The sequence below is a fragment of the Eggerthella sp. AM16-19 genome (genome assembly GCF_003474385.1).
Taxonomy (GTDB): domain Bacteria; phylum Actinomycetota; class Coriobacteriia; order Coriobacteriales; family Eggerthellaceae; genus Senegalimassilia.
This window is the reverse complement of record NZ_QUCY01000015.1, coordinates 1-57,671: the sequence shown is the minus strand read 5'-3', so window position 1 is coordinate 57,671 and position 57,671 is coordinate 1. Positions and strand designations below refer to the sequence as shown.

Here is a 57,671-nt window from a genome sequence, read left to right as displayed (position 1 = left end):
TCCGCACCCTACGCCGAGGCCATGATGAGCGCCGGCATCCTGGGCCTGCCGCTTGCGCTGCTGGCGCTGGGCGTGGCGTTCGGCGGCGATTTCTCCACCCTGAACGCGTCCATCGCGGTGCCGCCGCGCTACCTGTTCACCATGGCACGCGGCGGCAGCCTGCCCGCCGTGTTCGCCAAGCTGCACCCGAAATACCGCACGCCCTACGTGGCCGTCATCACGCTCGGCGTGCTCACGGTGGCGCTGGTGGCCACGTCGACGCTGGATTACATCGCATCGCTTTCCCTGTTCGCCGACCTGTTCTACTACGTCATCGGCATGGTGGCGTGCCTGGGTCTGCGCCGCAAGCTGCCCGACCTGAAGCGCCCGTTCAAGGTGCATGGCATGGTGCCCGGCGCGGTGATCAGCATCGCCATCTACCTGGTCATGATGACGCAGCTTGACACGGATGCCCTGGTCACCGGCGTGATCTACTGCGTGGTCGGCCTGGTCATCTACGCGGCGTGCGCGAAGGTGTACGGCACGCGCGCCATCGACGTGAACGCCGTGCAGGACACCAGCGAGCCCACGCCCGCCGAGCGCGCCAAGATGGACCGCGAGTTCCACATCTGGATCGCCGCGGCCGCCATCGGCTGCGCGCTGGTGGCCCTGCTCTACCTACTGCCCAACCTGCTGGGATAAGGCGCCCGCCCCGCAAAACGCCCCGAAACCGACAACGGCCCGTTGGCCTGCCCCACGCAGGCCAACGGGCCATCTTGCAACGCCGCGCCTATCGCCGGCACCCATTTCCCTAACTTGTTCGACCGCCTCTCTACGGCAATGCCGGAGCAAACGAGAAGTCTCCCACGCTTTCCTCCGTCAACTCATCCAGGCAAAACGTCATGTACAGCGGAGCGTACGTGACCCGCCCTTCCTGCGAAAGGTTGTTGCGAGACAACACCACCGATTCTGGAATCTTATAATCCCGAATGTCCAGAAGATGATTCAGCGCCGCGTGCGCCCGAACCTTCTTACCTGATTTCACCTCGACGGGAACGACCTTACCGCTTCTTCCCTCTATAAGAAAGTCCACTTCACCAGCCTGTTCGGACTGGTAATACCATAAAGGAATGCCCAAAGCCGTCAGCTCCTGCGCAACCACGTTCTCGTACACGCCGCCAAGGTTAGGGTCTTTCATGTCAAGATAAATCGACCGCGCCGTGCTTTGCGGATAGCGCGATACGAGCATGCCCGTATCCGATTCGTACAATTTGAACTTCGATGCCTGCTCCGTGCGCTTCAACGGGCATCGCGCTTCGGTGGTTTGCAGCACCTGCAAACCGACCCCGGCGTTCACCAGCCACAGGAAATCGTGATGGAACGACTCCATACGCGCCGCATCGCGTAGCGACGACAGCTTGAACCGATGCGCTGCCCCTTCAAGCTGCACGGGGATTTGATCGAAAATCGCACGGACCTCGAAAGCGCGATTACCCGCATATTTGCCGATGTCTTGCGCGTATTGCCGCACAAGCAACGTCTGCATCGCACGCGTTTCCGCAAGCGAATAGCCCGAATCCACGTACTTCTGCACTACCTCGGGCATGCCGCCTGCCACGATATATGCGCGATAGTTTCGCATCATGATGTCGTGAAGATATCCTTCCACCGGCTTTCGCTCGCGCAAGCACTGCCTGACTTGATCCAGAAATCGCTGCTCAATGCCCACGGCCCAGCAAAACTCCTCGAAGTCCATAGGACGCATGACCAGCTGCTCGATGTAACCCACTGGAAACGACGAGATCCCTTTGAACTCGGTACCCAGCATGGAGCCTGAAAATACGAACGAATAGCGCCCGTCTTCTGTAAGCGCCTTCATGAGCGTGACGATTTCCGGATATTCCTGAATCTCGTCGATAAAAATCAGCGTTTTGCCCTCGACAAGCGGACGATCGGACAGCAAAGCGACGCGATTGATGAAATCCATTGCGTTTTCGGCACCGATCAGCGCTTCCCTTGCGGTTTTGTCGAGCAGAAGATTCACCTCGAAGTAGCACGCGTATTCCGCTGTTCCGAATTCACGGATTGCATAACTTTTCCCAATTTGGCGTGCACCAGTGACAAGCAAGGCCTTTTTCGAGTGATTTTTCCAGTTGAACAGCTGTTTTGTAATTTTTCGTCGCAACATGTGCAACCTCCACCGCATGAATTGGAAAATAGAATGCATCGATTATCGCACGAATTGTGAAATAGCATCAGCCTAATTCTGCACTTTTCCGCAAATAGGAATCGCCTAAAACAGCATTTTTTTGAAAATAGGAATCATCGTAAACTGCATTTTCCTGCGAATAGAGCGAAAGCGCCGGGCAACCATCGCGACGAACCCCGCAAAACTCCCCGAAACCGACAACGGCCCGTTGGCCTGCCCCACGCAGGTCAACGGGCCGTTCTGCGACGCCGCGCCTATCGCCACAGCGCCGAAACCCCAATCGCGAAAAGCGGCACGTTCTTCCGTCTCTTTTCACGTATGCGTATGCGCCTTCCTTGCGATCTCGTCCTTAATAATGTGATGTATCACACTTTTAAGGACGAGATGAGACTCGAGGCTATCCCCCTCGCCCTTAGCAGCTGGCGAACAGTTCCGCCAGTTTCTCGCGATCGACGACGCCGTCGGGGTCGGCCGCTTGCGCAAGCGCCCACATGGTCTTCGCCAACAGCGCCTCGGTGGTAGCGCTGCCGCCCATGAGCACGCCCGGGCGGTCGCAGAACGCGCGACCCACCTCGTACACGCTCAGGTCGGCGCCCTCGTACGGGCACTGCGTGGTCATGACCAGCGTTTTCCCGGCGTCCACCCACGCGAGCAGCGTTTCGGTGATGCCATCGTACTCCGGGATGCCTCCCAGCCCGAAGGCCTCCACCACCAGCGCATCGCACGCGGGGCGCAGCGCATCGATGACCAGCGCATCCATGCCCGGCGTAAGCTTGAGCGCCGCCACCCGCGGGTTGAGCGCATCGTAGAAGCGCACGGTCGAAGGCGCACCGCCAACCTCCTCCGCGGCGCAGGCCCTTGCCGCCACGCACATCCGCTCGCAAACCCCATCAGCCCATTCAACCCGTCCGTCGCGCACGCGCCCCAAGTCGAGGGCGTTCAAGCTATCGAACGCTTCGAAGCTGCGCGTGCGCACCTTGCGCGCCGCCGTCCCCGAGATCACCTTTCCGCCGAACACCACCATCACGCCCGCGGCGGCATCGTCGCAGGCCACGCGCACAGCATCGAGCAGGTTGCGCTTGCCGTCGGTGCCGGGATCGCCCATGGGCAGCTGCGAGCCGGTCAGCACCACGGGCTTCGGGCTGCCCTGCACCAGGTACGACAGCCCTGCCGCCGCGTACGCCAGGGTATCGGTGCCGTGAAGGACCACGAACCCGTCGAAGTCGTCGTAGCCCCGACGCACCTCGCCCGCGATGGCCAACCATCCCTCCGGGCGCATGTTCGTGCTGTCCACGTTCATGACCTGCGACACCTCGACATGGCAAACCTGCGCAACCTCGGGAACGAACGCCACCAACTGCTCGCCGGTCAACGCCGGCGCCAGGCCGCTGCCTTCCTCGGCCGACGCGATGGTCCCGCCCGTCGCGATCACCAAAACCCGTTTCATATGCGCCCCTCGCTCGATCTTGCTCTATCCTTTACGCCTTCTCCACACGCACGGCGCACACCTTGTACTCCGGCGTTGCCGAGATGTTGTCGAGCGCTGCGTTGGTCAGCCAGTTTGCGTTGCCATCCTGGAAGTGGAACGGCATCCACACCTCGCCGGGATTGGTCTTTCCCGACACGCGAGCCTGGCTCTCGATGACGCCGCGGCGGCTGCTCACGCGCACACGGTCGCCGTCGGCGATACCCGCGGCGGCGGCGTCCGCGTCGTTGATCTCGATGAACGACGTGCCGTCGATCTGGTTGAGCCCCTCGGTGCGGCCCGTCATGGCCTGCGCGTTGTACTGCGCAAGCACGCGGCCCGTCATCATGATGAGCGGGAACTCCTCATCAGGCTGCTCGGCCGACGGACGGTACTGCGCCAGCGAGTATCCGCCCAAACCGCGCGAGAACGCACCCTCGTGCATGATGCGCGTGCCCGGATGGTCCGGACCCGTGCACGGCCACTGCAGGCCCTGCCCCGCCACGACGGCGGAGTCCAGGCGCGCATGGCTGATGCCCGCGTACGACGGCGTCAGGCTCGCCACCTCGTCCATGAGCTGCGCGCCCGTGAGCGTGGGCTGGTCATACCCCATGCGGCGCATGATGTCGGCGAACACCTCGGTGTCTAGACGTGCGCCCGCCGGACCGTCCACCGCCTTGCGCACGCGCTGCACGCGGCGCTCGGTGTTGGTGAACGTGCCCTCCTTCTCCGCATAGCTGCGACCGGGCAGGATGACGTCGGCATACTTCGCCGTCTCCGTCATGAACAGCTCCTCGCACACGAAGAAGTCCAGCGACTCCAACGCGCGGATGACGTGGCCCGTGTCCGGGTCGGTGCGCACCGGGTCCTCGCCGAACAGGAACAGGCCGCGGATGCGCCCGTCGATCATGGCGGGGAAGCACTCAGTGGCCTTCAGACCGGCAGCCTGGTTCAGCTCGACGCCCCATGCGGCCTCGAACTTCGCGCGCATCTCGGGGTTCGCCACCTTCTGATAGCCAGTGAAGTCTGCCGGGCCCGCGCCCATGTCGCACGCGCCCTGCACGTTGTTCTGGCCGCGCAGCGGGTTGATGCCGCAGCCGGGACGGCCCAGCTTGCCCGCGGCCAGCGCCAGGTTCGACAGCGCCATAACGCTCTCGGTGCCCGTGGAGTGCTCGACCACGCCCAGGCAGTAGACGATGGGGGCGCGCTCGGCCGTCGCGTACATCTCGGCGGCCGCCTCCAGGTCGCGCGCATCGATGCCGCAGATCTCGGCCACGCGCTCGGGGGTGTAGTCGGCCACCATGGCGGCAAGCTCGTCGAAGCCCTCGGTGCGGCTTTCCACGAACTCGCGGTCCACCAGGCCCTTCTGTATCAGCACGTTCACCATGCCGTTCGCGAACGCCACGTTCGTGCCGGGACGCAGCTTCAGGTGGATATCGGCCTTCTTCGCCAGCCCGATCTCGCGCGGGTCCACCACGATCAGCTTCGCGCCGCGCTCGACCGCCTGCCGCAGGCGCATGCCCATGACCGGGTGCGCCTCTTCCGGATTGCTGCCCACCAGCAGGATGACCTGCGAATCCTCGCACACATCCTTGATGGAGTTCGTCATTGCGCCCGAACCAAGTGTAGTTGCCAGACCGGCAACGGTGGGGGCGTGTCAAACACGTGCGCAGTTATCGACATTGGGGCTGTCGAATGCGCACCTCGCCATCTTCTGGAAGAGATAGATATCCTCGTTGGTGGAACGCGAGCACGCGAACGCCGCGATGCTCTCGCCGCCGTGCTCCTCCTTGAGCTCGGCGAACTTGCGCGCCACCAGGTCGAGCGCCGTATCCCAATCGGCGGGCTCGAACTCGCCGGTCTCGGGGGTTTTCACCAACGGCGTGGTGATGCGGTCGGGGGAATTCACGAAGTCGAAGCTGCCGGAACGGCCCTTCACGCACAGCAGGCCGTCGTTGGACGGGCCGTCGGCGGCCTGCACGTCCACGATCTGATCGCCCTTCACCACCAGGTCGAGCTGGCAGCCCACGCCGCAGTGCGGGCAGGTGGTGCGAACGGTATGGGTGTCCCATTCGCGGTACAACCCGCGGCGCTTCTCCACCAGGGCGCCCGTCGGGCACGCCTGCGCGCAGTTGCCGCAGCTCTCGCAGATGGTGGCATCCCAGTTCGGCCCGAACGGCGCGCGGATGGTGGTGCGCACGCCGCGCTTGCCCGTTTGCAGCACATGGTTGCCTGCCGCGTTGTTACACGCGCCCACGCAGCGCTGGCAGGCGATGCACAGGTTGGGGTCGAAGCGCAGGAACGGGTTGGAGTCCAGCACCGGCTTGCGCGTTTGCGCAACGGGGAAGGTGGGGTGCGAAACGCCCACCTCGCGCGCCACGGCCTGCAGCTCGCAGGCGCCGTTCTTCACGCAGCTGAAGCAGTAGTCCGTCGAATCCAAGCCGTGGTTGGAGATCAGCAGGTCAACGGCCATGCGGCGATACTTCAGCACGCGCTCGGTGGCCGTCTGCACCTGCATGCCGTCGACCACGCGCGTGGTGCACGCGGGCACGGGGGCGTCCTGCCCCTCGACGTCGACCACGCACACGCGGCACGACCCGATGGCGCTGCGCTCGGCCAGGTAGCACAGCGTGGGGATGCGGATGCCTGCCTCGCGGGCGGCTTCCAAAACGGTCTGGCCCTCGCGCGCCTCGAGCGCGCGGCCGTCGATGGTGATGTTAAGCATACTGGATACGCCCCCCTTCGCAGGCGCCGGCGCCGAAGTGGTCGCAGCGCAGGCAGCGGCCACATTCCTGCATGGCCTCCTCCGTGCTCATGGGAACCTCGACGGCATCGAAATCGTTCTTGCGCTCGCGCGCGGGGCGCTCGAGCACCTCCACGCGGCCGTACGCCGCGCGGTCGTTGGGCTGGGCCGGCGGAACCGCCACGCCGCAGTCGAGCGTGTGGTTAAAGCCCAGCATATGGTCGATGTTGCGTGCGACAACCTTGCCGGCGGCGATGGCCTTGATAGCCGACGCCGGGCCGGTTTGGCAGTCACCGCCCACGAACACGTTCGCGCCCGCGGAGGCATCGGCGCCGCGGGCGGCAAGCGCCTCGGCGTCCATCTGCGCATGCAGCTGCTCGTCCGCCTTGAACTCGCCCCATTCGGCAGCCATGCCGAACTCCTCGAACGGCGCGGACACGATGTTCTGCCCCACGGCGATCAGGATGACATCGGCGGGGATACGCATCTGCGGCTTGTCGGCGGCCACGGGCGCGGGACGGCCGCGCTTGACCGGGCCGATCATCTGCGGGTTCGTCAGCAGCGCGCAGCAGCGGCCCTGCTCGTCCTTCTCGATGGCGGCCGGCGCCTGCAGCGTGATCATCTCCACGCCCTCGGCGATGGCCGACTCGATCTCGGCCGGCAGCGCCGTCATGTCGGAGATGCGGCGGCGATACACCACCGACACCTCCTCGGCGCCGGCGCGCACCGCCGTGCGGCAGCAGTCCATGGCGACGTTGCCGCCGCCGATGACGGCCACCTTCTTGCCCGTGAAGTCGGGGTAATCGCCATCGCCGATGCGTCCGAGCAGGTCGACGGCGGAAAACACGCCTTCGGCATCCGTGCCGTCTATGCGCAGGCCCTTACCGGTTTGCGCGCCGATGGCCACGTACACGGCGTCGTAATCCGCGGAAAGCTGCGCCATGCGCGCAGCGTCCACGGGGCTTTCGGTATGCACGGTGATGCCGCCCACGGCCAGGATGCCGCGAATATCCTCGTCCAGGCGCTCGCGCGGGAAGCGGTACGCGGGGATGCCGTAACGGATCATGCCGCCCAGCTGCTTGCGCCCCTCGAACACGTCCACGTCATGGCCCATCAGGGTGGCGAAGTACGCGCAGGTCAAACCGGACGGGCCGCCGCCCACGACCGCCACGCGGCGGCCGGTTGCAGGCAGACGCTTCGGCACGGGCACCTGGTCGGCGCGCGCGTGCTCGCAGGCGAACTCTTTGATGCCGCGGATGTTGAGCGGCGCGTCGATGAGCGTGCGGCGGCAGCGCTGCTCGCAGGGGTGCTCGCACACCAGGCCGCACGCGGTGGGGAACGGGTTGTCCTTGCGGATCATCTGCACGGCGCCGGCGTAATCGCCCTGCGCCACCAGCGCGATGTAGGCGGGCACGTTCACATGCGCCGGGCAGAACGTCTCGCACGGCACCGACTGGCCCACGCTGCGCTGGCATTCATGCTTGCTCACGTGGCTTTCAACCTCGGCGGCGAAGGCGTCCAGGCCCTCCAACAGGGCGTTCGCCGATTCGTAGCCGATGGCGCAATCCGACGTGTCGCGCACCATCTCGGCCAGCGCGCGCATGCGCTCGACCTCGGCCGCGTCGGCCTGGCAATCCACCAGATGGCGCAGCATGCCCGCCAGCTGAGGCAGGCCGTCGCGGCACGGCACGCATTTGCCGCACGTTTGCAGCGCGCCCTCCTCGAGCAGCGTCAGCTGCTGCGCCAGAGGGCACATGCCCGGCGGCATGGCGTCTACGCGACGCTTCTGCCGGTCCAGGAACCCGCCAATGCGGGCATCGTCCGCCGAAGCGGGCGCAATGGACAATCTCGTCATTTCTCCCCCGTTTCGCCTGCTTATGCAGGCTTGCAACGCTTGCATGGGGACGGCAATGGCGCAAGCCGCCCCATCGTACTCCTAGTGTTTTGATACTTGCGCAGTATCCTATGACATAAGGCGAAGGCTCAGGTTTCGGTCTTGTTAACCCTCCGAACAAACACAAGCCGCAAAGCAAAAAAGACCGCCGCCCGAAGCGCAAGCCGAAAACGGCGAACGCTCCAAGCGACGGCCCTTAAACCCCCAAGACGCACCCGCCAGACACTTCGGGGACATAGCACTAAGTGTCCGAAGTCAACCCGCGAAACCCGCCGGGCGCTTCGATCGGACACTTCGGGGACGTAGCATTATCTGTCAGGAACCAGCCCTGAACAGCCCAAACGCCTCGAGCGCGTAGCGTTATCTGCCCGAGCGATCCGAACGCCTCGGATGCGCAGCATCAATCGCCCGAAAAGCACGCATCTCAAACGCGCGGCCCTACGCGCCCGGGGCCTCCGCCCCACGCGGGCCAACGCCCCTTCCGCGCAAAACCCTCCTTACAGCGCGGCCTTGATGGCGCGAGACAGGTCCTCGAAGGTCTCGTACGCGGGGATCTCCGGATGCTCGGCCTTGATGGTGACGGTGCTGCGGAACAGGAAACCCGCCTTCGACGCCTTGATCATGCCCAGGTCGTTGTAGCTGTCGCCCGAGGCGATGGTCTCGAAACCGCAGGAATGTAGCGCGCGGACCGTGGTCAGCTTCGTCTGATCGCAGCGCATGCGGTAGCCGGTGATGGTGCCGTCGTCGGCGACTTCCAGCGTGTTGCAGAAGATGGTCGGCCAGCCGAGCTTCTCCATGATAGGCTGGGCGAACTGCTCGAACGTGTCGCTGATGATGATCACCTGGGTCTGCGCGCGCAGGTCGTCCAGGAACTCCTTGGCGCCGGGAACGGGCTGGATGTCGGCGATGACTTCCTGGATCTGCGGCAGGCCCATGCCGTGGCGGCGCAGCACGTCCAGGCGGAACTTCATGAGTTTGTCGTAGTCGGGCTCATCGCGCGTGGTGCGCATAAGGTCGGGGATGCCGGCCTTCTCCGCGAACGCGACCCAGATCTCCGATGCCAGCACGCCTTCCAGGTCCAGACATACGATATTCATTCCCATGAGGGTTCCTTTCACGTTGCCGTTGCTTTCGCAAGCCTTCTATGCGCATAAGCATAGGCTAACCAGCCGGCGTGCCCGCCCACGTTCCGGCCAGTGCCGCGAGCGAAAGGGGAAACGGCACCCGATAGGGAAATCGCGCCGCTGACAGATAACGCTACGTCCCCAAGGCGTCAGGCTTTCAGGCGCGTTGCTGGAATGACGAAGGCTCCATCCTTTCGACGCCAAGCGTAACCGCCTGACGTTGCCGCAGCGCAAAGCAAGCAGCCGACCGCCGTCTTCCCTACGCTCCCAGCAACGCTGCGGGAATCACCATTACGCCGTCGTCGCGTGTATACGCAAGGTTTCCGCGACCGACCACCACAGCCAGAAACGCCGGCTCCGCGTTACGCGCGACAGGGTTCGCCGTCACCTTATCGCGCAGCTTTTTCAAACTTGCCGCGCCCTCGTCGGCCTTCGCGTCGCTAAGCTTCACCTCAACGCCGCCCCATCGACCGCCGCACTCAACGACAGCATCCACTTCAAGCCCCTGGTCGTCGCGATAGTAGTGCAACTCGTTGCCAAGCCCCGCGTACGTTGACAGGAAGACGCGCAGATCGCGGATGACCAGGTTCTCGAACAGCATTCCCAGCGTTTGCGCATCATGGAGAAGCGCCTGCGGAGTTGCGCCGAGAAGCGCAGCCGCCAGCGAAGGGTCGCAAAAATATCGCTTCGGCTTCACCCTCACACGCGCTTTCGCCCGCATGGGCGGCTCCCACCCATGCAAGCCCTCCGTCAGCTTGAGCCTATCGAACAAATCGAGATACGCGGCAACGGTATCGACGTCAGGGCCCGATTCTCCGCCCGATGCGTCCCTTGCCAGGGTTTTGTACGTTGCCGCCTGGCTTACGTTCATGGCTAACGCCCGAAGCAGCGCCAACGCCGTTTCGGGCGACCGGCCATCTTCGATAACGTTCACGTCCAGAACGGATCGAATATATTGCGAAGCCGTTTCCGCTGCCGCCTCATCCGACAGCCCGATATTTGCCGGCCATCCGCCTCGACAGCACCAGCGCGCCACATCCGCAAGCCCCGTTTCCTTACGAGCCGGACGAAGCGCCTCGCCATCCAAAAGCGCACGCAACGATGCTTTCGCATCGCCTTCGCCAGACTCGCACAACGCCATCGGACGCATGGAAAGTCGAGCGATCCTGCCGGTTCCGGTATGGCGAACTTTTTCGCGCTCGTCGGGTTTAAGCGCCGTAGAGCCAGTGAGCAACAGCATGCCGCGCTTATTTCCTGCATCGTCAACGAAGCGTCGCGCTGCATCCCAAACCTCGGGGACCTCCTGCCACTCGTCTACAAGATGAGGCGGATCGCCCATCAGCGCGAGCGACGGATCCATTTCCGCCGCCTCGCGTTCGGCCGGATCGTCGAGCTTCGTCATGCTTGTGCATCGAGTTCGGGCCGTCCATGTTTTCCCACACCATTTCGGGCCGTTGATCTCCACACAGCCAAAAGAATCCATGAGGGCATCTAGACGGTTTTCCACCAGCCGCGGCATATATCCTTCAGGTGTCAATTTTTTTGCATCCGACATGGTGAAACCTTTCGCCACACTATTGTCATTCGGTATTTTACAGGCTTTCCATTCGGTAAATTATATGCTTCGCGTTCGGTATTTTATAGGCTTTCCATTCGGGATTTTCCGCACACGAAAGCACCTGCAGGGACGATGCTTTGCCCGACAGGCCGAATCGCCCGCGATGCCCGCAACCAGGTCCAGGACGGTTATCCCAGATGGCGGCATCCGCGCATTCAAGCGCCGGCAAGTCAAGGCAAGCACAACCGCGGCGACGATGCCGACCGACGCAGAAGGAAACGCGGGCGAAATCTCGCACGCCCCCGCCACGTTCCGGCCAATGCCGCGAGCGAAGGGGGGGAACGGCACCCGATGAGGCAATCGCATCCCCGACAGATAACGCTACGTCCCCAAAGCGTCAGGCTTATGACGAAACGCCGGCAACCCGCGACGTTGCGTTATCATCGGCTCATCCGTTCGATATGGAAGGGGACCGATGGCGCGGTTGTTCATTGTCGAGGACGATGCCTCCCTACGGGAGAATCTTGTGCGCATGCTCAAACTTAAAGGGCACGAATGCCTTTGCTGCGAGTCGTTCGCTAACGCCGCGGGCGAGGCTTTGGCCGCATGCCCCGATTGCATCCTGCTCGACCTTTCGCTTCCCGGCGCGTACGGCCACGAGATCTGCCGCTCCATCCGCCAGGAAAGCAACGTTCCCATCATCGTCCTGACCTCCTCCGATAGCGAATTCGACGAGGTCATGAGCATGAACGTCGGCGCGGACGACTACGTGGTCAAGCCCTATCGCCTCGCCGCGCTGCTCGCCCGCATCGACCGCGCGCTCGCGCGCAGCGGGTCCGCCGACCCGGCGCGCGGGAGGCTCGAGCGCGGCGGCGTCTCGCTCGACCCCGTGCGGGCCGAGGCGTCGTATCGCGGCAAAACCGTCGAGCTGTCACGCAACGAGCTGCTGATCTTGCGCATCCTCATGGAGAATGCGGGCTCCATTATCTCGCGCAGCGAGCTGATGGACGAGCTGTGGCAAACCGACGCGTTCGTCGACGACAACACGCTCACAGTGAACGTGAACCGCCTGCGCCACAGTTTGAAATCCGCAGGCGTGCCCGATGATTTCATCACCACCCGCCGCGGCCTGGGCTACGTGGTCCGATGAACGCCTACTCTTTCGGCGCCTACCTCCGCTCGCACGCCGGGTTCGCGATCGGCGCGGTCGCGCTAGTTGCCGTTATCGCAGGCATCATGGCCGTCACCGGCTCGAACGCTTCCGCGATTGCGCTCGCTTCCTTCTGCGAAGCGGCGTTCGCCTGCGTCGCGCTTGCCGCGGGGTTTTTGCGCGATCGCGAGTTCTACCAGCAGCTCGACCTGTTCTGCGATTCGCCCGAAAACGCGCGCTACCTCTCGTCGATCCTGGACGAGCCGCGCACGCTCGAAAGCTCCGTCGCCTACCGCGCACTCGCCGTGCAAGGCAAAGCCGCCTCCGACGAGCTTGCCGCGCGTTCCCGCGACATGAAGGAGTACCGCGACTACATCGAGCTATGGGTCCACGAAGCCAAAACGCCCATCGCGTCGGCGCAGCTTGCGCTGTCGAACCTTCACGGGCCGGAAATCAACAAGGTACGCGGCGACCTCGACCGTATCGAATCACGCGTTGAGCAAGCGCTTTACTACGCGCGCTCGGCAACGCTGAGCGAGGACTTCTCCATTGAGGAACTCAACCTTGCGGCCCTCGCGCGCAAGGCGTGCTGCCAACGGTCCCGCACGCTCATCGGCGCAGGGGTCTCGCTCGAGTTCGCCATCGACGACGAACTCAAGGTGCTCGCCGACGCGAGATGGACCGACTTCATCATCGGCCAGGTTCTGGAGAACTCGGCGAAGTACGGCGCGAAAACCATCCGCTTCGAGGGCAGGGCGAAGGATGCGGGCACGAAAGACGGCTGCATCGAGCTAGCGATCAGCGACGACGGCGACGGCATCCCTGCCGCCGATGTGCCGCGCGTGTTCGATCGCGGCTTCACGGGAAGTCGGGGCCGCACGCACCACAAGGCAACGGGCATGGGGCTGCACCTGGCCGCCGTAGCCTGCGAAAGAATGGGCCTTGGCCTGCGCGTTTCATCAGAAGAGGGCACGGGCACCACCGTTGCCCTGACCTTCCCGATCGACCGCACGCGCATGGATTTGGCCGCCAACCTTACAACATCGTAAGATTGCGGTAAGGCCCTTCGATGGCTCCGTTTTCGCAAGCGCCGCATCATGGGGATATGCCGAATCAAAGAGAAAGGAATCCCCCATGACCATAGTTACCGCAACCCCACCGGCAGGCATCGCGAACGCGGGCCGGCCCGACAGCCGCAACGTCCTGCTTTCCGTGCGCGACGTTCGGAAGGTGTACGGCTCGCGAGAGGCCGTCACGCGCGCGCTCGACGACGTGTCGTTCGACATCTGCAAAGGCGAGTTCGTCGGCGTGATGGGCCCATCGGGCTCGGGCAAAAGCACGCTTCTGAACTGCATCTCCACCATCGACACCGTGACCAGCGGAAACATCATCCTAAACGGGCTCGACATCACGCAGCTGCGCAGCCGTCAGCTCTCCAAGTTCCGCCGCGATGACCTAGGCTTCATCTTCCAGGACGCAAACCTGCTTGACACCCTGACCGGTTTCGAGAACATCGCCCTGGCCCTTACCATCAAGGGCGAGAAGGCCGATGCCGTCCGCGCGAAGGTCGATAGCACCGCGAACATGCTCGGCGTGACGGACGTCCTGCGGAAATACCCGCGCCAGATGTCGGGCGGCCAGCGCCAACGCGTTGCCGCGGCGCGCGCCATCGTCGCCGACCCGAAGCTGGTCCTTGCCGACGAGCCCACCGGTGCGCTCGATTCGCGCAACGCCGCAGTCCTCCTTGAAACCCTCGAGGTATTGAACGCAAAGCTGCATGCCACCATCATGATGGTCACGCACGATGCGGTCGCGGCCTCCTACGCCGATCGCATCCTGTTCATCAAAGACGGCAAGCTGTTCAACGAGCTGCGCCGCGGCGATGACGCCCGAACCGATTTCTACCAGCGCATCCTCGAGGTTCAGGCGTTCCTTTCCGGCAAGCAGGGCGACTCCCCCGCGGTCGGATTCGCGCCCTCGCACGCTGCCAAGCCGCGCAACTAGGCGGTGGCCATCATGTTGATGAAACTTGCCTTGCGCAACGTACGCCGCAGCATGCGCGACTACGCTGTGTATTTCGTTACCCTCACTTTGGGCGTGGCGGTGTTCTACGCCTTCAACGCTATCGAGGACTCCCGCGTGCTGTTCGAGGCCCAAGAAGGCGCCGCGAACGTGTTTCTAGCGTCCGGTGAGAGCATTTTCGACATCCTCGCCCAGGTCATGACCTATTTCAGCGTCGTCGTCGCCGTGGTTTTGGGCTTTTTGGTCCTGTACGCCAACCGGTTCGTTGTTCGGGCACGCAAAAAGGAGTTCGGCACGTACCTGCTGCTGGGCATGAGCCCGCGCCAAGTCTCTTCGGTGGTGCTGATGGAAACGCTGATCGTCGGCGTGATCGCACTGCTGGCGGGCCTTGGGTTGGGCTTTTTGATTTCGCAAGCGATCGCCTTCGCCACGGCTGGCCTCATCGGCGTGGCTATCAGCGACTACCATCTGCTGTTCAGCGCCCGGTCCGCCGAGCTGACGCTGGGGTGCTTCGCGCTCATCTTCGTTGTGGTCGCTCTGTTCAACGCCGTGCAGATTTCGCGCTGCAAGCTTGCCACGCTGCTTTCGGCCAACTCCCGCAACGAGCGCATGCCCGTGCGCAACCCCATCGTCTGCCTCGTTGTCTTCGTGCTGTCGTGCCTGATTCTGGCGAAGGCGTATGCCGAGCTCAACCTCGACGGCCTCGTGTACTTCGGCGAGCACTTCCGCACCGCAACCGCGCTGATGCTCGTCGGCACGCTGGGCCTGTTCTGGTCGGCATCGGGGTTCTTCATCCTGCTGATCCAGCGCCTGCGCAGCATCTATTTCAAGGGACTTGCCATGTTCACCATGCGCCAAATCGCCGCGAAGGTGAACACTGCGTTCGTATCGCTGTGGGCGGTTACCGTTCTTCTATTCTTTAGCATCGTTGTGTTCTCCACGGGCTTCAGTCTGGCGTCGCTCTTCTCCGACCAGCTAGAGGAGAACACCCAGTTCGACGCATCCATCCGCGCGAACCTGATGTCGCTCGACATCTCCGATATGGAAGCGGTGCCGGCAGACCAGTATGGCGGGGAAGAGGAGAAGGCGGCCGCGATTCGGGAAGCCGAGGCCCAGCGCAACGAGATCCACAGCCTGTGGCAGGCGAACGGCGGTTCCACCGCCGCGTATATGAAGTCGCTCATTCCCGATTGGGACGAGCGCGTGACCGGCTCGGCTCAGGTGGACACGTGGCTTGCGAACGATTTGACGGAAAGACAGCTTGTCGATGCGTGCGGATTCACACTTGCCCAAATCGGCTCCGACGAGAACTCCAGCATGGCCGACGAGGGTGTGCAGTACGTGCCGTTATCGCAGTTCAACGCCGCACGTCAGCTTACAGGCGAAAAGCCGATCGAGCTTGCTCCCAACGAGTACCTGGTCGACAACACGGTCGATAAATCTGCCGACTACGCGAAGGCTCTTGGCCAGAAAGGGCGCACCATCACCGTTGACGGCCATGAGCTGACCGCATCCGGGCAGGTTGTCTCGCAATCGCTCCAGGTGAGCAACATGAGCTGCCTGATCGCCGTGCTGGTTGTTCCCGATGAATTGGCGGCTGACAGGTTCGCCGCCGGCGATCTACCGTCTATGAGCGAGTTGAACGTCAACCTGGTTGGCGACTCGCTAGAACAGGCCATGAAAGACCTGATGGCCGAGTACGGCAAGGCAGTTCCCCCGAGCGAAGAGCATGCCGAGATGGGCTCGACCTACGAGTCTGGCGCATGGCCGGCGTCTTACTACTACACAAGCGAGGGCGTTATCGCCGATAGCATGGGGCTTAAGCTGCTCTTGGTTTACCTGGCGCTCTACATAGGGTTTGTCTTCCTGATGACTACCGCAGCGGTCCTTTCCGTTCAGCAACTCTCCGAGATAGCGGATGGTATCCCTCGCTATCGCCTGCTGGCCCAGCTCGGATGCGACAGGAGCATGGTGCTGCGAAGCCTGCGCACGCAGATCGGCATCTATTTCGTGGCTCCGCTCCTGGTCGCAGGCTGCCATTCCGCATGCGCGATCAGCCTTCTGTACAAGAACCTGCTATCGCTTTGGGGCGCGGGGGCTGTTACCGGCACGCTTACCATCGGCATCGCGCTGGTAGTTACGGTATATGCAATCTACTTGGCGTCGACGTACCTGGTTGCACGATCGGCAGTGATCTCCGGCGCAGGCAAGAAGTTGCTTGCGTAGCCGAACACCGAAACGATAAAGGGCGGTTGCCTGCGAACGATTCGCATGGCGGCCGCCCCTTACTTCACGCGCAAAACCACGTATTCGTTCAAGTTCCCTGTCCTGCCATCTGCCTCGAAACGGCTCACGAGGTCCGCAGAATCCGCCATCATCGCCAACAGCCGCTCGATTTCCGGCTCGTCGAAATGGTGGCAATAGCGGTACAGCCCCTGCGTGTCCTGCCAACCCAGCAGATAATCGTTCGGCGGCAGCTCGGGAATCCCCAGCTCAGCACGCGCACGGCTCGTGGTTTCCTTCGCCTTCCCCGCCAGCTTATCGCTGTTCAGGAATCGCCAGAAGCTCACTGCCACGAACCCACCCGGGCGCACCTTCGCGATAAGCGTGCGCAGAAGCTCCGCACGCCAGCATTCCAACGGCACATGATGCATGAACCCGAACGATACGGCCAGGTCGCGGGACGCGTCCGGCGCCTCAAGCGACTCCCGAAGGCGGCCGCCGGAAAGCCGCTCGATCACATCAAGGTTCTGGAAGGCTATTCGGGACAAGGGCCCGAACTCACTCCGCTCCCCCGCTTCCACCAGCGGCTCGCAATTGTCCACCGCCCAACCCGACAGCATCCTGCCAGGCAAGGCGTCCGCCAAATATCGCTCGAAACGCAGATTGCCGCACGCCACATCGAGCACGCGCAGCAGCTCTCGCTCAGCTGCACGCGCATCCATGACCTCGAGCAAGCGCACCCAGCCCTGCCATGGCGACTGCCGTGTCTGCGAGAACGATTCCGCGTTCGCGCGATAAAACTCGCCGGTCAGCGCGCACAAGCGCAGCGCCAGCACCTCTTCGGCGCCCCTTGCCGCACCACCGCTCGCCACAAGGTCTTCAGCCGCATCGGCCGCGCAAGCTGCGCCGCTGCTTGCGACTGCAAACGCGTGCCCGCGGTTGGCGCCCCCACGCAGTTCCATATTCCTACGACTCGCGCATCTCTCGGGCGCACTGCGCCAGCACGGCAACGAAGCGATCCACATCTTCAGGAGTATTGCGATGGAAGAAGCTTGCACGCAGCGTTTCCTTGCCCTCGCGAAGCGGGATGCCTGCCGCCTGCAGCGCCAGCGGATGCTTCGGACGCCACGTGCCCGGCGCGACGGTGGTGTGACTTTCCTCGCACGCCGAGGCGCGCGACACGCACACGCGGCGACCGGACAGATACTTCACCGACACGGCGTTGGGCAAACCCGGCACGCTGATGCTCAGAATGTAGGGGCTTCCGCCTTCGGGCGCATGCACAACCACATCGGGGATCTCGCGCTTCAAGCCCTCGATGGCGCGCTCGCGAAGGCTTGCCGCGTATTCCATGTCCGTTTCCATATGCGCCGCCGTGATGCGCACGGCTTCCGCCATGCCCACGGCAAGGAATACCGGCTCAGTGCCCGAACGCAAACCGCGCTCCTGGTTGCCGCCGAACGCGGTGGTATGCATGGGGAGGCCGCGCCGCACATACAGGATGCCGATGCCGCGCGGCCCGCCGATCTTGTGCGCGCCCGCCGTAAGCAGTTGCACGCCCCATTCGCGAGGGTCGACAGGCATCTTGCAAAACGCCTGCGTGGCATCGCAGTGCAGCGGCACGCCCGGAGCAAGCTCGTCACGCAGCTGCGCGATTTCAGGAATAGGGAAGATCCAACCCGTCTCGTTTTGCACGCGCATCACCGAGATAAGCGACGTGGGACCGTCCTGCAACTGTTCGGCCAGCTGCTCCATGTCGAAGCAGCCATCCGGCGCATCGACGTAGCGGCAATCCCAATCAAAATCGCGTCGCATGCCGCGAACGGTTCGGGTCACCGACGAATGCTCCAACGTGGAGGTGATGATCTTGCCCGGATTCTCACGCTGAGCCAAGCACGCCCCGCGTATGGCTAGATTGTTCGATTCCGTCGACCCGGAAGTGAAATAGATCTCATCAGCATCAACGCCAAGCACATCGGCGATGATCGCACGACTGTCCTCAAGCATCTCCTTTGCGCGACGCCCTACCACATGCGGCGACGAAGGATTGCCCCAGCCATCCATCATGACCTCGTGCATGCGCGCAAGCACTTCCGGATAAGGAGGCGTCGTTGCGGCGTTGTCCAGATATGTAAGCGGCTTGTCCACGGGCATTCCCATCGTTGCTTCGTTTCGTTCTTTTCCTTAATTCTAACGTGGCCGTTTAAATGGCACTAAGCCAACATCACTTGGGAACTGATTTCTCGATAAGCGGATAATGCCTGGTCATTAGCCTTTTTGACACACCATCGATAAGCGCTCTGCATCATCTAAGCCCCAACCCGTCGAGCATTTGCATGGAACCGCCGCGTATGTTCCGCAAGGCCTTCACGTATGTGTAGACATTTCGGCGCAAGCGACGATATCGAGCGCTCCCCAAAACCCAAAGCGTTTCTTGCCGCTTCCACGTCCAGCACGCGATCAGGCCCCGCGCTCGACTCTGTTCCCCAACCATAGCTGTTGCATTCCTGGTCCCCAGCTTCGTACACGCCCAAGCGTAATGAGACAAAGCCGGGGCGGTTTGCGCGTCGGCCGACCCGCGCACAATTGCACGGCTTTTCTTGACACAGGCGCACCACCCCTTCGCCCCTTTGCGCGATGCCGTACAATACCGGCTATGGAAAAGACACTGCAGAACATCCTCGGAGAGATCCGCCGAACCAACGCCCCGCTTGCCCCCGATGCACTCGATCGCATCATCCGCGCCCGAAACCGCGAGGTGGCCGGCCCCGTCCGCTATGTGGCGAAGAAGAAGCTGCTGCCGTTTTATCAGGAGGCGAAGGAACACCGCCCCGAACAGTGGCATACCTGGGGCGTTTCGCCCGCTGAAGAGGCCCTGCTTGTGCGAACGCTGCAGGTCAAACCCCGCCGCACCGCATCCGGTGTGGCCACCGTCACCGTGCTCACGAAGCCCTGGCCGTGCTCGAGCGCGTGCCTGTACTGTCCCAACGACGTGCGCATGCCGAAAAGCTACCTGCACGACGAGCCAGCCTGCCAACGAGCCGAGCGCAACTGGTTCGATCCGTATCTGCAGGTCACCGCGCGTTTGCGCACGCTGCACCAAATGGGGCACGTCACCGACAAGGTCGAGCTCATCGTGCTTGGCGGCACGTGGAGCGACTACCCCGAAGCCTACCAAATCTGGTACATGCACGAACTGTTCCGCGCCTTGAACGACATGGGCTGCGAAGCCACGGTAGAGTGTGAATCCGAAACGCGCCGCGAGCAATACCAAAACGCCGGCATAGCCTGCGAACGCGACGACCTTGCCGCCTGGGCCTCCGAAGCGCAAGCGCGCGTCACCGCCGGCGATGCCTCCTACAACGAAACGGTTCGAAACCTATACGCTTGCAGAACCCGCGCGGACGATTCCCGCTTGCGCACCCGAACGGATGACCGTAACACTACGACTGACAACGCTCTCGCAAACTGCACGACAATCGGCGATACGCAGAAGGCCGACCCCGAATCGGTCGCCCCTGAAGACCCGCAAGATGCAGCTCCCCGTAACGGCTGGGCCGCTGCCGCGCAATGGCAGACCGCAACGTTTTCCCAGCTAGAAGCCTTACAACGCGCAAACGAAACCGCCGAGCACCGTTGCGTGGGCCTGGTGGTGGAAACGCGTCCCGACGCCGTCACGCCGCAGCGCTTGGCCACACTGCGCCGCCTCGGCTGCACGAAGCTGCAAATGGGCATCCAAAGCCTGGACGAGCGCATCCTTGCGGCAAACCATCGCGGCATCGGCACCGATCGCATGCAGCAGGCCTTCGAGCTTGCCCGTATCTTCGGCTTCAAAACGCACGCGCACTTCATGACGAACCTGCTCGGCGCAACGCCCGAGAGCGACGCCGCCGATTATCGGCGCATGGTCGAGCATCCCGCCTTCAAGCCCGACGAGATCAAGCTGTACCCCTGCGCGCTTGTGGACGGCACGGGGCTGGTCGCACATTGGCGCGACGGCAGCTGGCGCCCCTACACCGAGCAGGAGCTTGTCAACCTGCTAGCCGAAGACGTGCTGGTCACGCCGCCGTTCACGCGCATATCGCGCATGATCCGCGACATCTCGGCACACGACATCATGACCGGCAACAAGAAAGTGAACCTGCGCCAGCTGGTCGACCTGGAACTCGCGAAACGACCCCAACCGGTGCAGGAGATCCGCTCCCGCGAAATCGCCTTCGGAGCCGCCGCAAGCGACGAGTTCTCACTTTCGGAAATCGCTTACGAAACGACGAACACCCACGAGGTGTTCCTGCAGTGGACAACGCCCGACAACCGCATCGCAGGCTTTCTGCGCCTATCCATGCCGAATGCCGACTACGTCGGCGCACACGTCGCTGACCTGCCTATCGATGCCGGCGAGGCCATGATTCGCGAGGTGCATGTATACGGACGCGTTGCCGGCCTGCATCAAGGTGGCCAAAACGCCCAGCACCGAGGTCTCGGCCGCATGCTCATCGAGCGAGCCTGCGATATAGCCCGCGACAACGGCTACACCGCCATAAACGTGATCAGCGCCATCGGCACACGCGGCTACTACCGCAAGCAAGGATTCGCCGACAGCGGGCTGTACCAGCAACGCAGCCTATAAGACGCAAGGCGGGCATCGACGCTTTCGCCCTGCAAGACCGCTGTCTTTGATCGCATGCGGAGGCCCGCTAACTTCCGCATGTCGCGGCTCACATCTCGCGAACGCCCACTTCTCGCAGATACAGCTCGCCAGTTTCGCGGCGCTCGAATACGTTCGCACTTTCCGCAAGCGCGACGCCGGGACACATTTCGCGCAACGCCGCAACGCTGCCCAACGGAATCGCGGCGCTCGGGACTCCTTCGTCAAACGAACACGGCACACCGGCCGCACGCGCCCAGTCGCGCACGCACGCCGCATCGGCCCCAAACGCCTTCGCGCATCTCAGCAAGCGGTCGCCTTCGTCGGCCTCAAGCCACGGATAATGCGCCCACACCCCATCGTCGCAGGTGAACACCTTATTCTGCTGATACACCTGCCCCGTATTCTTGTTGTCGGAACTGCAATAATGCACACCAAGCAGCAAGCTCTCACGCACAGCATATTCCATCAACGTCAACGCCTCAGCCTCGCTACCCGCAACGGGGACACCGCCGCCGTACCAGTAGTCATACAAGTAGTTGAAAGGGTGCTTGCGCAGCTCAAACCCACGATCACGAAACGCTTCCGCATTGCACAGCGGAAAACAGAACTCCAACAGGTTCACGCCACGCACGCCCATGTCGTCCAAGCGCACAAGCAGCTCCTGCATCTCGGAAAGCGTGCCGGGGATCACCGGCATCTCAACCATCACATCGGGCAGCGACGAAACGGCAGCCTCGATTCGCCCAAACACGGATGCATCGGGGCGCGCGACATCCTCAGGCTTGATGCTAAATCGTACCTCATCAAGTCCCGCATCAGCTAACGCATCCAAGCACGGATCATCCAGCAAGTCACCGCACGTGTATAGGCGGATATGCACGTCGGAATACAGTTCCTTTGCACGCCTCACGAACGCGACAACCGACTCCTTATGCAAAAGCGGCTCGCCACCCGTTATCGCCAGGCAATCGAACTGGGCACCAACTGCAGCAGCCTGCTCAAGCTCGGCCACGATATCCCGACGGTGCGACAAGAAGTACTCGTAGCGATCCTGATTCGGGTTGAAGCAGAAATAGCAATGTCGCGTGCAACGCAAATCAACGAAAAACGTAGCCGTGCGCTCGCCCGTGCGGCACGCCAAGCATGCCGGTGAAATCCATCCATGCCATAGTGACCCGCCGCCGTTTTCGCAATGGCAACCACACATCGCCGCCGTTTGCGAACGCCGCTTGCGCGGGCACGACTCCGCCACCTCAAAGGGGATTCCAAACGCAGCAACCGCATCCTCATAGTCGTGCTCAACCTGATCAAACGCCTGTGCATACTCGCGAATATCCACAAATCCCCCCTTAAAGCAAAACGCTACTCAGCCGAAAGCTCCGTCGCCAACTTCTCAACATGCGCAGCGTCAACATGCGCAAACGCCGCCATAGCACCTGCAAACGCAGCGTAATACGCACGGATATCTTTGCGAATCACCTCATCAGCGAACGCATCGACCCACGTCAGCACATGATTCCGCAGAAAGTCGCTCTGGGTACGAAGCGTCTTCGCCGCATCCTCATCGCGTCCGTCAGCATACGCCTCATAAACGCACTGACTCATACGCGCCATAAAATCCATCATCGCGGAAATGTGATCGTCGGGAAAATGCTGCTCGGCCTGTAGCCTGAAACCCGCTTGATGATAGAACGACCGAACATCAAGCGTGCTTCCCCTAAACAGCATGCCGTCGGTACTGGTATACGGAGACTCCCAGGGTCGAACGTAGCTATCGCCAGGAACCTGAAACAACGTGGGGAAATCTTCTTCCATGGCCACTGTCGCCTTGGAAACCGCATCCCCTTCGCTATGTTCACCCACGCACGCAACCGCTTCGGCAACGCACTCGGTCATCGTGCGGAGGGAAAGGCCCACGTTCTTCTCCGAAAGCCCCTCATCAGCGGCCACCTTACCGGCAAGCCACGTCAACGCGCCTGCCGTGCTCTCGCCGAAAAGCTGCGCAGCTGACGCCTCATGCACTCCGCCGCCGAACACCACATGAAAGGCGCCATATAAATACGCACGGCGTGCCAGCGTCATGGCAATGCGATTTTCCTCGTCTTTGCTGTCCATCCCCGCTCCTTCTGCGCCGTCGCCATCCAGGGCGCGGCACAACGAACCTGAAACAAAACCGCCGCATCGAGCAAACAGCGCGATGCGGCGGCAATCAACCTATTACCAGGTCAGCTCACGCGCTTCCTGGCTAAACGCGCAGTCCTTCGCCTTAATCAAGACGTTCGGATGCGTTTCCTCGGGCGAGGGCAGCACCACGATGCTACCGTTATCCAAGTCGCTACCATACTTCGCGCGCAGCTCATCCATGTCGCCAAAATCAAGCGCACGGTTCGGGCAGCCAGCCACGCAAGCAGGCTGGGAGCCCTCTTGACGCAGGCCATAGCAGCCGTCGCACTTACCGGAAACACCCTTTTCCGGGAAGTACTTCGGCTGGCCATACGGGCAGCTCATCACACACATGCGACAGCCGATGCACTTGCTCTGATCCTGAATCACCGTGCCGTCGGCAGCCTTGTAAATGGCGCCCGTCGGGCAATTCTTCAGGCAAACAGGGTCCTCGCAGTGATTGCAGCTAAACGTGTAGCTAAAGCCCTGCACCTTCGGGAACTCGCCAACCGTGTAGGAATGCGCCTCGCGATACAGCGTGCCAACCTCAAGACGGTTCTTGTCCTTGCACACAACCTGACAAGCGCGGCAACCAGTGCAGCGGCTTTGGTCCAAATAGAATCCAACGCTCATGATTCACTCTCCTCTTCCGCAGCTCTAGTTTGCACTCCAGCGAGCCGGCTTGTCGCAGTCGCGGCCAAGCGAAGCGCCGGTGTACTTCTCGACATTGCAGATCTGGTTGTTGTAACCAGACACGCCCATGCCACTGTACTCGCTACCGATCAGATAGTTGTCGGAGCCAGCCATATCGATGCCGGTCTCTTCATCGACGTCAACCCATGCGCCATGGGGCACGCCGACCATGCCAGGCATCAACACGTCCATAACGGCAGCGTTGCGCAGGCCCTTGCCATACGGCGAGCTCAGCAGCACCGTGTCACCGTCTTTGATGCCCAGGCTCTCCGCATCGCTACGAGCCAGGAACACCGGGTTTGCCCACGCCTCGCGCAGCCACGGGCAGTTGTCGAACACGGTATGCGAACGACGCAGGTAGTGCGGGTTGAACATCAGGAACGGATACTCGCCCTTTTCGCCGCCGATTTTCCCGTCCTTGAACGTGGACTCGTAGCCCGTGCACGGAACGACATAGGTCGGGTACGGCTTGTACTGTTCGATTCCAGGGAAGCCGAACGACGCCATCAGGTCGTAGCGAGCCTGGCAGTAAATCTCCAGCTTGCCCGACTTGCTCTTCAACGGGTTTGCCTCAGGATCATCGACGAACTTCTGGTAGCCGATGTGGCCGTGCTTGTCACCGCGCTTGCGCGGGAACTGATAACCGCCGTTTTCCTTCAGCTCCTTCAACGTGATGATGCCTTCCTGCGGCGTGCCTTCGGCGTTGAGGCTTTTGATATCATCGGCCGTCAGCGTGACCAACGTCTTCATTTTACCGTCATCGCCCATGACCTTGCAGCCGGCAATCTTCTCGTACAGTTGCTGATCCTCGGTCTTGCCATAAGCAAGCTTGGGATCCTTGCCGACGCCCGCAATCAGCAGCTCGCCGATTTCCTGGTCGGTCTTCGCCTCGCCAAGCGGCTGCGTCACGCGAGTGTAGAACGGCAGGTATTCACGGTTGTTGTAGTCGCCGAAACCGCCGCAACGCTCCCACTCGGTCGTAACCGGCAAAATGATGTCGGAATAGCGAGCGTTCGTGGTCATGAACTGCGCCAACGTCAACACGAAGTCAACCGCGCGGTGGGCCTCGATGCCCTCTTTCTGGTTCAAAGACGTCTGCAGGACGGCATCGGTCATATGATAGATGCACTTGATGGGACCAAGCTCCGTAGGATTAGGCTTGTGGAAGGAGCCGTACGCATTGGAAACGTCCTGCGTGTGGCCGCCGCCATTCTTGATGATCTCATACATCTGAGGCTGGCGAACGCCCGTGGTAACCGGATTGGTCGTCTTCGGCATCTTTGCGGCACCGGCGGAAATCAGTCGAGCACCGCCATTGCCGGCGTTTGCGTGATATGCGCTAGCCGTTGCATGACCGGACTTGCCCATATGACCGCCCATGGCGCCCAAGGCGATCAACAGCTGCGGCAGCATTTCGGCACCGTTGCAGCGAGCCATACCATAGTTGTGCAGAATCATGACCTTGTTACTCTTTGCCATAATCTGAGCCAGCTCGGTGACCTGCTCAGGCTTCACGCCGCAGATCGGCTCTGCCCATTCCGGCGTCTTAGGCGTGCCGTCGTACTTGCCAAGGATGTAGTCCTTAAGGTTCTCATCGATGGTCTTATCCTCAGGCATGCTCTCGGAGTCGAAACCAACCGTGTACTTATGGATGAAGTCCCAATCGATGATGCCTCCCTTTTCCTCGTCAAGGCGAAGCATTTCATAGGCGATAGCGAACATAAGCGCCATGTCCGTGCCGGTGCGAACGGGAACCCACTCAGCATCAAGCATCTGGGCGGACGCGTTGTACAGCGGGTCGATGGATACGAACTTGGTGCCCTTGTCGCGCGCAGCCATCCAATAGTTGATAGGCGTACCGGCGGCAGACCAAGCAGGATTGGACGACCACATGATAATGTACTCGGCGTTTTCAAGGTCAAAGCGATCGTTTGCCGTATCCGCATCACCCGTACCGCAGTCCGTAGTCGGAAGACCCATCTTCGTCACGTCAAGCGTATACGTGCCATGCGACGTGGTATCCCATCCGCGCACGTAACCGGAAAGGACATTGAGCGTGGTGTTGTTCGCCTTGCAATAAAAACCCGTGGGGCCGTACTCGTCGGAAATGCGCTTGATTTCCTCGGATGCAAGCTTAATGGCTTCGTCCCAGCTGATGACTTCCCACTCGTCCTTGCCACGCATCTGGCCGTTGGACTTCTCGCCACCGCCAGGCTGCCAACCCTTGCGCTTGAGCGGATGAAGAATACGGTCAGCGCCGAAGCACTGCTGCTGCTGGGTTTTACCGCGCACGCAACCGCGCTGCTGCGGATACTCAATGGAATCCTCGTGCGTGTCATCAGTCTTCTGACGAACAACGGCGCCGTCCTTGACCATGACCTTGTTCATGCAGCGGCCACCGCAGTTGTGCCAGCAGGCTGCGGAAATCCATTCGCCACCCTTTGCCGGATCGACAGGCAGCTCGTGCTTGTCGACGGCCTCGAGACTTGATTCCGCAGAGCAACCAGTTGCGGTCAGGCCGGCCACACCCGCCATGACGACGGCAGAAGCGCCCAGGAAACCTCGACGGGAAATGTTATTGGAATTCACGGTTATATCCCCCTTCGTTCCTTACAGCGCGCACGTCGCGTAAAATGCGTAACGGGCGACGGCGACGCCGATAACCAGAGCAGCGCACACGACGATCGCAAGCGTCTGCTTGTTTGCGAATTTGGAAGCCATCAGCGTCAACACAGCAGAAGCGACAGGCGCAACCACCAGGCCGACCACCTGCATAACCGGGCTTATGCCAACAGCCGAAAAGACCGCAACCTCAAGCGCCAGACCGATGGCCAGCACCACGTCAACAGCAATCATCGTGTATGCAACGGGCTTTTCAGACAGATTCGCAGCACCAAGCGCGGCGCACAGGCCCAAACCCATGGCCAGGTCACCAGCCACAAAGCTCAGCACGGTAGCAGGAGCGTTCGTCCACACCGCATTGCCGAACACGTCGATATACGCAGTGCCCATAAGCACCATGCATGCCACGGCAACCACGGCCGTCACCACGCGCAGCGCAAAGGGGCTGTCCTTTTTCACGAACGCGATAATCATGTCGATAAGAGCCAGCACGAAGAACACGCCGGAAACGGCAACCTCGCGCACCATGCCAGACGCAAAGTTAACGGTTCCGCTTGTCAACGAGCCCATTGCACGCGGGATGCTCTGCACATGCGTAGAAGCGGCAATCATGCCGATGGCGAACAAAGCAACTACGACCAGGGGCAAAAGCCAGGGGCGATTGCCCGAGCGCTTACGGGCAAAGCACGTTTCAAACACGTACGCACCCGCAGCCATACCTCCCAGCAGCGTGAATGCAAACAGGGATTCGAGACCCATGTTTCCCTCCTCTATTTCCTTGCGCCCGCAGTAGGACGCGCCTCTCGCAAAACGCACCTCGCCCGCACGTTCTGCGTTCTCCTGCTTTTTCCGCGAGATATGCGAATACGCACGAAGAAAACAGGAGGCTGAATATGATTGTCGGAAATCAGCTGAACCCTCCATCCGCATTTATAGCAAAATTGTCGTGAGACAATCAATAGTGTCGCACGACAATTTCGTAGTGTATTTATTTTATTTTGAGAATAGCAATTATCTCAACCAGTCAGCTAAAAGCGTAATCGACCTGGTAATTTACACCTTAGATACCGCCCGTCGGACAACAGACCCTCGATCTTTTCTTACATAACTGTCGCACACGCCGTCACACAGCCAGCCCCAACCAAGCAGGCCAAGGAAGTAAGTAAGGAGTTATAGCGATTTGCTTTCATCGGCTTTTACGTTAAAGCCCTCGCTATATGCGCTTGGCACTACAAGCGTACTGTCGTTATCCTGCATGCCCTCGTACGTCAAATGCAGCTTGCGCAGCGCAAGCGCCACTTCGTCATGGTTATACGTTTGCGCAACCTCATCAAGAATCTCAGAAACGTCGCGCTCCGCTTCCATAAGGGTGATGCGTGCGCTCTTGCGGCATTCCGCCTGAGCCTCCAACGACATAACTCCCTGCAGCTCTTTGGGGATGATTAGGTCGCGCACTTCAACCGAAACGATAGAGATACCCCAATCGGATACCTTTTCCTCAACAGCCTCACGCAGTTCCTGATCAAGCTGATGACGACGCATAACCACATTCGACAACGATGCGCGACCGATGGCATCGCGCAATGCCGTTTGCGCGGAAAGCGCTACGGCAAAGTGATAATCCTCGACCTCAGTACAAGCCTTTTCGGGATCCCAAACCACCCAAAACAGCACGGCATCGACGTCAAGCGGCACCAAATCACTAGTCAGCGCCTCTTCGGCGCCAAACGGAGTTGCATTCATGCGCTGATCAACGCGCAACGTGCAGAATTCAAACAATGGGATGGTGAAAAACAAACCCGGGCCCGCAAGCCGATTAAATCGACCCAGGCGCATGATCACGGCACGCTCCCAGTCCATGCAGACGTGCACCGACGAAAGCACAGCAAGGCCAACTACTGTGGAAAGCAGAATGCCCGTAAGCGTCAAACCGGACGCCAAGACCACAGATGCTCCCAACATCAACGCAAATGCAACGATAGCCAAGGCTATCGTTATCATCACAGCGCCATTTCGCGTCGCTCTTTTCGTAGGGTCGGAGCGATACGCGTCGGCTGCAACACCGAATTCCATCTCAGAACGTCGATACGTATCTTTTTGCCCCGGAACGAGCCTCTCGCCGTTATTTCTGGTTTTCATGGCCCCTTTTCATCCTCCTCACACACGCAGACACCAGTTTCGGGATGTCTTCATACGCCATTCCTTGCTCCAGGCAGCTTTTGATGAAATCTTCGGCGAGCGCATTGACCTGCGCATCCCCTTTTTGATTGCCGCCCGGTTCATTCACGAACACGCCACTGCCCCGAACTGTCGCCACATACCCATCGCGCTCCAACCCCATGTACGCTTTGCTTACCGTGTTGTATGCAATGCGCAAATCGGCAGCGTACTTACGCACCGTGGGCAATTTGTCGCCCGGTTTATAAAATCCCGATGTAATGAGGTATGCCATTCGGTTTCGTAGCTGAACCCACAGCGGTAAGTCGCTGTTTTCGTCAAATTCGAACGAAGGCGTTTCCTTTGTCGCTTTCACGCGTAATCTTTCCGTCTCACACCAGGGGCTGCACACCTGCAGCCACCATTACCAATCGCAAGCATAGCCCTCCTACAAGCACGAGCACCGACGCGAACGCCGTTGCCGGAGCACTCAAATGTCGCCCACTCATCAGGGAAAACATTTCAATCACTATCGGTAATAGTAGCGCACATAAGACAAAGCCGCCCCAAAATAGCTGCGAATGTCTACCTGTCAGCATATCGGCGCTCGCTACCGGGGCAAGGCTTGCAAACAGCAGTATCGTCACGAGGAGCTCGAGCACCACGAACACGAAATCAAAGCGCAGCAATTTGACATCCCATTGCCGCACGGCCCGACGATCCTCACATGAGCATATAGCAAACATTATCACCGCACAGCCGCACGAAAGCGCAGACAGAACGAATAGCACCGGGAGCCACATCGTCTGCCAGAATTTCACAGCGACAACGCTTTTCAGCAGCATTCCCGTGTATGCCATAACCACGAACGCGACGGGGATGCCCACGGCTTTTAGGACCCACAGCGCACGCCGCACGTGCGCTCCCAGCGAAAACGCCGCATCGCAGAAAGCCGCCAACGAACTTCCCATCAACAGCGACAGCGCGAGCGCACCAATCGAAATCAAGCTGCTTGTTGGATATAGTAACAAGTAATAAAACGCATCCGGTCGACCTAAATCAGCGATCAGACACAACACTCCCAGCATCAAAATGCAGAGCGTCGCGCCATACACGATTCTCCTTATGCGTTGATATGTTGATTCACACAAAATTTTCGGCGCATGAGAAGTCCTATTACGCCCACCATGCCTATTCCATATCGACATAGTGCACGCAACATCCAGCATTGCCAACACAGCATATGCGCCCGCTGATGTTCCGCCCAGGAATAGATATACCGCTATCAGCCCGCTAAATGTCATGCGCCCGCCTTTCTTGAACACGGCAAGAATATCACTGTCGCACGACAATTCACAACTATATGAGCCAATGTGCCCATAGCGTTCTAGCTCGCCACCTATTAAAAGATGGCGAGCCAGAACGCCGCGGAGGCAGATTCATTCACGCAACTCGAAAGGAACCCAGGCTGTGCCGTAACTTGTCTGCACGTGCTCCAAGCGCACGCCGAAGGACTGCTCGATAGCAGCACGAACGCAGCCATCCGCCGGTTCGCCCTGCGCAGCTAAGCGCCCTCGCTCCATCACGAACACCTGGTCAGCAACCGAAAGCGCCAAGTTCAAATCGTGAATCACCGCGATAACCGTCTTGCCGCGCTGCCGAACCTGGCGAATCAGCCGCACCATATCGAAACACGCCGCCACGTCCATGAACGACGTCGGTTCGTCAAGCAGCACGGTCGGCGTATCTTGCGCCAGCACCATAGCCATGCGCACGCGCTGCCGCTGCCCGCCCGACAAGCTCTGCAGCGAACGATCGCGCAGCTCAGACACGCCGGCAAGCAAAAGCGCCTCATCGATGCATTCCTCATCTGCCCTGCTCAAGCGCGAAAACGATCCGCAGCACGGGAACCTTCCGCACACCACCAGCTCGCGCGCCGTCATTATAGGCACCTCTTGCTGCTGCACTAACACGCCTAAAAGACGCGCTCGATCGCGAGCAGCCAGCGACGACACATCGCGCCCGGCAACGCGCACGCACCCCGACGTCGGCTTTACCAGCCCCATGGCAAGTTTCGCAAGCGTTGATTTCCCGCAGCCGTTCGGCCCGACGATGCAGCTGATGCTCCCTTTCGGAAACGACGCGGAAAAGCCGTCGAACAAAAGGCTGTTGCCGTACCCGAATACGACGTCGTCAAACTCAAGATCGCCCATCGACCTCTCCTTTCCGCGAACGAAGAATCAGATAAATGAAGAACGGGCCGCCTATCAGCGCCATGCAAATTCCCACAGGGATCTCAAACGGCGCGAACAGCGTGCGCGCAACGGTGTCGCACGCGCACACCACGATGGCCCCGACAACAGGTGAAAGCAGCAATACGCGACGATTATCATGGCCGGCGAAGAAGCGGACGATATGGGGGACAACCAGCCCGACGAATCCGATAAGCCCGGCAAAGCAAACCGCGGCACCCGCCAGTAGCGCTGCAAGTGAAAGCAATGTCAGCCGAGTTCGCTGCACGTTCAGCCCCAGCGCATGCGCACCTTCATCCCCCAACGACAAGACGTTAAGACGCGTTCCCTGGCCTGCGGCCACAAGCAGCCCGACACAGATCGCGCACCCGGGAATCACCAGCTCAGACGCCATCACGCCCGAAAGGCTTCCGACCAAAAACCCGGATGAGTTCACGTAGGCATCCGGATTGAAAATGAGAATCGCGTTCATTCCCGCCGTGAATATGGACGTGAGCGCCATGCCGGCAAGCACGATGGTCAGGCGCGAGGCCCCCGCGTACAACGACACGAAGAACACCAGCAACGCCGAAGCAAGCGCGCCCAAAAACGCACCAGCTGCCGACACGCCCAGTGCATGCGGAGCTACGCATGCGAACAGCAAAACGAACAGGCCGGATCCAGCGTTGACGCCGATGATGTTTGGGCTGGCCAGCGGATTATTCAGCGTTGCTTGGATAAGCGCGCCCGCCTCGGCAAGCGCCGCACCGGCAAGCACGCCCCCAAGGACACGCGGCACGCGCACGTTCGCCAACACGTTCACAGCCATGTCTGACGCGTTGCCCATAGCGTACGCAACCACGTCGTTCGCACCAACAGACGACGACCCTAGCGCCAGACCGGCGAACACCACGCCGGCAAGCGCCAACAGCAAGACAAGCAACATAATGTGGAAGCGGCGTCGCGCGCAATCCGTCATCGCAACCGTTTTGAGTCGATTCCTACGCACGAATCAACCTATTCGCCGTACAGCGCGTCGAACAGGACTTGATACGCCTGATCCCATTGAGCATTCGGCTTGTACTGGAACAACTTCGGGTCCAGCGTCACTACATGATTGTTCTTCACCGCATCAAGCTGCGCCCATGCCGGGTTCTGCGTCGTCTGCTCGGCAAGCGCCTGCTGCGCCGCCTCGTCTGAATTACCCATAGGCAGAAGGAAGATGGTTTGCGGGTTGTCCTGAATCAGGGCCTCCAAGCTGTAATCGGACAACAAGCCCTTATCGGAATCGGCGATGTTCTGCGCACCCAGATCGGCAAGCATGGTTCCCGTCTGCGTCGAGGAAGACTGCGCGCGCGTACCGCCCGAATACGTGGTCAGCACCACGGCGCTGCCAGCTTGTTTTCCTTCCGCCTTCGCGCAAATCTCGGCGATCCTATCTGCCGGGCCCTGACCATTTTCCGCATACGCCTGCTCGTCACCTGTTATATCGCAGCATGTACGCAGCATGCGCAGATAGTCATCGAACGTGGTTACCTTGAAATACGCCACGGGGATGTTCGCCGCTGTAAGCGTATCGGCCAACTCGGTTTGCGCGACACCACCGCCGCGGCCGCTGCTCGATCCTGTCAAAATCACGAAATCGGGGTTGAGCGCGATGATCGATTCGGCATCAAGCGAAGAAAAATCGCCGATCTTCTGCGCATCCGACGCAATGTGGTAATCGGAGAAAGCGTCGTCGGACGCGCCAACCAGCGTACCACCCGCCAGCTCCCACACGTTTGCGAAGCTGCCCATGCCGGCAACCACGCGATTATGCGACGCAACCGTCACTTCGCGGCCCAAATCATCGGTAAAGGTATGTGCGCCTTGCATGGCCGACGTCTCCGTTTCGCCCGCATCAAAAGCAACGGGAGTTCCTTGCGACGCACACCCCGTCAGAGAGAACGACCCTACGCCCACAGCCAACACACACGAAAGCGTGACGGCCCCTTTTGCAACCTTGATCATTGCTTGCTCCTTTTGATCAGCTTTGCCCGCTAAGCAACCGACACGCCGGACGCATCCCGCGCTGCGCTCTTCATGCCCCATGCGCAATAATCGTCCTGCCCCAAAATGTCCCCATCATGGTAATACGCAGCGCGAGCGCGACATCCGCCGCAAACGCCCTTGTAATCGCACGCCCCACACGCGCCCTTATACGCCTGCGTGCGCAGCTCTTGAAACACCGGGCTGGTACGCCAAATCTCATCAAACGGCTGTTTGCGCACGTCGCCGGCATCTTCGGTCATGTATGCGCACGCGCGCACAATGCCTTCGCTCCCGACTACGCAGTACGTCAGCCCCGCCAGGCAACCTCGCGTATAGCGCGTTTGAACACCGATCTGCTCGGCAATACGCATAAACTGCGGCGCACACGTAGGCTTAACCTCGATGCCGGCATCACAACCGGCACGCAAAATGTCAGCAAGCAGCTGCTCATTCTGCTCAACATCGATGCTTTCGTCTGAAATGTCCTTACCACGCCCGACCGGCACCAAAAAGAACACCGAATGGTTCATCGCGCCCAATTCTTTGGCAAACCGAGTGATGTCGCACACCTCGTCACGGTTCCAATCAACCACAGTGGTGTGAACCTGGAATGGCAGGCCGACGCTTTTGCAGGCTTCGATTCCTGCCAGCGTTGCCGCATGCGCGCCGTTGATCCCGCGAAACTTGTCATGCTTTTCCGCGTCAAGGCTGTCAATGCTGATGCCCATAGCGCACGCACCCGCCGCTTTCAGCTTTCGCGCAACGTCTTGCGTGATCAAGGTTCCGTTGCTGCCGAATACCGGGCGGAGTCCGCATGATGCCGCATGAGCCACTAAGTCGAAAATGTCATCACGCATAAGCGGCTCACCGCCACTGAAAATCATGATCTTGAAACCTGCGCGCGCAATGTCGGAAATCATCGCGCGCGCTTCTTCGGTCGACAGCTCTCGGTTATCGCACTCGTCTGCGTCTTGATAACAATGAACGCACTTCAAGTTGCATCGATTCGTGGTCATCCACGATACGATCATCGTCTCCCCCTCTGATTGAGTTATCACTGCAGGAGAAAACGGTACCGAGCGACGTTACGTCGCCGTCAATACAACGATAAGCGTACCTGTGCAGCTATTCCCGCGTATCAGAGCGAGAACAATCGAGCGCGTCTTGCAAAAAACTCAGTGTACGCCGTTGAATGCCGGCATAAAAGTCACGACCGTATTGTTTTGGCCCCGAGCTGCGTTGGTTTGCCAAACGCTTCAAACCAGCAAGGGCATGGGGCATGCCCCCTAAGCTGGAAAAACGAATTGCAAGCGCTCGCGCGCGCTCATCGGTTGCCAATACGCCGTCATGCATTGCCTCGATCGTATCACCCATCAGCTGATGCCAGCAGATAACCTCTTCACGAGATAACTCGGGAATCGGGCAACCCTCAAGCGATTCGCCGGTGATGGCAGACCACAGCATGTCCTCACGATCCCGCACGCTACCAACGGCGGATGCCGATTCGCTCCAATCCACATGATCGGCCATAGCAAGATGCGCACGCAAACTCTGCAGCGCATTCATATCCCGAAGAATCCTCGCGCTTTCACGCTCGAGCTCCGCTCCGCGTTCCGCCAAAGCGCTAGTCAGCTCACCGTCGGGGTCGCTCCCTTCGCTCTCCTGAATCTGGGAAAGCGAAAGCCCTAGGTATTTCAGCGTGATTATGCGATTGAGACGGTCGACGTCAGACGAGGAATACAGGCGAAGATTTTGCTCCCCTTTGCATGTAGGATGCAGCAGCCCACGTTGGTCGTAGTACTGGATGGTTCGAACCGTCACGCCGACGCGCGAAGCCAATTCCCCAACCGTCATCAAGTCTTGGCTGCTTTGTTCTCCCATGTCCTGCTTCACCCCACGAACCGACATCTACTCTGCCGAAAAATAACCACTATAGCGGATGACGCTACGTCATCGTCAAGCACTACCTCGCAAATAAATCGAACACGCAAGGATTCAAGCAATCAACCGGAACCCGGCCCTGCACAGCGTCGATAGCCGCTTGCATCGCGCGTTCGCGCAGTTCGCGGCCGGATTCCTCCGACCAATACGCCGCGTGCGCCGAAAGCACGGTGTGCGGCGCCTTCATGATGGGATGGTCGAAGTCGAAGGGCTGCTCCTGCTCGAACACGTCCAAGCCCGCGCCCCACAACTTATCCTCGCAAAGCGCCTGGGCCAATGCCACGGTATCCACCACAGCGCCGCGAGCGGTATTCACCAGCACGGCATCCGGCTTCATGAGGGCCAGACGTTCGGCGTTGATCAGATGATGCGTCTCGGGAGTAAGCGCCGTATGCAAGCTCACCACGTCCGCCGTCTGCAACAGCTCTTCCAGGCGCAGCACGGGGTAACCTTCGGGAGTACGCCGCCCGGGTTTCAAGCTACGCGACCAGCACACCACCTCAAAGCCCAGACCAGCAGCTTTCTTGGCCACCGCTCTGCCGATTTCCCCCATGCCGACGACGCCGAACACGCGACCACGGCACTGCCCGAGCGGACGCGTACGCGCATAATCCCACACGCCGCGGCGCATATCGGCATCAAGCTCGTTGATTCGGCGCAAAACCGAAAGCGCCAGCGTGGTGGCGTGATCGGACACCACTTCCGTACCGTAACCGGGCACGTTGCACACGGCAACGCCATGCTCGGTTGCGGCCCCCACATCGATCTCGTCGTACCCGACGCCCGTACGACTGACCGCCTTCAGGTTCGGGCACGCCTCGAACACCTCGCGCGGGAACATCGCATACGACGTCACCGCTGCATCGGCGCCGGTTTCCAGCAATCCGTCGATAACCGCCTGGGCGGTGCGGCCATGCGTGACCTCGAACTCGATGCCCGCATCCCTGGCCATGACCTCTTCCAGATTGTTATCCTCGAAATCGGTATCGACCGCTACGATCTTCGGCATATCCACTCCCGTCATCGCCCTTATCAGGCGTTAGCTTGCTCGGCCATTTCCTTCAAATCGGACAAGTCAGTGGGGTCGTCAGGCAAATCGATTCCGTATGCATCCGCAATCGCCCGCGCCTGTTCCACGCGCAACGACGCCAACGCACCTTGCTTCGCCTGCGTCAGATACTCGGACGACAGCAGCAGGCTTCGCGCGATGAATTCCGTTACACGCGAATCGGTACCGGACACCTGCAGCACGCCGACGACGGATTCCGGGGTCAGCGACAGCAAGCTGGCGCCGTCCATCCCGACGGCATTCCCGACAACCTCATCCAGCGTATCGGCCGCCTCTTTGGGGTCTTCGTCCTCGTCGGTAACGCGTCGCAGGCTTTTGAACATCGCCTGGTAAAACGCCAGCAGCAACTTCATCAGATAGTCTTGCTCGAACATCGGCCGCTCCTAGCTATTCGTGGGTTCGTGGAAAATGCCCAGGTGTTCGTATGCCCTCTCGGTTGCCTGACGGCCCTTCGGCGTACGGATGAGCAGACCCTGCTGCATTAGATACGGCTCATACACGTCCTCAAGCGTATCCGGGTCCTCGGCCAATGCCGATGCCAAGGTGGTCAATCCCACCGGACGTCCACCGAACTGCACGCACAACAGCTCCAGAATACGATTATCCACCGCATCCAACCCCAGCGGGTCCACCTCGAAAAAGCTCAATGCTTGCGCGGACACATCTTCATCGATGACGCCGTTGCCCCGCACCTGCGCCCAATCGCGCACGCGTTTGAGCATGCGATTAGCCAAACGAGGCGTGCCGCGGCTGCGACGCGCGATTTCCAGCGCACCGTCATACGAGATAGGCACATCCAAAATGGAGGCGGAGCGTTGCACGATGGAGGCCAGTTCCTCAGACGTGTAATACTGCAGGCGAAACGCGATGCCGAAACGATCGCGCAAAGGCCCGGTAAGCAAACCCGTGCGGGTGGTGGCACCGATGAGTGTGAACCGCGGCAGGTCCAAGCGTATGGAACGAGCCGCCGGCCCCTTGCCCACAACGATATCCAGGGCGAAATCCTCAAGCGCGGGATACAAAACCTCTTCCACCATGCGGTTCAGACGATGGATTTCATCGATGAACAGCACATCGCCCTCTTCGAGGTTCGTAAGGATCGCAGCAAGGTCTCCCGTACGCTCGATGGCTGGACCGCTGGTAGTTTTGATGTTCGCACCCAGCTCATTGGCCACCACGGTGGCAAGAGTGGTCTTGCCCAGGCCCGGAGGTCCCGAGAATAGGATATGGTCCGCAACATCACCGCGCTCCTGCGCAGCTTGAATCAAGATGGCAAGCGACTCCTTAATCTTCGTTTGGCCGAGATAGTCGCCCAGACGCTTCGGCCGCAAGCTGCGATCGAGCGCAAGGTCGTCTTCGGTCAAGTCCGGCGTGACCGCACGCTGCGAGGGGTCGGTCGCACCGACAGGAGCCGCCGACGCAGACCTGCCATCGAAGCTGGAACCCGCTTCGAACACCATTCCCTCTATTTTCACTCCATCAGCCAAAGCTCAAGCTCCGTCATCCATATTATTCGAGTCGCCTTACCTTCGCCGAACGCAAAGCAGTGCCTTGCGTCCTTCCAGCAAAATATCGCTTCGCTCGTACGAGCCAAACCCCAGCAAAGGCAACGATGCAACCCGTTATTTACCTAAACGTTTCAAGGCGTATTTTATCAACGCGTTTTCATCCGCGTCTTCGGGAGCGCCCTTTAACGCAACTTCTGCCTCTGCAGACGCGAAGCCCAACGCCAGCAACGCCTCACGAGCGCCCTTAAGCCGTTCGGCCGCAGCTACAACCGCCGAAGAGGGCGCGCCCGAGACATCGAACAAGCTTGCCAGCCCCTGATCGAACGAGCCTTTCAGCTCCAAGATGATGCGCGACGCCGTCTTCTTACCCACTCCCGGTATCTTCTGCACCGCAGCCACGTCCTGCGCCTGCACTGCCGCCACCAAAGCTTCGGGCGTGAACGAGGAAAGCGCCGCCAGCGCAACCTTCGGTCCCACGCCGCTGACTCCGATCAGACGCTCGAAAAGCGCTTTCTCCTCAAGCGTTAAAAAGCCGTACAATGCTATGCCGTTATCGGACACCTGCAGATACGTGTGCACCTGAACAGGTTCGCCCACTGCCGGCAGTTTCGAAAGCGCACCTTGCGACATGCCAACGGCATAGCCGACGCCCTGCACGTCGATATACGCGCATGCGGCGGTCTTGCCCGCCAGCGCACCCTTCAGAAACGCGATCATCGCGCACCCTCCTCCAAGATCTTGCGCGTCGCCGCGCCGGAGGCGCCGCCTGTTCCCGCGCCCGCCATCACGCGGCCACGCGACTCAAGCTTCGCCAACGCGCTGGCGCCGCCGACTCCCCCGTACCCTTCGTGAGTGGTATAGCAGATTGCAGCCGCAAGCGCGTCCGAAGCATGGTCCGGCTTCGGTTCCACCTGCAGATTCAGCAGCTTCTTCACCATATATTGCACCTGCGCCTTATCGGCCGAGCCGGTGCCCACCACGGCCATCTTGATCTGCCGCGGCGTGAATTCGCCGACCGAAAGCCCATGCTGGGCGCATGCCACCAAAGCAGCGCCTCGCGCCTGCCCCGTGGCGAAGGCGGCCGTGATATTCTGACCGAACCACACGGTCTCGATTCCCAGGCACACAGGTTCGAACTGGCTAATCACCGCCGAAATCTGCTCGTGGATCTTCGCCAAACGCTGCGACAGCTCAACGCCTGCAGGCGTGGATACGCACCCGTACGCCACGCATTCCATACGCGGGCCATACTGCCGCACCACGCCCCATCCCGTGTTCGCCAAGCCTGGGTCTATCCCCAAGATCGTTCGAGGTTCCGTCATCCGCCTGCCTTATCCGTTCAAACATTTGTTCGTGGATATACTACCACACGGATGTTCGTACTCCATCAACGATTTTCCCATGGTTGCTTCTTTCCAAAACCGCCCGGCCAACACAGGGGCCCAGCGCGAAAAAAGGCCTCCCTATCGGGAGGCCTTCCGTTCGCAAAGGATATCCTACACGTTTACTCGTCCAGAGCAGCGGCGATTTCCTCGGTGATGTCCATGGTGTGGTACACGTTCTGCAGGTCCTCAAGCTCTTCCAGCTTGTCAACCAGGCGCATAACCTTCTTAGCGTCGTTGGCGGTGACGGTTGCGGGCGTGGTGGCCTCCATGGTCATCTCGGCGCCCTTGACCTGCACTCCCTGCTCTTCCAAGGCCTTCTTCACGGCCATAAGGTCGGACGGCTGGGTGTAGACGATCCACTCCTCGTCGGCGTCCTCGTAGTCGTCGCCGCCGGCCTCGATGACGGCCATCTCGAACTCTTCCTCATCGGCAGCGGCGCCGTTGGGGCCCATGGGGTGCTTCTTGTCGCCCGTCTCGATCTCCTTGGAGACCATGATCTGGCCCTTGCGCTCGAACATGTAGGAAACGGAACCAGAGGTGCCCAGGTTGCCGCCCGCATGGGCGAATGCGGCGCGCACGTCGGCAGCGGTGCGGTTGCGGTTGTCGGTCAGCGCCTCGCAGAGGATGGCCACGCCGCAGGGGCCGTAGCCCTCGTACACGACGGTCTCGTAGTTCGCGGCGTCCTTGCCGGAACCGAAGGCCTTGTCGATGGCGGTCTTGATCTTGTCCTTGGGCAGAGAGTAGCCCTTGGCCTTCTCGATTGCGGCGGCCAGCGATGCGTTGTTGTCGGGGTTCGGGTCGCCACCCTCCTTGGCAGCAACGGTGATGTTGCGCGACAGCTTGGAGAACAACGCGGAGCGCTTAGCGTCCTGCGCAGCCTTGCGATGTTTCGTGGTTGCCCACTTAGAATGCCCTGACATAGCACGTCCCTTCGAATTACAGCAAATACCAGCTGATAATTCTAGCACCCTTGTCAACTATCCCGCTTCACCCGCCCAACCCTTCATAGGTATTGCAGACGCGGAATGCGGGAAGACCAGGCGAAACTGTCACGTCCAGCAGGCTCGGTACCCGAAAACGAACCCGAAAATCGTGACAAAGTCGATATCTTGTCGATTTTTTCCAACACCTTGTTGGGTAAACTACCATGAAAACCGAACGACACACATTCGCGACGCGCTCCTCGCGCCACCTTGCACTACCTGAGGAACAACGATGGGAAACGTATCCGCTGTCGACGTCGGAATCGACGTCGGCTCGACAACAACGAAGATCTGCGCGCTCGACGCGCGCTCGCGCAACCTGCTGCACACGTCGTACGAGCGGCACGGCGCGCGCCAGGCCGAAAGCGTCCGCGCGGCGCTCAACTCGCTCGCGCGGCTATTCCCGCGGGCCGGCATCAGGCTTGCGCTCACCGGCTCCGGCGCGGCGCCCATCGCCGACAAGCTCGGCGTGCCGTTCGTGCAGGAGGTCGTCGCCAACGCCTGCGCCGTCCAGGCGCTCTACCCGCGTACGCGCTGCGCTATCGAGCTTGGCGGCCAGGACGCCAAGATGATCTTCTTCCGCGCCAACGAAACCACCGGCGCGCTCGACGTTGCCGATATGCGCATGAACGGCAGCTGCGCGGGCGGCACGGGCGCGTTCATCGACGAAATCGCTTCAGTGCTCAACCTGCCCATCGAGCAGTTCGATGCCGCCGCCTGCCGCGGACGCACGGTCTACGACATCTCCGGTCGCTGCGGCGTATACGCCAAAACCGACATCCAGCCCCTGCTCAACCAGGGGGCATCCCGCGACGACCTGGCCTTGTCCGCCTTCCACGCCATCGCCAAGCAAACGCTCGGCGGCCTGGCGCAAGGCATCGACGTGTGCCCGCCCATCATCTTCGAAGGCGGCCCGCTCACGTTCAATCCCGCGCTGATAAGCGTTTTCAAGGAGCGACTCAACCTCGGCGACGACCAGGCCATCGTCCCCGAGCACCCTGAAACCATGGTCGCCCGCGGCGCCGCGCTATCGCTTTCCGGCATGTTCGCCGACACGCCCGCAACCATCGATCCCGCCGCAGCTGCGCAAACGCTCGCCGGCTTCACCAGCGCCGACGACGACCACGCTCCCGGCAGGCCCTTCTTCGAAACCGCCGCCGAGCGTAAGGCTTTCGAGCGGCGCAACCAGCTGCCCGAGGAACCGCACGGCCCCGAAAGCGACGCCGCGAAATCCCACGTACGCAATGGCCGCCTTCGCGTATGGCTCGGCATCGACTCGGGCAGCACCACCACCAAGCTGGCGCTCGTCGCCGACGACGACCAGCTCATCGACAGCTTCTACGCCAACAACGAAGGCGACCCGCTCGAGGTGGCGCGCGGCGCGCTCGTCAGCCTGCGCGACCGATACGCTGCCGCCGGCGTCACGCTCGACATCGCCGGCGTCGGCACCACCGGCTACGGCGAGCTGCTGTTCAACCGCGCGCTGCACGCCGATTACCATACCGTCGAAACGGTGGCGCACGCCCATGCCGCCACCCGCTACGAACCCCACGCCAGCTTCATCCTCGACATCGGCGGCCAGGACATGAAAGCCATCTGGCTTTCCGACGGCATCATCGGCAACATCGTGGTAAACGAAGCCTGCTCGAGCGGCTGCGGCTCGTTCCTCGAGAACTTCGCGCAAACGCTCGGCGTCCCCACACCCGAAATCGCCGACGCGGCGTTTACCAGCGAACAACCCGCCGTGCTCGGCAGCCGTTGCACCGTGTTCATGAACTCGAGCATCGTCAGCGAGCAGAAAAACGGCCGCACACCTGCGGATATCATGGCAGGCCTATGCCGCTCGATCATCGCGAACGTGTTCACGAAAGTCGTGCGCGTTCCCAACCTCGACAGCCTAGGCGAGCATATCGTGGTGCAAGGCGGCACGTTTCGCAACGACGCGGTACTCTGCGCCCTCGAGCAGCACATCGGCCGCCCCGTCACGCGTGCGCCCTACCCCGGGCTCATGGGCGCTATCGGCGTCGCGCTGCTCACGCGCGACCACATGGCAAAACAAGCATGCGAACAGGCAAAATGCGCAGAAGGCGAAGCCGGGTCCCGCACACCCGCCCCCGCCGGCGCGCCAAACCCGGCCCCTGCGCCCAGCACCTTCATCGGCCTTGATGCGCTCGACGCGTTCTCCTACCATCAGCGCACGAACGTCACCTGCCCGTTTTGTGCCAACCACTGCAACCGCACCGTTATCACGTTCGCCGACGGCGCCGCTTTCGTCACGGGGAACCGCTGCCCGCGCGGCCAGATTGTAGGCGACCCGAAAGACCCCGCCACGCGTTCAGCGCTCAAAACCGCCGATGGGCAGGCGAAGGTAGGCGAAAACCTCTTCGAAGCACGCCAGAAGCTCCTCTTCCAAGACTGGCCCATCGAGCAAGTCACGCCCGACCGCGGCGTCATCATCGGCATCCCGCGCGTTCTGGCGTTCTGGGACACCATGCCGTTCTGGAACGCGCTGCTGCGCTCGCTCGGGTTCGCCATCCGCCTCTCCCGTCCGTCCACGCGCGCCATGTTCGAAGAAGGACTGCCCCAGGTCGCATCCGACACCATCTGCTTCCCCGCGAAGCTGGTGCACGGCCACATCCACGAACTCGCACGCGCCGGCGTCGACCGCGTCTTCATGCCCATCATCACCACCGTGCCCAGCGAGAACACCGCATCCACCAGCATATCCATGTGCGCCGTGGTGAAGGGCTATCCCATGGTGGTGAAAAGCTCCGACGACCCCGCAAAGCACTGGGGCATCCCCTTCGACAGCCCGTTGTTCCACTGGTACTCCACCGAGGACCGCGATCGCCAGCTCGTGGATTACCTGGAGGGCACGTTCGGCATCCCCGCCGATCAGGCCCTACGTGCCATCAGGCAGGCGGACAAAGCCCAGCGCGCGTTCAAAGCACTGCTGACCGAGGCCGGCGCGCACGCCATCGAATCCGCTCGCAGCGCCGGAACCTACGCCATCGTGCTTGCCAGCCGCCCCTACCACAACGACCCGCTCGTCAACCACGATCTGCCCAAAATGCTCTCCGACATGGGGCATCCCGTGCTTCCGCCCGACGCCGTCCCCGGCATCGCCGACGTCGACCTGTCGGCAAGCCGCATCGACATCGTGAACAACTTCCACCAGCGCATGCTCGCCAGCGCCGTCATCGCCGCCGACTCCCCCGCGCTCGAGTACGTGCAGCTCGTCAGCTTCGGCTGCGGCCACGACGCCTACCTTTCCGACGAGATCTGCCGCCTCATGAAGGAACGCTCGGGCAAGCAGCCGCTTATCCTCAAGCTCGACGAATCCGACGTCGCCGGACCGCTGCGCATCCGCGTGCGCTCGTTCATCGAGACCGTCGACGAGCGCCGCGCGCGCCAAGCCGCCATCAAGCGCGCCGCCAGCGAAAACGCAACCGACTCCCCCAAGGGAAGCGCACTCGCCCGCCCTTCGGCAACCGCCAACCACCCGCTGCCCGACCCCTACCCCGTCAAGTACGTCAAGGCCGACCGGCGCATCAAGACCATCCTCGTGCCTAACACCTCGCACGCGTTCTCCCTGCTCATGTCGGCATCGTTCGCACGTCAGGGCGCGCAGGCCGTCTCGCTTGACATCGGTCGGGAACGAGCCATCGAGCTGGGAAAACGCTACGTTCATAACGACATCTGCTTCCCAGCTCAAATGACCATCGGCGAAGCCCTCGCCGCGCTCGACAGCGGAAAATGGGACCCGCATACCGTCGCCATCGGCACCGGCAAATACATCGGCGACTGCCGTCTGACGCACTACGCGGCGCTTTTGCGCAAAGCGCTCGACGACGCCGGCTACGGCTACGTCCCCATCATCACCAACGATGACAAGGACGCCCACAACATGCACCCGGGTTTCAAGATGTCGCTCGGCAGCGCCATCCGCGTCGCGTTCGGCCTGCCCATGATCGACGCACTCGAGGACCTGCTGCGCAAGATGCGCCCCTACGAGCTCGAGCCCGGCAGCGCCGAAAAGGCGTTCGATCAAGCCATCGAGTGCGTCACGACGGGCATACGGGAACGCGGCGTGCGCGGCGCCGTCAACGGCTTCAAGCAGGCAATCGCCATCATGGGGACCGTTCGCTACGACCGCTCGAACCCGCGCCCGCAGGTGCTCATCGTGGGCGAATACCTTCTGAACTTCCACCCCGGCGCCAACCACGACATCGAAGACTATCTCGAGTCGAACGGCCTGGAAATCATCGAGGCGCGCATGACCGATGTCATCCGCAAAACCTACTTCTACCAAGATGCTCAGGCGCGCGAATTCCACGTCTCGCAGCCCCTCGCAACCAAAGCGTTCAACCGCGTGGCGAACCGGCTGTTCGAGACCGCGCACAACGTCTGCGACGGCATTGCGAAGGCTCACCCGCTCTACGAGCCTGCATGCCGCATGCCCGAGCTCGTGCGCGAAAGCGACCCCATCATCCACCACACGTTCGACGCCGGCGAAGGCGTGCTCATCCCCGCCGAGGTCCTGCACCACGCGGCACGCGGCTGCCGCGCGTTCGTCATCCTGCAGCCGTTCGGCTGCTTGCCGAACCATGTGGTCGGACGAGGCATCGTCAAGCAGCTCAAGGAGCGCTACCCCGATGCGAACATCCTGCCGCTCGACTACGACCCCGATGTCAGCTTCGCCAACATCGAGAACCGCCTGCAAATGCTCATCATGAACGCGAAGGCGCAGCACCAGCCCGCGCAAAGCACCGAGAGTACCAGCACCGAACACCAGGGGTAGCCATGGCACGACCGAGGAAAAGCGAACGCGACGCCGCCGGCATCCGTCTCGCCAACGCATTCTGGACCCTGCTCGAGCATCATCGACTCGCCAACATCACCGTCGGCATGGTCGCCGAACAGGCCGAGCTCAACCGCGGCACGTTCTACTACCATTTCAAAAGCATGGACGACCTTGTCGACCGCGTCATCGAAGACGAGATCCTTGGCAACGAATCGGTCATGCAAAACGTGTTCGGCCTAATAGCCGGGTCATCAACCGTCGATAGCCTCGAGACGCTCATCAACCGGAAAACGGACAGATTCGCGCTGCTCATCAACCAAGGCGGCATGGACTTGTTTTCCGTCAAGATCAAGCGCCTCGTGTTCGCCACCTGGAAAGCAATCCTGTGCGACGACGGCGAAGAGCTCGCGCCGAACACGCGATTGATCATCGAATACAGCACCAGCGGCATCATCGGGATCATCACCTACGGAGCCCGGCACGAAACCGAGAGCACGTCCCCCGAGTTCTTCCTGTCGTTCGTGAAGAACAACTCGGAATTCCTTGTGAGCCAGATCGGCATCGCCCAGGGAATCCCCCGCGACGCCGTGCTCGAGCGGGTCCGCGCCACGCTGCGCATCGCCGGCATGAACGACCGATAGCCAAAACCCGCCCAAAAAACATGCCCGACGCGCACCAAGCACGTCGGGCATGTTGGCCCATAGGCGATCTGAAGCCCCCGAGCGCTTCGCGCCCGGTCACGGGCACATCGTCACCCGCGGAAACCCGCCAGACACGGGTACATCGACATCGTCTGAAAACGGTTCGCCATCACTTCATCGCCGTAATGCGCAGCGAAGAGGTGCTGCACGGCGCCGACGGGCTCGACGCCGGCCAAGCGGTTCATCCAGCAATCGAACGCCGCGAACGTCACAACCGTATCCACCAGGAAAAACGCCAGCAATCCCCATGCCAACGGCGCACGCCATGCATTGGGGACCGTATCGGCTGCGCGCTGCATCACCGGCAACGCCAGCTTCACCCACGCCACGCCGGCAGCTCCCCACACAAGCGCGATACCCAAACACGTATGCCCGCCCAGATTGAACGGTTGCGAAGAATAATCCCAGGCCACAATGCCGAACGCGTTCTCCCAGAACCATCCGGCGAGCCACTCGAACGCAGCCCCGATGACAGCCGCCACACCGAACAGCACGCCGCCGCGCGCATCCGACAGGCGAGCGAGCGCCAACGTCATCAGAACGCCGCCGACGCCGTAAATCGGGCTGAAAGGCCCCCACAAAAACCCGGCGCGGCTCTCCCATCGGCCATCAACGAAATAGCTGACCACCGTCTCACCGATCAGCCCCAGCACACTGCACACCGCGAAAATCCACACCAGATGATACAGGTCCAGCTTGATCGCCTCGGATTTCGCGGCGTCGCATAAAGCCGCATCGTCGGCTGCCCTAAGCGAAGCGCCGGCGCCATCGGGGATATTGACCGCAGCGGCCGTCCCCTGCATCAGCACGCGATCGCGGTCGGCCGACCGCGATGAACCATAACGAAGCATGTCGCCCTCTTCCCCTTTCTTTTCCCCAACTGGCCATTATGGCACACCTCGGCAGGCCCGCCCAAGGTGCAAACCACCGGTAAACAACCCGTCATCTTCGAAAGAGCCGCCGCTCACCAAGTCGCAAGCGGTCCTGCGACCTGCCGCCAAACCCGCCCCAAAACGCCCGGCTGCCGCCGCATCGTTGACTTCGCCCAAAAGCAAACCCACTATATAGCTAGATTTAGTTCGCAAACCGCAACCGCACACGCCAAAGGGGGCTTCATGCGTTACATCAACTGCCTGAATAACATCTCCGCCAAGGGAACCGACCTGCTCGGATCCGACTACCAGCTTACCGACGACATCGCGCAAGCTTCCGGCGTGCTCGTGCGCAGCGCCGCCATGCACGACATGGACCTGCCCGAAGACCTGCTCGCCGTCGCCCGCGCCGGCGCTGGCGTGAACAACATCCCGCTCGACAAGTGCGCCGAAGCCGGTATCGTCGTGTTCAACACCCCCGGCGCCAACGCGAACGCCGTGAAGGAGCTCGTCCTGTGCGGCATGCTGCTGGCAAGCCGCGGCATCCTGCCCGGCGCCGCCTGGTGCCGCGAGCACGCCGACTCCCCCACCATCGGCAAGGACGCCGAGAAGGCGAAGAAGGCCTTTGCCGGCAAGGAGATCTCCGGCAAGACGCTCGGCGTCATCGGTCTGGGCGCCATCGGCGCGCTGGTGGCCAACGCCGCCATCGATCTGGGCATGAACGTGCTCGGCTACGACCCTTACGTTTCCGCCGAGGCCGCCTGGCGCCTGTCCCCCTCCGTCGAGCACGTCACCAACCTCGACGATGTCTTGCATCGCAGCGACTACGTCACCATCCACGTGCCCGCCATGGATTCCACGCGCGGCATGATCGGCGCGCATGAACTCGAGGTCGCCAAGCCCGGCTGCTCCGTCATGAACTTCAGCCGCGACACCCTGGTCGACAACGCCGCCATGGCCGAGGCCCTCGAGGCCGGCCGCGTGGCAACCTACGTCACCGACTTCGCAACGCCCGAGGTCATGGCTATGCAAAACACCATCGTGCTGCCGCACCTCGGCGCCAGCACCGCCGAGGCCGAGGACAACTGCGCCATCATGGCAACGTTGCAGATGAAGGATTACCTGGAGAACGGCAACATCAAGAACTCGGTGAACTACCCCGCCTGCGACATGGGCCCCGCTCCCGCGCAGGGTGGCCGCGTCGTCGTGCTCCACGCCAACGTGCCCGACATGCTCAGCCAGATCACCGGCGTGTTCGGCGAAATCGGGGCGAACATCGACAACCTCACGAACAAGGCCCGCGGCAACGCCGCCTACACCATGCTCGACCTCAACGCCCCCGCAACCGACGAGCTTGTCGCCAAACTCACGGCCATCGAGGGCGTCCACCGCGTCCGCATCGTGAAATAGCGAACGCAACATCCCCAGCATCTCGCAAAAGGGACCGACTCGCACGATGCGGAGTCGGTCCCTTTCTCTTCGCAGCAGGCCAAGCTGCCCTACGTTCCCGCACAAGCAACCCGCCGAAGCGCCCGAAGACGCCCAAGCTGCGGAACCCGGCTCAACCGCTCCCCCGCTGCAGCCTTTCTCTTTGAAATCCCAGGTAAACCGTTATTTAGACAACTTATTCGCTGGTCTCTATCGTGCCCCCGCCCACAACGGCGTCGCCATCGTAGAGCACCAGCGACTGCCCCGCCGCCGGACGAGCAACCGCCTCATCGAAGAGAACCACCAGCTGGTCGCCCTCCATAACCGCCTCGGCAGCCTGCGCTCGTTGGCGGTAATGGGTTTTCGCCGTAACGCGCATCGGCTTGTCAAGCTCGGCCACCGAGATCAGGTTGACATCCCCGGCGCGCACCTCGCGCACGCCCAACTCGCTGCGCGGGCCTACCACCAACACGTTCTTGCCGGCATCTTTGCCCACCACATACAACGGCTCGGGCGCACCAACGCCGATGCCCTTCCGCTGCCCAATCGTGTAGTGGACCAATCCGGTGTGCCGCCCAAGCACCTTGCCGCTAACGTCGACGATATTCCCAGGCTCGAACGCCGCAGGGACCGCCCGCTCCTTCCCGTCGCCACGCGCGGCATCTCCCCCGAACCCCATATACCGGGCAATGAACGACGCATAATCGCCATCGGGCACGAAGCAGATGTCCTGACTTTCCGCCTTATGCGCATTTCCGAACGAATGCTTCTCCGCCAGCTCTCTCACCTGCGGCTTCGTCAATTCTCCCAAGGGAAACAGCATATGCGCCAGGTCATCTTGCGTCAGATGGTACAGCACATAGCTCTGGTCTTTCGCCTCATCCAATCCACGACGAAGTTCGAAGCGACCCGTTCGCTCGTTGAACGCCCGGCGTGCATAATGGCCGGTAGCCACATAGTCGAAGCCAAGCTGCGCGCGGCGGCGCTGCAAAGCGGCGAACTTCAAGTACCTGTTGCAGTCGATGCACGGGTTCGGCGTGCGGCCGTGCAGGTACGCATCGCAGAACCGATCGATCACCTCGCAGCCGAACGTTCCCGTGAAGTTGAACGTGAAGTGCTCAAGCCCCAACCCGAACGCCACCTGACGGGCGTCCTCCACATCGCTTTGGCTGCAGCAGGTGCTCTCGCCCACCACACATGCGCCTCCGGCGCCGGCAACCTCGTTGTCGAACAGCTTCATGGTGACGCCCGTTGCATCATAACCCGCGTCGCGAAGCAGCAGCGCCGCCACCGAGCTGTCGACCCCGCCGCTCATCGCAACCAGTACACGCTCTTGCTTCTCACCATCCACCTGGGACTACTCCTTCAGACAACCTACCGTCGTACCACCATCGAAGCGCATATCGCGCTCATCGACGACCCCGTTCGCAAACACATGTCGACCTGCGTTTAGCGCCGCCCTGAACCGTCTTCACGCGAGCATCTAAGCCCACGAGCGCATCGAAGCCCTTCGAGAGATCTTCGCGAAACCCACGATTCTAAACAGTTCGAACACCCCAGCCTTGCCATCAAGCTAGATATAATCCGCGAACTTGACCGCAGGCCACACGGCGTTCGGGTCGCATTCCTCACGATCGATGCGCAGGCAATCATGGCAACACCCCTCGCGGCAGCGCATCTGCCGCGCCTCGTCGATCAAAGCGCGGAACAGCGGCGCCATATGACCGCCGTCCTCCACAAAGTACTCGGGATGCCACTGCACACCCATAAGGAAGCGGCAATCCTTCGCCTCCACGCCTTCCACTAGACCATCGGGCCCGTAGGCAGCCGCCGCCAAATTGGGAGGCAGCGCACGAACGCCCTGATGATGCATGGAGTTCACCGCAGCGGAATCGCAGCCCAGAATCTCGCCGAGCTTGCTTGAGCGCATGATCGAGACCGTATGGGTGGGATGCCCGTATTCCTTGGTTTGCCAATGGTTCACGCGCGCGCCCGATTTCGTCTGCACGCCCTCTGCCGGCACAGGGATATCGTCGGCGGCGCACATGCCGTCGAACTGCTCTTCCAGGTCCAGATACAACGTGCCCCCGAAGAACACGTTGATCATCTGCATGCCGCGGCAGATGCCCAGAAGCGGATAATCGAACTGGTACGCATAGCTGAGCAGCAGATACTCCACTTCCTCGCGCTCGGGCGTCAGCTCGGATAGCTTGCCATAGGTGATATCGCCGCCGTAGCGCACGGGGCTGATATCCTGGCCGCCCGACAGCACGAACCCATCGATGCGCGGCAGCAGCGACTCGTACACGCTAACATCGCTCGTAAACGGGACAATCAGCGGCGCCCCTCCCGCAGCGACGACGGCCTGCGCATAATGGTTGTTCATACGAAGAATGCCCTCGTTCGGGTCGTACGTCGGCACGATGCCGATGACCGGCCGCGATGCACCCATCGCTTTCGTGGCAATTTCCTCGATGCTGACGGGACGCTGCACGCTTTCCATAGCGCCCCCTACAAAGTGCCGAAGATGCGATCACCCGCATCACCCAAACCGGGAAGGATATATGCCTGGTCGTTTAGCCCGTCGTCCAGCGCGCACGTCCAGATGCGGACGCCCGAATCCTCCTGCAAAACGGCGCGAACACCCTCGGGGGCGGCCACCAGCACCAGGAATCGGATATCGCGAACGCCTTGCTCTCGCAGATAATGAATAGCCGAAAGCGCGCTGCCGCCGGTGGCCAACATGGGGTCGATCAAAAACACCGTCCTGTCGGCAATGCCCCTTGGCATCTTCGCGTAATATTCGTGCGGCTGATGCGTCTGCTCGTCGCGTTCCATGCCAAGCACCCCCACCGCAGCAGAGGGTATGGCAGAGAGAACCCCGTCAAGCATTCCCATGCCCGCGCGAAGGATGGGCACCACGGCAAGCTTCTCGCCCGCAATCCGTTTTCCCACCGTGCGCTGCAAAGGCGTCTCCACCTCAACGAGCTCCGTCGCCAAATCACGCGAAGCCTCGTACACTTCCAGCATGGCCACTTCATGCACCAGCTGGCGGAACTGGGAGGGAGCCGTTGACCCATCGCGCATGATCGACATCTTATGCGCGATAAGGGGATGCTCGAGCACATTCAGGCGCTCATCGGCTAATCGCATCTCTTCCATCCCAAGGCTCCTCTCAAACTCCAGCGATCTTTGACTGCATATCATACGCTAAAGCCCGACCCCCGAGCACCGTCAACCGGCGTTCGGCCATCAAACTGTAACAAATTTTTCCCACTCGGAAACAAGTCGCAACAATTTTGCGGTTAGCTATATCTATCAATCAGAAAACACCAGGCGAGAAGCTAGTTTTATCGAAGCTTTGCGTCAACTTCGATTGCGTAACAACCACCAACGCGTAACCGAATCAAGCCCTTTTGCCCGTTTTCATAACAAAACAATGTGGACAGCCAAGTGTTTCTTGTTATAGACTGTGCAAGTAACAAGCGTGGACACCTATGCGCCAACATAGCTCCCGCTTGCATCGACAACAGAAAAAAGAACCCCCTAGCGCCAACTAGGGGGTTGCCTAAGTGATCAAGTATCGACCACTCACTCACAGGTGATATTTTACCACTTAGAACATGCGCTCACAAGGCGTTCTTGTTTTTGCACTCTTTTTTTCATTGTCGAAAACGGAATACATTCGACTAGAAAGCGACCGCGTTTCCGCAGGTCGCGAAGGGTGCAGTATGCCTCAACCACCAGTAGGCGCGACGGTCTCCCACGTGCAGGAAAGCGAGTGGGAAATCTTCCGCACGCTTATCACGCACGACGACCGCAACAGCTACTATGTGGTCTCATCGGACGCCAGCGGGTCCTGGGAGGACACCGCGGTGAAAAGCGAATCTCTGTCGGCAATCGGCTTCAACACGAAGTCGGCCTACTACATGACCCACAACGGGTTCACTTCGGCATGCCGAAAATCAGAGCAAGTCAGGCAACTGAACACGCTGTTCTTCGACCTCGATTGCCATGATCGGGACCTTCAGAAAACCCGCGCTATTGTGCGCCAAACGCTCGACACACTCAAGCAAGCTGTTGGGGACGAAACCCTTCCCCAACCCACTATGACCATCGACACCGGTCGAGGCGTGCAGCTCTTCTATGTTCTCACCCGGTCCATTCCGTATCGAGTAAGGGCAAACGGCCAGGTCAACATCAAATCGGTGAAGTTTTTCGAAAACGTGCAGAAGCGCATGGCTTCGTTGCTCGATTCCGTTGTCTCCTCCATTAGGGGCATTTCGGTCGATCGTGCAACGTTCGATGTGTCGCGTGTATCACGCATCCCTGGAACTTTTAACGCCAAAGCAGGGCGTTACGCTTCGCTTTGTGATTATTCCTTTGATGCGCTATATAGCCTGTCGAAACTTTCCGAGCTCATCCCGGCACGCACCGAACAACCCAGCTACAAAACCGATCTCAAACGCGTTTTCAAGAAGACTTCTTCTATCATCAACTATCAGCCTCTTCTGAAAAGCCGGCTTGCCAAGATCATCGAGCTCCAAAAGCTTCGCAATTTCAATTGCGAAGGAAATCGAGAGCTCATGTCGTTCGTGTTCTATAACACGGCTGTTCAGGTGTATCCGCACGAGGTAGCACAACAAAAGCTGAGCTCCTTTAACAACAACTTTATAAATCCGCTTAACGTAAGCGAGCTCAACGGAATTACCAAGTCGGTCGACTCCGTAATCAACATACGTGGGGAACAGGGCTATTACCTCATCGGCGCTAACCGCCTTCGAGAGCTTCTCGCCATGACATTGAAGGAAGAGGTGGCTATCAACTTCTTCGAATCGAAGCGATCTGTTCTGAGAAAAGAAGCAAAACGCATCACCAAAGAGAAAAGAGACCAAAGGAATGCCCGTATCGTCACCCTGTATCGCCAAGGTTCACATACGTATGCTTCAATAGCAAAACAAGTCTTGTGTTCGGTTAGAACTGTAGCTACGGTTATCGGCTCATATAAGCGGAACCAACATCAGCGTGTTCTGGTGAACTTAAATCGTTATAACAAGAAAGTACTCGATACATGCAATTTTTTGTCATACGAGTTTAAGGAGTGCTTGTTACTTCAATCTCCTAGGTTCTTTGTTACTTCTAACTACTGTTCCTCTTTGACAGAAACCCTCCCTGCAAGTGTTTCTGTCACTTTGGCATGGGAGAGTTTCTGTCTCACTATTCGTCGATTTATCTACAATCAGCGGCTAGTCCAGTGATTTCTCAATCGATCGTACCAGGGCTTTGATTTCTCCTAACAGCTTGAAATCTGCTTCGCCTTCTGCGATTTCAGCATGCCTGAGCGCATTCCTTGCAGTTTTCAGGTAGCCGTTCACATCTTTTGGTGCTTTAGGATTTCGTACGACCTTTTCATGAGCTTTGGTTTGCGTTGCTGCAACCAGAGCTTCGATCGGTTGTTCTTGTTTGGAAGCTTTCGCTGCTTCGATGAGTGTTGAAATCTCATCAGCAGTCAATTGCTCCGTGTGCACCGCATTGATGACGCTTTCTTGCTGCATGCTTGAAAGTTTCGACAAAGCTTCTGCTTGGGATTGCGTGATGCTTCCTGCATCAAGAAGATCATTGCCCTCTTTTGACAGGTTTCTTGCTATGTTCAGCAACACCTGTGCAGTTCGTTCAGACACCCCAAAGTGCTCCGCGAGGTAGGTTTTCGTGTTCACGCCCTTTAGCGACGGATCGTCTTTGCGCCATTCCACCAGCTTGTCTGCCAGCACTCTGAAGCCCTGTGCGCGTTCCGACGGTTTGATGTTTCGCTGACCGATATTGCTCGAGTGCATGATGAAATTGGCCTGTTCATCGGAAACAGCGCCAAGCTTATGGCACCTGCCAGGGACCATGCGCCATGCATCGCCGTATTTCTCTGCGAGCAGCTTGCATGCGCGCCAACGACGCTCGCCGTCGATAATCTGGATGCCGTCTTCGGTCTCGCGCAGGATCAGCGGCTCGACTTCCTTGCTGTTCCAGATTAGGCCAGCAAGGTTGTTCACATCCTCGTCCGTGATGGTGTAGCTGTTGTTGGGGTTCGGCTTAAGGTTATCGATGTCGAACCAGTCAAAACCCATTTCAGCCAGCAGCGTATTTCGACGATTGCTGTTTGCCATCTTGTCGGTGATGGCACCTTCCTGGTTGTCCCTGGCCTCGAACGCCGCGAGGCGCATTTGCTCATCGGTGAGCTTCTCGTAACGCGGCGTCACGTTGGCGATTGCTCCTCCGTTGTTCTTGAGTGCGGCCTGAAGCTTATTCCTAGGCATTCATTTCCTCGATTTCCTGGGCCAACAGTCGATACGAGATCGCAGGCTTGCTATTGGGGTCGTATTTGATTAGGGGTTCCATTGCCAAGCTTGCTTCCGGAACCACGGTGCTCTTCTCGATCTTCGTGTTGAAATACTCTGCGTTCGGAATGGCTTCCTTCATCATCTGGCAGCCATATTTGTATGCAGAGGTATTGCGCTCGATCATCGTCTGCAGAATCTTCCAGTGCTGTGGAAGGCGACGACGCTCCCTTGCTGTACGGTTGATCGTGTCGATCGTCTGCGAAAGACCTGCGATTGCATAGCCATCAACCTTAATCGGGATAATGATGTGCGATGCGTTGTTTCCGGCTTCAAGAGCAACGATGGCGTTCGTGGTCGTCATATCCAAGCGCGGACCGCAGTCGATGATGATGTAATCGAATTTACGCTCCCCGCTCCTGGCGGTTTCGTCAATGAGGTCCTCGATAGCGTATAGCAGGCGCGTGTCCACGCCACCGGCAATCTCAGCTTTTAGGCGCGTGTCCGCATCTGCGAATCGAAAGTTCGAAGGCACGCAAAACACGTTTTCGTAGTCGGTGGTGCGCATAACCTCACTTAGCGACATACGCGGAGAGCTTGGTGTTGCCTGATACAGGACGTCGGCGATGCAGGCTTCTTCGGAGCGGGGGTCGTATACGCCTAGGCTCTGGCTGACATTGCCCTGGCCGTCCATGTCAATGACCAGAACCTTGTAGCCGAGCTCCGAAAGGCAAACCGCAAGGCAGGTGCTCGTGGTTGTTTTCGCGACGCCGCCCTTATAGCTCATGATGGAGATGATAGTGGGCTTGTCGGCGGATTGAGTTAGCTGGCCATTGAGCAAAAGGTCAGCGAGTTGCGACTTGTTCAGTCCGCGGCGCTCCGCTTCCTTCTCTAATTCTTCTACGGTTTCTCTTCCCAACGACAAGGATTGCTGCTGCTTTTCCCCGCCGCGCACCTTCGCCCTACTGGCCATTTGCGCTCCTGTCTGACATATAACACGAACATATGTACGATATGATTTGAGGACTGTGCAGGAACTGCACACGAGTAATTTTACCTGCTATTTAAGCTATATTCAAGCATTTATAACATGTATTAAGCTGAATTTCACAATTATTTGTTATATCCATTGCTGAACATTAACCTCGGTTTAATTCCATTCGATACATAATCCTAGGCTTGATTTTCTTACTGTGCAGTTTCTGCACAGTAAGAAAATCAAGCCCGCCAAGCCCGCCAAGTATTAACTCTTCACTGAATCTGATACTTAAATACTGAATGATGTAATTACCCTTGGCACATTTCAGATTCATCAACGATCCGACAATATATCGCTCGGTGCGAAGTTCTCGCGATTACGGTGTATTGTGCTGCGCTAGAGAATACAAATAGTCAAATGAGCTGCTTGAGGGCTGAATGTATCATCATAAGGTGTTTCTTTTGATAATAGAATATTGGTAGCTAAGTTTCGAACAGGGAGTAACATGTCACTCAGAACATGCATTTTAATCTATGAATATCAGGATACAGACCGAGGATTCTGAAGAATAATTCAATTCATAAGGATTCAGATTCCGACAAGAAGATTCACCTCTGCGAATCTCAGGCTCAAATTTGAAGCGGTAAATCAATTAGAGGTAATCAAAGAGCAGCGAATTGATTCGTAGATTTCAGACTAATGCAATATGTAGTTGATGTAATTGATTATGAGAGGAAATTTACTCAATACTGATTTCTGAAAGCACAGCGAATGCATGATGATATGTGAAGGAACATGTGCTTCTGCTAAATAATTCGAATTGCAGAATCAATTACTTACTGTTTAAACATCAAACAATTCTGTGGCTATTGCCCAGACAGCTCATTCTTGAACCTGGCCGGGGTTCATATATCAGCTCAAAGAGAAACTCTGCTTTCAACTAAGAAATGTTTTCAGGACTTGTCACGCTTGAGAGCAATCACGAGTCACCGCCAACAGTTCCAGAATTAATAATTGAAATCCCCAATCATCATTCATTCAGACAGATTCAATTAAGATATGACAGTTGAAACATACGAGATCTGTTGAGGTAAGTATCATCATGCCACAGAGTTACATAAAACTACAGTGCATACCCGGTGGCAAGATACACGATTCCCTGATCTCAATTTGGATCAATCACGTCACGCTTCTATGTAATTACCTGTTGCTGGTCCAATCATTGTTCTGATATATCATCCGCTTTCATGGTTGTGTCCACTTGCATCTAGTCGAAACGCAGTTGTTCCAACGACATTCGTTTCAAGGATTGAGTCTATTCTTGCTACTGATGCGAAACCAAAATGTACTGTGCAGAAACTGCACAGTACATTTTGGCTTTGAAAGTTATGGATTGCAATCAACTGGAATGAGCGGCGTTCTCAAACTGTGTCAGGATTTGGCGTTGATTAGTACGTAGGGGAAACCCGAAGATGTTTTTAGGACATCGAAAGGCGTCGCAATATGTGCAGCATGATTCCAAAAAACTAGAGCTACATAATATTGAAACCAATGGAAGCGACTGAGTCGTGCGGCAATGCTGCAAAGTCGCGACAGGTCAAAAAGAACTTGATGGCCAGTGCGTGAGTCGTGTTGCTTTAACAATAGAATATGACAGTAGCATTCCAGATACACAGAATACAATTCCGGTCGCTGGTGAGACTGAGAAGGAATCGCCACACGTTGAGCAAGGAGTTTGAGTGTATCACCATCGTCGAACCGGGCCACCAAACCACGAATATCTTCTAGAATCAAAGCCGTTACCTCAAGGAGGTATTCTGGGAAAAGAATTTCAACTCTGATGAAGGTGTTTGCTGCTAGAAGTTCAATCAGCGTTCAAGTAAGCAATAGTCGATCCTTGCAGAACGGTAGGTTGAAACAAACTCCCCAAAACAAAATGGCTAATAAGGTATAGATCAACCCATTAACATCATCATTGTTCAGGCGCAAACAGGTTCTAATAGAGAAACAAGGTATGCCATTATGAACCAGATAACGATTTCTACGAACTTAGATAGAAAAGCCAAAATGCATGGATCGTTGGCTTGTGCCTCGCCGTGGAGAGTCGAACCTTGCATGGCGTGCTAATTCCAATGTTCTGACCTTCACGACAATTAATGAGAGAATGGATTTATACAAAGGCCGTTAGCAAGAAGGACATTCAAGAGGGGATTGCGCAGCTGCTACCTCCTGGTCATCTCAAGACATTGTCGAAGGCCTATAGGAAGCAATGTTGCGAAACCTCCAATGGCGAAAATTGACCTGATAGCAATCTGCTGATATCTGGCAATCAAGTTGATGGGCCTAGGCTATGGAGCATCAAGCCATGTTAGTGCAGCGCTCAATGACCCCTTGTGAATCAAATGGCACAATCTTGTGAACCTTCAATCATGTTCAACGATCAAGTAAGGTGAAGCTTGCGGCGGCTATCCAATAGACGGCAATCAACCCATGCAGGCAACATGTTTACCAAAAGAACAATTCAGAATAGGTAATATCAGAAAGAAGCTTCGATCAAACATCAATCTCTACCAGAAAGAGGTCGATAGAGTAGATGTGTAGGAACTGTGGAGTGTCAAGGAATTGAAAAATCACCCATTGCGCAGCCTCCGGATTATGCGTAATATACATCCCCACCCTGAGGCAAGGGCGCACCGGAACGGGAGGCTGAGCCGACCGGCCGAGGGCTGGAAAGGGACTTCGAAAAAAGTCCTTGAC

General features: G+C 59.6%; 43 protein-coding genes (1 of these 43 running past the window's edge). 10 read left to right on the top strand and 33 right to left on the bottom strand.

From position 1 onward, the window contains the following. A protein-coding gene (locus tag DW178_RS07180; protein ID WP_118350324.1) for an APC family permease crosses the window boundary here: on the top strand, positions 1–681 show its end. It extends 828 nt beyond the left edge of the window; the window shows 681 of its 1,509 coding nt (coding positions 829–1,509); its start codon lies beyond the left edge, outside the window; it ends in the stop codon at positions 679–681. A gap of 130 nt (positions 682–811) precedes the next feature. Here DW178_RS07180 and DW178_RS07175 read toward each other — a convergent pair whose 3' ends face one another. From DW178_RS07175 to DW178_RS07145, 6 genes are all read right to left on the bottom strand, one after another. Then, positions 812–2,167, bottom strand: a complete 1,356-nt coding sequence (locus tag DW178_RS07175; RefSeq protein WP_158574097.1) for an ATP-binding protein — start codon at positions 2,165–2,167, stop codon at positions 812–814. A gap of 433 nt (positions 2,168–2,600) precedes the next feature. Continuing rightward, positions 2,601–3,635, bottom strand: a complete 1,035-nt coding sequence (locus DW178_RS07165; protein ID WP_118350321.1) for an asparaginase — start codon at positions 3,633–3,635, stop codon at positions 2,601–2,603. A 31-nt stretch (positions 3,636–3,666) separates the two neighbouring features. After that, positions 3,667–6,378, bottom strand: a complete 2,712-nt coding sequence (fdhF, locus tag DW178_RS07160; RefSeq protein WP_118350320.1) for a formate dehydrogenase subunit alpha — start codon at positions 6,376–6,378, stop codon at positions 3,667–3,669. After that, positions 6,371–8,251: an NAD(P)-binding protein gene (locus DW178_RS07155; RefSeq protein WP_118350319.1), complete on the bottom strand. Its 1,881-nt coding sequence runs from the start codon at positions 8,249–8,251 to the stop codon at positions 6,371–6,373. The genes fdhF and DW178_RS07155 overlap by 8 nt, the downstream gene beginning before the upstream one ends. 536 nt (positions 8,252–8,787) lie before the next feature. After that, the gene (thrH, locus tag DW178_RS07150) at positions 8,788–9,393 is read right to left on the bottom strand and encodes a bifunctional phosphoserine phosphatase/homoserine phosphotransferase ThrH (protein WP_286168570.1); all 606 of its coding nucleotides are present in this window, start codon (positions 9,391–9,393) and stop codon (positions 8,788–8,790) included. A 280-nt stretch (positions 9,394–9,673) separates the two neighbouring features. Next, positions 9,674–10,897, bottom strand: coding sequence for an ATP-binding protein (locus tag DW178_RS07145; protein ID WP_199669259.1), 1,224 nt, complete (start codon positions 10,895–10,897; stop codon positions 9,674–9,676). Positions 10,898–11,447: 550 nt separating this feature from the next. Between DW178_RS07145 and DW178_RS07140 the strand changes: the two genes are divergently transcribed. From DW178_RS07140 to DW178_RS07125, 4 genes are all read left to right on the top strand, one after another. Next, a complete protein-coding gene (locus tag DW178_RS07140) occupies positions 11,448–12,122 on the top strand; it encodes a response regulator transcription factor (RefSeq protein WP_118350318.1) in 675 nt (224 codons plus the stop codon). After that, on the top strand, positions 12,119–13,171 hold the full coding sequence (locus DW178_RS07135) for a sensor histidine kinase (RefSeq protein WP_118350317.1): 1,053 nt from the start codon (positions 12,119–12,121) through the stop codon (positions 13,169–13,171). The genes DW178_RS07140 and DW178_RS07135 overlap by 4 nt, the downstream gene beginning before the upstream one ends. A gap of 85 nt (positions 13,172–13,256) precedes the next feature. Continuing rightward, the gene (locus tag DW178_RS07130) at positions 13,257–14,126 is read left to right on the top strand and encodes an ABC transporter ATP-binding protein (protein WP_118350316.1); all 870 of its coding nucleotides are present in this window, start codon (positions 13,257–13,259) and stop codon (positions 14,124–14,126) included. A 12-nt stretch (positions 14,127–14,138) separates the two neighbouring features. Then, positions 14,139–16,370, top strand: a complete 2,232-nt coding sequence (locus tag DW178_RS07125) for an ABC transporter permease (RefSeq protein WP_118350315.1) — start codon at positions 14,139–14,141, stop codon at positions 16,368–16,370. A 59-nt stretch (positions 16,371–16,429) separates the two neighbouring features. Here DW178_RS07125 and DW178_RS07120 read toward each other — a convergent pair whose 3' ends face one another. Then, positions 16,430–17,329, bottom strand: coding sequence for a class I SAM-dependent methyltransferase (locus DW178_RS07120; protein WP_199669258.1), 900 nt, complete (start codon positions 17,327–17,329; stop codon positions 16,430–16,432). A 4-nt stretch (positions 17,330–17,333) separates the two neighbouring features. Further along, entirely contained in the window at positions 17,334–18,527 is a 1,194-nt protein-coding gene (locus DW178_RS07115; protein ID WP_118350314.1) for a cysteine desulfurase family protein, read from the bottom strand. Positions 18,528–19,023: 496 nt separating this feature from the next. On the opposite strand from DW178_RS07115, the gene DW178_RS07110 reads away from it, so the two are divergent. Next, positions 19,024–20,997 (top strand): elongator complex protein 3, encoded by a 1,974-nt coding sequence (locus tag DW178_RS07110; protein ID WP_118350313.1) that lies wholly within the window; start codon positions 19,024–19,026, stop codon positions 20,995–20,997. An 88-nt stretch (positions 20,998–21,085) separates the two neighbouring features. Here the strand turns inward: DW178_RS07110 and DW178_RS07105 are convergent, their stop codons facing one another. From DW178_RS07105 to DW178_RS07015, 19 genes are all read right to left on the bottom strand, one after another. Next, positions 21,086–22,357 (bottom strand): radical SAM protein, encoded by a 1,272-nt coding sequence (locus DW178_RS07105; protein WP_118350312.1) that lies wholly within the window; start codon positions 22,355–22,357, stop codon positions 21,086–21,088. Between the two features lie 23 nt (positions 22,358–22,380). Then, a complete protein-coding gene (locus DW178_RS07100) occupies positions 22,381–23,133 on the bottom strand; it encodes a TorD/DmsD family molecular chaperone (RefSeq protein WP_118350311.1) in 753 nt (250 codons plus the stop codon). A 102-nt stretch (positions 23,134–23,235) separates the two neighbouring features. After that, complete coding sequence (locus DW178_RS07095; RefSeq protein WP_118350310.1) at positions 23,236–23,814, bottom strand: 4Fe-4S dicluster domain-containing protein; 579 nt, start codon at positions 23,812–23,814, stop codon at positions 23,236–23,238. Between the two features lie 24 nt (positions 23,815–23,838). After that, a complete protein-coding gene (locus DW178_RS07090) occupies positions 23,839–26,463 on the bottom strand; it encodes a molybdopterin-dependent oxidoreductase (RefSeq protein WP_286168568.1) in 2,625 nt (874 codons plus the stop codon). Between the two features lie 21 nt (positions 26,464–26,484). Then, a complete protein-coding gene (locus DW178_RS07085; RefSeq protein WP_118350309.1) occupies positions 26,485–27,255 on the bottom strand; it encodes a DmsC/YnfH family molybdoenzyme membrane anchor subunit in 771 nt (256 codons plus the stop codon). A 411-nt stretch (positions 27,256–27,666) separates the two neighbouring features. Then, the gene (locus DW178_RS07080; protein ID WP_118350308.1) at positions 27,667–28,635 is read right to left on the bottom strand and encodes a slipin family protein; all 969 of its coding nucleotides are present in this window, start codon (positions 28,633–28,635) and stop codon (positions 27,667–27,669) included. After that, positions 28,619–29,029: a GntR family transcriptional regulator gene (locus tag DW178_RS07075; RefSeq protein WP_286168567.1), complete on the bottom strand. Its 411-nt coding sequence runs from the start codon at positions 29,027–29,029 to the stop codon at positions 28,619–28,621. The genes DW178_RS07080 and DW178_RS07075 overlap by 17 nt, the downstream gene beginning before the upstream one ends. Before the next feature lie 16 nt (positions 29,030–29,045). Next, positions 29,046–29,957, bottom strand: a complete 912-nt coding sequence (gene nrfD / locus DW178_RS07070) for an NrfD/PsrC family molybdoenzyme membrane anchor subunit (protein WP_118350307.1) — start codon at positions 29,955–29,957, stop codon at positions 29,046–29,048. Between the two features lie 135 nt (positions 29,958–30,092). After that, positions 30,093–30,866: an ABC transporter ATP-binding protein gene (locus DW178_RS07065; protein WP_118350306.1), complete on the bottom strand. Its 774-nt coding sequence runs from the start codon at positions 30,864–30,866 to the stop codon at positions 30,093–30,095. Further along, a complete protein-coding gene (locus tag DW178_RS07060; RefSeq protein WP_286168566.1) occupies positions 30,853–31,893 on the bottom strand; it encodes a FecCD family ABC transporter permease in 1,041 nt (346 codons plus the stop codon). The genes DW178_RS07065 and DW178_RS07060 overlap by 14 nt, the downstream gene beginning before the upstream one ends. Positions 31,894–31,901: 8 nt before the next feature. Continuing rightward, the gene (locus tag DW178_RS07055; RefSeq protein ID WP_118350304.1) at positions 31,902–32,894 is read right to left on the bottom strand and encodes an ABC transporter substrate-binding protein; all 993 of its coding nucleotides are present in this window, start codon (positions 32,892–32,894) and stop codon (positions 31,902–31,904) included. Positions 32,895–32,923: 29 nt separating this feature from the next. Further along, entirely contained in the window at positions 32,924–33,931 is a 1,008-nt protein-coding gene (locus DW178_RS07050; RefSeq protein ID WP_286168571.1) for a radical SAM/SPASM domain-containing protein, read from the bottom strand. Positions 33,932–34,040: 109 nt separating this feature from the next. After that, positions 34,041–34,796, bottom strand: coding sequence for a MerR family transcriptional regulator (locus DW178_RS07045; protein WP_118350302.1), 756 nt, complete (start codon positions 34,794–34,796; stop codon positions 34,041–34,043). Between the two features lie 82 nt (positions 34,797–34,878). Continuing rightward, positions 34,879–35,865: a C-terminal binding protein gene (locus tag DW178_RS07040; protein ID WP_158574095.1), complete on the bottom strand. Its 987-nt coding sequence runs from the start codon at positions 35,863–35,865 to the stop codon at positions 34,879–34,881. 23 nt (positions 35,866–35,888) lie between these two features. Then, entirely contained in the window at positions 35,889–36,299 is a 411-nt protein-coding gene (locus tag DW178_RS07035; RefSeq protein ID WP_118350300.1) for a hypothetical protein, read from the bottom strand. Positions 36,300–36,308: 9 nt separating this feature from the next. After that, entirely contained in the window at positions 36,309–37,385 is a 1,077-nt protein-coding gene (gene ruvB / locus DW178_RS07030) for a Holliday junction branch migration DNA helicase RuvB (RefSeq protein WP_118350299.1), read from the bottom strand. A gap of 162 nt (positions 37,386–37,547) precedes the next feature. Beyond that, a complete protein-coding gene (gene ruvA, locus DW178_RS07025) occupies positions 37,548–38,150 on the bottom strand; it encodes a Holliday junction branch migration protein RuvA (protein WP_118350298.1) in 603 nt (200 codons plus the stop codon). After that, the gene (gene ruvC / locus DW178_RS07020; RefSeq protein ID WP_118350297.1) at positions 38,147–38,755 is read right to left on the bottom strand and encodes a crossover junction endodeoxyribonuclease RuvC; all 609 of its coding nucleotides are present in this window, start codon (positions 38,753–38,755) and stop codon (positions 38,147–38,149) included. Before ruvC ends, ruvA begins: the two co-directional genes overlap by 4 nt. Before the next feature lie 182 nt (positions 38,756–38,937). Continuing rightward, a complete protein-coding gene (locus tag DW178_RS07015; RefSeq protein ID WP_118350296.1) occupies positions 38,938–39,738 on the bottom strand; it encodes a YebC/PmpR family DNA-binding transcriptional regulator in 801 nt (266 codons plus the stop codon). 295 nt (positions 39,739–40,033) lie between these two features. Between DW178_RS07015 and DW178_RS07010 the strand changes: the two genes are divergently transcribed. Both DW178_RS07010 and DW178_RS07005 read left to right on the top strand, forming a co-directional pair. Then, complete coding sequence (locus tag DW178_RS07010) at positions 40,034–44,602, top strand: acyl-CoA dehydratase activase (protein ID WP_118350295.1); 4,569 nt, start codon at positions 40,034–40,036, stop codon at positions 44,600–44,602. 2 nt (positions 44,603–44,604) lie between these two features. Beyond that, positions 44,605–45,246 (top strand): TetR/AcrR family transcriptional regulator, encoded by a 642-nt coding sequence (locus DW178_RS07005; protein WP_118350294.1) that lies wholly within the window; start codon positions 44,605–44,607, stop codon positions 45,244–45,246. Positions 45,247–45,356: 110 nt separating this feature from the next. On the opposite strand, the gene DW178_RS07000 is transcribed toward DW178_RS07005, so the two are convergent. Continuing rightward, positions 45,357–46,157 carry a putative ABC transporter permease gene (locus tag DW178_RS07000; RefSeq protein WP_118350293.1) on the bottom strand — a complete coding sequence of 267 codons (801 nt, stop codon included), beginning with the start codon at positions 46,155–46,157 and terminating at the stop codon, positions 45,357–45,359. Positions 46,158–46,421: 264 nt separating this feature from the next. Between DW178_RS07000 and DW178_RS06995 the strand changes: the two genes are divergently transcribed. Next, positions 46,422–47,588: a 3-phosphoglycerate dehydrogenase family protein gene (locus DW178_RS06995; protein WP_118350292.1), complete on the top strand. Its 1,167-nt coding sequence runs from the start codon at positions 46,422–46,424 to the stop codon at positions 47,586–47,588. Between the two features lie 214 nt (positions 47,589–47,802). On the opposite strand, the gene mnmA is transcribed toward DW178_RS06995, so the two are convergent. The 3 genes from mnmA to upp all read right to left on the bottom strand — a co-directional run bounded on the left by mnmA (position 47,803) and on the right by upp (position 50,768). Next, positions 47,803–48,957, bottom strand: a complete 1,155-nt coding sequence (gene mnmA / locus DW178_RS06990) for a tRNA 2-thiouridine(34) synthase MnmA (protein WP_286168564.1) — start codon at positions 48,955–48,957, stop codon at positions 47,803–47,805. A gap of 222 nt (positions 48,958–49,179) precedes the next feature. Continuing rightward, positions 49,180–50,109 (bottom strand): gamma-glutamyl-gamma-aminobutyrate hydrolase family protein, encoded by a 930-nt coding sequence (locus DW178_RS06985; RefSeq protein ID WP_118350291.1) that lies wholly within the window; start codon positions 50,107–50,109, stop codon positions 49,180–49,182. 8 nt (positions 50,110–50,117) lie between these two features. Beyond that, positions 50,118–50,768 (bottom strand): uracil phosphoribosyltransferase, encoded by a 651-nt coding sequence (upp, locus tag DW178_RS06980; RefSeq protein WP_502695384.1) that lies wholly within the window; start codon positions 50,766–50,768, stop codon positions 50,118–50,120. Between the two features lie 569 nt (positions 50,769–51,337). On the opposite strand from upp, the gene DW178_RS06975 reads away from it, so the two are divergent. Further along, the gene (locus DW178_RS06975; protein ID WP_118350290.1) at positions 51,338–52,864 is read left to right on the top strand and encodes a hypothetical protein; all 1,527 of its coding nucleotides are present in this window, start codon (positions 51,338–51,340) and stop codon (positions 52,862–52,864) included. On the opposite strand, the gene DW178_RS06970 is transcribed toward DW178_RS06975, so the two are convergent. Then, on the bottom strand, positions 52,853–53,914 hold the full coding sequence (locus tag DW178_RS06970) for a ParB/RepB/Spo0J family partition protein (protein ID WP_118350289.1): 1,062 nt from the start codon (positions 53,912–53,914) through the stop codon (positions 52,853–52,855). The two genes, DW178_RS06975 and DW178_RS06970, sit on opposite strands and share 12 nt — an antisense overlap. Then, positions 53,907–54,908, bottom strand: a complete 1,002-nt coding sequence (locus DW178_RS06965) for a ParA family protein (RefSeq protein ID WP_042436629.1) — start codon at positions 54,906–54,908, stop codon at positions 53,907–53,909. Before DW178_RS06965 ends, DW178_RS06970 begins: the two co-directional genes overlap by 8 nt. Positions 54,909–57,671: the final 2,763 nt, after the last annotated feature.

Coding starts and splice junctions, on each gene's coding strand:
- DW178_RS07120 (WP_199669258.1), bottom strand. CDS start 17,329: ATGGAACTGCGTGGGGGCGCCAACCGCGGGCACGCGTTTGCAGTCGCA.
- DW178_RS06985 (WP_118350291.1), bottom strand. CDS start 50,109: ATGGAAAGCGTGCAGCGTCCCGTCAGCATCGAGGAAATTGCCACGAAA.
- DW178_RS07130 (WP_118350316.1), top strand. CDS start 13,257: ATGACCATAGTTACCGCAACCCCACCGGCAGGCATCGCGAACGCGGGC.
- DW178_RS07035 (WP_118350300.1), bottom strand. CDS start 36,299: ATGTTCGAGCAAGACTATCTGATGAAGTTGCTGCTGGCGTTTTACCAG.
- DW178_RS06995 (WP_118350292.1), top strand. CDS start 46,422: ATGCGTTACATCAACTGCCTGAATAACATCTCCGCCAAGGGAACCGAC.
- DW178_RS07010 (WP_118350295.1), top strand. CDS start 40,034: ATGGGAAACGTATCCGCTGTCGACGTCGGAATCGACGTCGGCTCGACA.
- DW178_RS07080 (WP_118350308.1), bottom strand. CDS start 28,635: ATGAAAACCAGAAATAACGGCGAGAGGCTCGTTCCGGGGCAAAAAGAT.
- DW178_RS07040 (WP_158574095.1), bottom strand. CDS start 35,865: ATGCCGAAGATCGTAGCGGTCGATACCGATTTCGAGGATAACAATCTG.
- DW178_RS07065 (WP_118350306.1), bottom strand. CDS start 30,866: ATGGGCGATCTTGAGTTTGACGACGTCGTATTCGGGTACGGCAACAGC.
- DW178_RS06970 (WP_118350289.1), bottom strand. CDS start 53,914: ATGCCTAGGAATAAGCTTCAGGCCGCACTCAAGAACAACGGAGGAGCA.
- DW178_RS07045 (WP_118350302.1), bottom strand. CDS start 34,796: ATGGGAGAACAAAGCAGCCAAGACTTGATGACGGTTGGGGAATTGGCT.
- ruvB (WP_118350299.1), bottom strand. CDS start 37,385: ATGGTGTTCGAAGCGGGTTCCAGCTTCGATGGCAGGTCTGCGTCGGCG.
- DW178_RS07005 (WP_118350294.1), top strand. CDS start 44,605: ATGGCACGACCGAGGAAAAGCGAACGCGACGCCGCCGGCATCCGTCTC.
- DW178_RS07155 (WP_118350319.1), bottom strand. CDS start 8,251: ATGACGAGATTGTCCATTGCGCCCGCTTCGGCGGACGATGCCCGCATT.
- DW178_RS06975 (WP_118350290.1), top strand. CDS start 51,338: ATGCCTCAACCACCAGTAGGCGCGACGGTCTCCCACGTGCAGGAAAGC.
- DW178_RS07140 (WP_118350318.1), top strand. CDS start 11,448: ATGGCGCGGTTGTTCATTGTCGAGGACGATGCCTCCCTACGGGAGAAT.
- thrH (WP_286168570.1), bottom strand. CDS start 9,393: ATGGGAATGAATATCGTATGTCTGGACCTGGAAGGCGTGCTGGCATCG.
- DW178_RS07125 (WP_118350315.1), top strand. CDS start 14,139: ATGTTGATGAAACTTGCCTTGCGCAACGTACGCCGCAGCATGCGCGAC.
- DW178_RS07015 (WP_118350296.1), bottom strand. CDS start 39,738: ATGTCAGGGCATTCTAAGTGGGCAACCACGAAACATCGCAAGGCTGCG.
- DW178_RS07145 (WP_199669259.1), bottom strand. CDS start 10,897: ATGGATTCTTTTGGCTGTGTGGAGATCAACGGCCCGAAATGGTGTGGG.
- ruvA (WP_118350298.1), bottom strand. CDS start 38,150: ATGATCGCGTTTCTGAAGGGTGCGCTGGCGGGCAAGACCGCCGCATGC.
- upp (WP_502695384.1), bottom strand. CDS start 50,768: ATGGAAGAGATGCGATTAGCCGATGAGCGCCTGAATGTGCTCGAGCAT.
- DW178_RS07050 (WP_286168571.1), bottom strand. CDS start 33,931: ATGACCACGAATCGATGCAACTTGAAGTGCGTTCATTGTTATCAAGAC.
- DW178_RS07175 (WP_158574097.1), bottom strand. CDS start 2,167: ATGTTGCGACGAAAAATTACAAAACAGCTGTTCAACTGGAAAAATCAC.
- nrfD (WP_118350307.1), bottom strand. CDS start 29,957: ATGACATTTAGCGGGCTGATAGCGGTATATCTATTCCTGGGCGGAACA.
- DW178_RS07100 (WP_118350311.1), bottom strand. CDS start 23,133: ATGGACAGCAAAGACGAGGAAAATCGCATTGCCATGACGCTGGCACGC.
- DW178_RS07110 (WP_118350313.1), top strand. CDS start 19,024: ATGGAAAAGACACTGCAGAACATCCTCGGAGAGATCCGCCGAACCAAC.
- DW178_RS06965 (WP_042436629.1), bottom strand. CDS start 54,908: ATGGCCAGTAGGGCGAAGGTGCGCGGCGGGGAAAAGCAGCAGCAATCC.
- DW178_RS07165 (WP_118350321.1), bottom strand. CDS start 3,635: ATGAAACGGGTTTTGGTGATCGCGACGGGCGGGACCATCGCGTCGGCC.
- DW178_RS07095 (WP_118350310.1), bottom strand. CDS start 23,814: ATGAGCGTTGGATTCTATTTGGACCAAAGCCGCTGCACTGGTTGCCGC.
- DW178_RS07000 (WP_118350293.1), bottom strand. CDS start 46,157: ATGCTTCGTTATGGTTCATCGCGGTCGGCCGACCGCGATCGCGTGCTG.
- DW178_RS07085 (WP_118350309.1), bottom strand. CDS start 27,255: ATGGGTCTCGAATCCCTGTTTGCATTCACGCTGCTGGGAGGTATGGCT.
- DW178_RS07135 (WP_118350317.1), top strand. CDS start 12,119: ATGAACGCCTACTCTTTCGGCGCCTACCTCCGCTCGCACGCCGGGTTC.
- ruvC (WP_118350297.1), bottom strand. CDS start 38,755: ATGACGGAACCTCGAACGATCTTGGGGATAGACCCAGGCTTGGCGAAC.
- DW178_RS07115 (WP_118350314.1), bottom strand. CDS start 18,527: ATGGGAATGCCCGTGGACAAGCCGCTTACATATCTGGACAACGCCGCA.
- DW178_RS07055 (WP_118350304.1), bottom strand. CDS start 32,894: ATGATCAAGGTTGCAAAAGGGGCCGTCACGCTTTCGTGTGTGTTGGCT.